General features: G+C 37.2%; 52 protein-coding genes (1 of these 52 running past the window's edge). 25 read left to right on the forward strand and 27 right to left on the reverse strand.

What is annotated here, in order from left to right; all coding sequences use genetic code 11:
- Positions 1-185 precede the first annotated feature (185 nt).
- Together ELS83_RS10315 and ELS83_RS10320 are read right to left on the reverse strand one after the other, a co-directional pair.
- The gene (locus tag ELS83_RS10315; protein WP_171595494.1) at positions 186-1,070 is read right to left on the reverse strand and encodes a DUF6268 family outer membrane beta-barrel protein; all 885 of its coding nucleotides are present in this window, start codon (positions 1,068-1,070) and stop codon (positions 186-188) included.
- Positions 1,071-1,093: 23 nt separating this feature from the next.
- A complete protein-coding gene (locus ELS83_RS10320) occupies positions 1,094-2,194 on the reverse strand; it encodes an adenylate/guanylate cyclase domain-containing protein (RefSeq protein ID WP_171595495.1) in 1,101 nt (366 codons plus the stop codon).
- Between the two features lie 167 nt (positions 2,195-2,361).
- Between ELS83_RS10320 and ELS83_RS10325 the strand changes: the two genes are divergently transcribed.
- Complete coding sequence (locus ELS83_RS10325; RefSeq protein WP_171595496.1) at positions 2,362-2,934, forward strand: nitroreductase family protein; 573 nt, start codon at positions 2,362-2,364, stop codon at positions 2,932-2,934.
- A gap of 35 nt (positions 2,935-2,969) precedes the next feature.
- Positions 2,970-3,683 (forward strand): carboxypeptidase-like regulatory domain-containing protein, encoded by a 714-nt coding sequence (locus ELS83_RS10330; protein ID WP_171595497.1) that lies wholly within the window; start codon positions 2,970-2,972, stop codon positions 3,681-3,683.
- 34 nt (positions 3,684-3,717) lie between these two features.
- Here ELS83_RS10330 and ELS83_RS10335 read toward each other — a convergent pair whose 3' ends face one another.
- Positions 3,718-4,629, reverse strand: a complete 912-nt coding sequence (locus ELS83_RS10335) for a proline dehydrogenase family protein (RefSeq protein WP_171595498.1) — start codon at positions 4,627-4,629, stop codon at positions 3,718-3,720.
- Between the two features lie 260 nt (positions 4,630-4,889).
- On the opposite strand from ELS83_RS10335, the gene ELS83_RS10340 reads away from it, so the two are divergent.
- The gene (locus ELS83_RS10340) at positions 4,890-5,477 is read left to right on the forward strand and encodes an OmpH/Skp family outer membrane protein (protein WP_171595499.1); all 588 of its coding nucleotides are present in this window, start codon (positions 4,890-4,892) and stop codon (positions 5,475-5,477) included.
- 90 nt (positions 5,478-5,567) lie between these two features.
- The gene (locus ELS83_RS10345; protein WP_171595500.1) at positions 5,568-6,836 is read left to right on the forward strand and encodes a glycosyltransferase family 2 protein; all 1,269 of its coding nucleotides are present in this window, start codon (positions 5,568-5,570) and stop codon (positions 6,834-6,836) included.
- A 109-nt stretch (positions 6,837-6,945) separates the two neighbouring features.
- On the opposite strand, the gene ELS83_RS10350 is transcribed toward ELS83_RS10345, so the two are convergent.
- The 4 genes from ELS83_RS10350 to ELS83_RS10365 form a co-directional block, all read right to left on the reverse strand.
- On the reverse strand, positions 6,946-7,251 hold the full coding sequence (locus ELS83_RS10350) for an FtsB family cell division protein (protein WP_171595501.1): 306 nt from the start codon (positions 7,249-7,251) through the stop codon (positions 6,946-6,948).
- 262 nt (positions 7,252-7,513) lie between these two features.
- The gene (gene pruA, locus ELS83_RS10355) at positions 7,514-9,145 is read right to left on the reverse strand and encodes an L-glutamate gamma-semialdehyde dehydrogenase (RefSeq protein ID WP_171595502.1); all 1,632 of its coding nucleotides are present in this window, start codon (positions 9,143-9,145) and stop codon (positions 7,514-7,516) included.
- Between the two features lie 257 nt (positions 9,146-9,402).
- Positions 9,403-10,842, reverse strand: coding sequence for a Na+/H+ antiporter NhaC (gene nhaC / locus ELS83_RS10360; protein WP_171595503.1), 1,440 nt, complete (start codon positions 10,840-10,842; stop codon positions 9,403-9,405).
- A gap of 28 nt (positions 10,843-10,870) precedes the next feature.
- Positions 10,871-11,014, reverse strand: coding sequence for a hypothetical protein (locus ELS83_RS10365; RefSeq protein WP_171595504.1), 144 nt, complete (start codon positions 11,012-11,014; stop codon positions 10,871-10,873).
- Positions 11,015-11,078: 64 nt separating this feature from the next.
- Here ELS83_RS10365 and ELS83_RS10370 point away from each other — a divergent pair, with 64 nt between their 5' ends.
- The 3 genes from ELS83_RS10370 to ELS83_RS10380 are packed head-to-tail and all read left to right on the forward strand — an operon-like array spanning position 11,079 to position 13,565.
- Positions 11,079-11,810 carry a hypothetical protein gene (locus ELS83_RS10370; RefSeq protein WP_171595505.1) on the forward strand — a complete coding sequence of 244 codons (732 nt, stop codon included), beginning with the start codon at positions 11,079-11,081 and terminating at the stop codon, positions 11,808-11,810.
- A 20-nt stretch (positions 11,811-11,830) separates the two neighbouring features.
- Positions 11,831-12,868, forward strand: a complete 1,038-nt coding sequence (locus tag ELS83_RS10375; protein WP_171595506.1) for a sensor histidine kinase — start codon at positions 11,831-11,833, stop codon at positions 12,866-12,868.
- The gene (locus ELS83_RS10380) at positions 12,861-13,565 is read left to right on the forward strand and encodes a LytR/AlgR family response regulator transcription factor (RefSeq protein ID WP_171595507.1); all 705 of its coding nucleotides are present in this window, start codon (positions 12,861-12,863) and stop codon (positions 13,563-13,565) included. Before ELS83_RS10375 ends, ELS83_RS10380 begins: the two co-directional genes overlap by 8 nt.
- An 83-nt stretch (positions 13,566-13,648) precedes the next feature.
- Here the strand turns inward: ELS83_RS10380 and bioB are convergent, their stop codons facing one another.
- The 3 genes from bioB to ELS83_RS10395 form a co-directional block, all read right to left on the reverse strand.
- Entirely contained in the window at positions 13,649-14,623 is a 975-nt protein-coding gene (gene bioB, locus ELS83_RS10385; RefSeq protein WP_171595508.1) for a biotin synthase BioB, read from the reverse strand.
- A 20-nt stretch (positions 14,624-14,643) separates the two neighbouring features.
- Positions 14,644-15,000 carry a hypothetical protein gene (locus ELS83_RS10390; protein ID WP_171595509.1) on the reverse strand — a complete coding sequence of 119 codons (357 nt, stop codon included), beginning with the start codon at positions 14,998-15,000 and terminating at the stop codon, positions 14,644-14,646.
- Between the two features lie 278 nt (positions 15,001-15,278).
- Positions 15,279-16,568, reverse strand: a complete 1,290-nt coding sequence (locus ELS83_RS10395; RefSeq protein ID WP_171595510.1) for a type IX secretion system plug protein — start codon at positions 16,566-16,568, stop codon at positions 15,279-15,281.
- 207 nt (positions 16,569-16,775) lie between these two features.
- Between ELS83_RS10395 and ELS83_RS10400 the strand changes: the two genes are divergently transcribed.
- The 7 genes from ELS83_RS10400 (at position 16,776) to ELS83_RS10430 (ending at position 23,796) form a co-directional block, all read left to right on the forward strand.
- Positions 16,776-18,131 (forward strand): Na(+)-translocating NADH-quinone reductase subunit A, encoded by a 1,356-nt coding sequence (locus ELS83_RS10400; protein WP_171595511.1) that lies wholly within the window; start codon positions 16,776-16,778, stop codon positions 18,129-18,131.
- 21 nt (positions 18,132-18,152) lie between these two features.
- A complete protein-coding gene (locus tag ELS83_RS10405) occupies positions 18,153-19,337 on the forward strand; it encodes an NADH:ubiquinone reductase (Na(+)-transporting) subunit B (protein WP_171595512.1) in 1,185 nt (394 codons plus the stop codon).
- A gap of 20 nt (positions 19,338-19,357) precedes the next feature.
- A complete protein-coding gene (gene nqrC / locus ELS83_RS10410) occupies positions 19,358-20,062 on the forward strand; it encodes an NADH:ubiquinone reductase (Na(+)-transporting) subunit C (protein WP_171595513.1) in 705 nt (234 codons plus the stop codon).
- A gap of 7 nt (positions 20,063-20,069) precedes the next feature.
- On the forward strand, positions 20,070-20,714 hold the full coding sequence (locus ELS83_RS10415) for an NADH:ubiquinone reductase (Na(+)-transporting) subunit D (protein WP_171595514.1): 645 nt from the start codon (positions 20,070-20,072) through the stop codon (positions 20,712-20,714).
- 19 nt (positions 20,715-20,733) lie between these two features.
- Entirely contained in the window at positions 20,734-21,351 is a 618-nt protein-coding gene (gene nqrE, locus ELS83_RS10420; RefSeq protein WP_171595515.1) for an NADH:ubiquinone reductase (Na(+)-transporting) subunit E, read from the forward strand.
- A gap of 54 nt (positions 21,352-21,405) precedes the next feature.
- Positions 21,406-22,665: an NADH:ubiquinone reductase (Na(+)-transporting) subunit F gene (gene nqrF / locus ELS83_RS10425; RefSeq protein WP_171595516.1), complete on the forward strand. Its 1,260-nt coding sequence runs from the start codon at positions 21,406-21,408 to the stop codon at positions 22,663-22,665.
- A 126-nt stretch (positions 22,666-22,791) separates the two neighbouring features.
- Complete coding sequence (locus ELS83_RS10430) at positions 22,792-23,796, forward strand: FAD:protein FMN transferase (RefSeq protein ID WP_171595517.1); 1,005 nt, start codon at positions 22,792-22,794, stop codon at positions 23,794-23,796.
- 123 nt (positions 23,797-23,919) lie between these two features.
- Here ELS83_RS10430 and ELS83_RS10435 read toward each other — a convergent pair whose 3' ends face one another.
- Together ELS83_RS10435 and ELS83_RS10440 are read right to left on the reverse strand one after the other, a co-directional pair.
- Complete coding sequence (locus ELS83_RS10435; RefSeq protein WP_171595518.1) at positions 23,920-24,087, reverse strand: hypothetical protein; 168 nt, start codon at positions 24,085-24,087, stop codon at positions 23,920-23,922.
- Between the two features lie 107 nt (positions 24,088-24,194).
- Complete coding sequence (locus tag ELS83_RS10440; RefSeq protein WP_171595493.1) at positions 24,195-24,440, reverse strand: hypothetical protein; 246 nt, start codon at positions 24,438-24,440, stop codon at positions 24,195-24,197.
- A gap of 232 nt (positions 24,441-24,672) precedes the next feature.
- On the opposite strand from ELS83_RS10440, the gene ELS83_RS10445 reads away from it, so the two are divergent.
- Together ELS83_RS10445 and ELS83_RS10450 are read left to right on the forward strand one after the other, a co-directional pair.
- Positions 24,673-27,117, forward strand: coding sequence for an alpha-ketoacid dehydrogenase subunit alpha/beta (locus tag ELS83_RS10445; protein WP_171595519.1), 2,445 nt, complete (start codon positions 24,673-24,675; stop codon positions 27,115-27,117).
- Between the two features lie 672 nt (positions 27,118-27,789).
- Complete coding sequence (locus ELS83_RS10450; RefSeq protein WP_171595520.1) at positions 27,790-28,272, forward strand: arsinothricin resistance N-acetyltransferase ArsN1 family B; 483 nt, start codon at positions 27,790-27,792, stop codon at positions 28,270-28,272.
- Between the two features lie 241 nt (positions 28,273-28,513).
- Here the strand turns inward: ELS83_RS10450 and ELS83_RS10455 are convergent, their stop codons facing one another.
- Positions 28,514-30,430, reverse strand: a complete 1,917-nt coding sequence (locus ELS83_RS10455; RefSeq protein ID WP_171595521.1) for a Na+/H+ antiporter NhaC family protein — start codon at positions 30,428-30,430, stop codon at positions 28,514-28,516.
- Between the two features lie 154 nt (positions 30,431-30,584).
- Between ELS83_RS10455 and ELS83_RS10460 the strand changes: the two genes are divergently transcribed.
- Positions 30,585-31,175: a YqgE/AlgH family protein gene (locus ELS83_RS10460; protein WP_346728156.1), complete on the forward strand. Its 591-nt coding sequence runs from the start codon at positions 30,585-30,587 to the stop codon at positions 31,173-31,175.
- An 11-nt stretch (positions 31,176-31,186) separates the two neighbouring features.
- On the opposite strand, the gene ELS83_RS10465 is transcribed toward ELS83_RS10460, so the two are convergent.
- The 8 genes from ELS83_RS10465 to ELS83_RS10500 are packed head-to-tail and all read right to left on the reverse strand — an operon-like array spanning position 31,187 to position 38,705.
- Positions 31,187-32,041: an aminotransferase class IV gene (locus ELS83_RS10465; RefSeq protein ID WP_171595522.1), complete on the reverse strand. Its 855-nt coding sequence runs from the start codon at positions 32,039-32,041 to the stop codon at positions 31,187-31,189.
- A 1-nt stretch (position 32,042) separates the two neighbouring features.
- Positions 32,043-32,540: a D-glycero-alpha-D-manno-heptose-1,7-bisphosphate 7-phosphatase gene (locus tag ELS83_RS10470; protein WP_171595523.1), complete on the reverse strand. Its 498-nt coding sequence runs from the start codon at positions 32,538-32,540 to the stop codon at positions 32,043-32,045.
- Positions 32,541-32,543: 3 nt separating this feature from the next.
- On the reverse strand, positions 32,544-33,149 hold the full coding sequence (locus tag ELS83_RS10475) for a rhomboid family intramembrane serine protease (protein WP_171595524.1): 606 nt from the start codon (positions 33,147-33,149) through the stop codon (positions 32,544-32,546).
- Positions 33,150-33,160: 11 nt separating this feature from the next.
- Positions 33,161-35,242 carry an OmpA family protein gene (locus ELS83_RS10480; protein WP_171595525.1) on the reverse strand — a complete coding sequence of 694 codons (2,082 nt, stop codon included), beginning with the start codon at positions 35,240-35,242 and terminating at the stop codon, positions 33,161-33,163.
- A gap of 5 nt (positions 35,243-35,247) precedes the next feature.
- Positions 35,248-36,201 (reverse strand): PorP/SprF family type IX secretion system membrane protein, encoded by a 954-nt coding sequence (locus ELS83_RS10485; RefSeq protein WP_171595526.1) that lies wholly within the window; start codon positions 36,199-36,201, stop codon positions 35,248-35,250.
- Between the two features lie 2 nt (positions 36,202-36,203).
- Complete coding sequence (locus ELS83_RS10490) at positions 36,204-36,887, reverse strand: T9SS type B sorting domain-containing protein (RefSeq protein WP_171595527.1); 684 nt, start codon at positions 36,885-36,887, stop codon at positions 36,204-36,206.
- A gap of 36 nt (positions 36,888-36,923) precedes the next feature.
- Positions 36,924-37,925: a DNA polymerase III subunit delta gene (gene holA / locus ELS83_RS10495; protein ID WP_171595528.1), complete on the reverse strand. Its 1,002-nt coding sequence runs from the start codon at positions 37,923-37,925 to the stop codon at positions 36,924-36,926.
- A 9-nt stretch (positions 37,926-37,934) separates the two neighbouring features.
- Positions 37,935-38,705, reverse strand: a complete 771-nt coding sequence (locus ELS83_RS10500) for an AMP nucleosidase (RefSeq protein ID WP_171595529.1) — start codon at positions 38,703-38,705, stop codon at positions 37,935-37,937.
- Between the two features lie 60 nt (positions 38,706-38,765).
- Here ELS83_RS10500 and ELS83_RS10505 point away from each other — a divergent pair, with 60 nt between their 5' ends.
- Positions 38,766-39,224: a type I restriction enzyme HsdR N-terminal domain-containing protein gene (locus ELS83_RS10505; protein WP_171595530.1), complete on the forward strand. Its 459-nt coding sequence runs from the start codon at positions 38,766-38,768 to the stop codon at positions 39,222-39,224.
- A 1-nt stretch (position 39,225) separates the two neighbouring features.
- Here ELS83_RS10505 and ELS83_RS10510 read toward each other — a convergent pair whose 3' ends face one another.
- The 4 genes from ELS83_RS10510 to recR all read right to left on the reverse strand — a co-directional run bounded on the left by ELS83_RS10510 (position 39,226) and on the right by recR (position 45,298).
- Positions 39,226-39,756: a GNAT family N-acetyltransferase gene (locus ELS83_RS10510; RefSeq protein ID WP_171595531.1), complete on the reverse strand. Its 531-nt coding sequence runs from the start codon at positions 39,754-39,756 to the stop codon at positions 39,226-39,228.
- A gap of 1 nt (position 39,757) precedes the next feature.
- Positions 39,758-42,817 (reverse strand): PD40 domain-containing protein, encoded by a 3,060-nt coding sequence (locus ELS83_RS10515; RefSeq protein WP_171595532.1) that lies wholly within the window; start codon positions 42,815-42,817, stop codon positions 39,758-39,760.
- A gap of 326 nt (positions 42,818-43,143) precedes the next feature.
- Positions 43,144-44,469, reverse strand: coding sequence for a dihydrolipoamide acetyltransferase family protein (locus ELS83_RS10520; RefSeq protein WP_171595533.1), 1,326 nt, complete (start codon positions 44,467-44,469; stop codon positions 43,144-43,146).
- Positions 44,470-44,677: 208 nt separating this feature from the next.
- Complete coding sequence (gene recR / locus ELS83_RS10525) at positions 44,678-45,298, reverse strand: recombination mediator RecR (RefSeq protein ID WP_171595534.1); 621 nt, start codon at positions 45,296-45,298, stop codon at positions 44,678-44,680.
- A 107-nt stretch (positions 45,299-45,405) separates the two neighbouring features.
- Here recR and ELS83_RS10530 point away from each other — a divergent pair, with 107 nt between their 5' ends.
- The 6 genes from ELS83_RS10530 (at position 45,406) to ELS83_RS22065 (ending at position 51,600) form a co-directional block, all read left to right on the forward strand.
- Positions 45,406-46,845 carry a sodium:solute symporter gene (locus ELS83_RS10530; protein ID WP_171595535.1) on the forward strand — a complete coding sequence of 480 codons (1,440 nt, stop codon included), beginning with the start codon at positions 45,406-45,408 and terminating at the stop codon, positions 46,843-46,845.
- Between the two features lie 85 nt (positions 46,846-46,930).
- Positions 46,931-47,788 (forward strand): ChaN family lipoprotein, encoded by an 858-nt coding sequence (locus ELS83_RS10535; protein WP_171595536.1) that lies wholly within the window; start codon positions 46,931-46,933, stop codon positions 47,786-47,788.
- Positions 47,789-47,852: 64 nt separating this feature from the next.
- Positions 47,853-48,452 carry an RDD family protein gene (locus ELS83_RS10540; protein WP_171595537.1) on the forward strand — a complete coding sequence of 200 codons (600 nt, stop codon included), beginning with the start codon at positions 47,853-47,855 and terminating at the stop codon, positions 48,450-48,452.
- A gap of 62 nt (positions 48,453-48,514) precedes the next feature.
- Positions 48,515-49,483, forward strand: coding sequence for an energy transducer TonB (locus ELS83_RS10545; RefSeq protein WP_171595538.1), 969 nt, complete (start codon positions 48,515-48,517; stop codon positions 49,481-49,483).
- A gap of 308 nt (positions 49,484-49,791) precedes the next feature.
- Positions 49,792-50,610, forward strand: a complete 819-nt coding sequence (locus ELS83_RS10550; RefSeq protein ID WP_171595539.1) for a hypothetical protein — start codon at positions 49,792-49,794, stop codon at positions 50,608-50,610.
- 147 nt (positions 50,611-50,757) lie between these two features.
- Positions 50,758-51,600 carry an FKBP-type peptidyl-prolyl cis-trans isomerase gene (locus ELS83_RS22065; RefSeq protein WP_216616482.1) on the forward strand — a complete coding sequence of 281 codons (843 nt, stop codon included), beginning with the start codon at positions 50,758-50,760 and terminating at the stop codon, positions 51,598-51,600.
- A gap of 73 nt (positions 51,601-51,673) precedes the next feature.
- On the opposite strand, the gene ELS83_RS10560 is transcribed toward ELS83_RS22065, so the two are convergent.
- Both ELS83_RS10560 and ELS83_RS10565 read right to left on the reverse strand, forming a co-directional pair.
- Positions 51,674-53,086, reverse strand: coding sequence for a sensor histidine kinase (locus ELS83_RS10560; RefSeq protein ID WP_171595540.1), 1,413 nt, complete (start codon positions 53,084-53,086; stop codon positions 51,674-51,676).
- 140 nt (positions 53,087-53,226) lie between these two features.
- Positions 53,227-56,292 (reverse strand): cytochrome c biogenesis protein, encoded by a 3,066-nt coding sequence (locus tag ELS83_RS10565; RefSeq protein ID WP_171595541.1) that lies wholly within the window; start codon positions 56,290-56,292, stop codon positions 53,227-53,229.
- A gap of 498 nt (positions 56,293-56,790) precedes the next feature.
- Between ELS83_RS10565 and ELS83_RS10570 the strand changes: the two genes are divergently transcribed.
- Positions 56,791-57,671 carry the 5' portion of an alginate export family protein gene (locus ELS83_RS10570; RefSeq protein WP_171595542.1) on the forward strand. Its footprint extends 379 nt past the window's final position, so only the first 881 of its 1,260 coding nucleotides appear in the window; the start codon lies at positions 56,791-56,793; the stop codon falls past the right edge of the window.

Consider the following 57,671-nt stretch of genomic DNA (forward strand, 5'->3'; position numbering starts at 1 on the left):
GGTCATTTCCCCTTCTTCAACTTGACGTACAACTGACAATTTAAAGGATAAATTATAATTTCGTTGGGTACGCCTTGCTACAGTCTTTCTCAATATTTTCATAAATAAGTCGATTTACTGTCAACTTATTTCAGGACGGGACAAAGCATAAAAAAAGAGGGTGATTTAAAATCACCCTCTTTTTTTTAAATACCTATTGATATTCCGGCACTGACAAAGAAATTGTTGTCTAGATCGAAATCCACTACTTTATCTGTACCATCGTTAAATTCAAAATTTCTTGAGAATGTGTGACCTGCATTTGCTTTTACAGTAATTTTCTTAGCTATTTTCTGATTCAGGTAAATACCACCACCGATGTTCATGATTCCAACATTATCTATTGTGGTATTGCCATCTTCAGATCTAATTTTATCACTCAAAGAAAAATTCTCACCTGCAATTAAAAGGTTCGCTCCCAGCTGGGTGTTAGGACTTAATTGGTAGTTTACGTCCATGCGCGGGAATCCAAAATTGATGGTCCATTTTTTATCGGGTTTCCACATTAAACTGGCTACCGGAATAGGAGCTGGAAATCCTAAAGTGTTTGAGTAAATGGCACCTATACTCAACATTAAATTCTTTTTCTGATTAATTGGCTTGGTAAATAATGCCATACCAAAAAGATTGAGTTCATCCCAACTTACCGAAGAATCGAAATTCGAAGAGATATTTGGTTTCACAAAAGCTGTTAAAAACCAACCTTTTTTTAGGGGTTTCGAAATGCCAAATGTATATCCAATCGAATGAAAATTTTCCAATTCAACGCCCAGGTCTGGTACAATTCCATATTCGATATTTGTTTTGGCGTAATCTACAGTGTGGAAAATTCGCAATCCTTTTTGGTTTAAACTTTTAGGGAATGTGAGGGAGATACTATACTTCTCAAAAGAGACATCAGAACCAGTGGATGCATCACCTTTTCCAATGTGAGTATAATTGGTGTTAAACCTCTCGTTACCAAATTGTGCAATGCTTGTGAAGGATGTGATCAGCAACAAGCTAACGAATAAAATTACTTTTTCTTTCATCTAAAATTTATGTGTAAAACAATTTATGAGTGGGTTTTGTTTATACTATAAATACTAACTTTCTCTTTCTTTCCTTTTAAATTAAGATTATCGATATATGAATAATTGAAGGTATTATATACCGACAGGTCGCTTATTATCAATTTTGATGCCAAAAATTCCTTTTCGAAAGAATTACACAAACCTTGAATGCGCGAAGCTGTATTAATTACATCGCCATGATATGCAATAGAACGTTTAATAACACCAACTTCAGCGGCCATTAAGGTTCCGCCGTTCAGGCCTGCTTTAAATTGTGGAACAAATCCGTAGGAGCTTAAATAATGATCGGATCTTTTTTCCAAATACTCTTTAAAGCGATAGAATACCTTTACGCATTTCGCATTTCTTACACCTTCTTCGTAGGGCCAAATCAGTACAACTTCATCACCAATATATTGGTAAATATTGGCGTTAAATTCATTCACTGCAAGGGTTAAATCGGTGAAACAATCCTGAATCAGTTGGCTGTATTTTTTGTGTCCCAGTTTTTCGGCGTAAGTTGTGGACGATTTTAAATCCATAAACAAGAAAATCATCTTTACTTCTTTTGGCTGTCGATATTTCCCCAAAAGAAGATCGATCAATACGCCTGGTCCGAATTTTTGGTTAAAAATCTGCATCAGGATGATGCCCGAGCTAATGAGGTAGGTATATATCAATATCTTGAAAAAATTGGCCGACCTAACAAACGATCTAATCTCAAGAATGTCTTCCTTGTTAATTTCACCAATCATGATATACTGAGAAAGTATACCGATAATAAAAACACAGATAACGGTAAGAATCAAGTGAACAATACTGTAGAATAAAATAATCCTGCCATAAGATTGTTTCCTTAACTGTTCCTGCTTTTTGTTAATTCTCATATTTAGCAAACTAAATATGGTACCCATTAACACACCTCCAAGTAGGAGGTTTAAACCATCCATTCGCTCTTTAAAGGGATCTTTAAGTTCCTCTGGGATCTCAATTTCGGGATCCATCTGCAAAAAATTCCATAAATAGATAAAAATGATCCAAAAGGCATTTATGGTGAGAAAACTTTTGATTTGATCCTTAGTACTTTTTTTAAGTTTAAGCATGTGATTAACAGTTGTTAAGTGTTAAGTGGGTTTGGCATTAAATAATAAAGATAGAATAGAATTGTTAATTTCTTTGACGAATCAAGAAAAATGGATTAATTTATATCATAGAGTAAGAAGAATTGCTCCACAAATATTATTAGTTAAATATAGAATTGAATTCGCAAATGTTAAAAGAATTAGTTGCTAAAAACAGAAGTTACAGAAGATTTTTTGAAGGAGAACAAATTTCTTCCACACAGGTTAAGGGTTGGATTGATTTGGCAAGATTAGGAGCATCAGGAAGAAATGCTCAAACCATAAAGTATAAAATTGTGTTGTCGGAAGAAATGCGTGATAAAGTGTTTGAGAATTTGGCATGGGCTGGTTACCTGAAAGATTGGGATGGACCTGTAAAAGGTGAAAGACCATCGGCTTATGTGATCATGATTAACGATGATGCGCTTGGGAAAAATTATTTTAGCGACGATGGAATTGCGGCCCAAAATTTGTTGTTAGGAGCAGTCGAAAGTGGTTTTGGTGGCTGTATCATTCGTGCTTTTAAAAACAATGAGCTTCGTAACTTGTTACAAATTGATGAAGGATATTCAATTATTCAGGTAATTGCATTGGGCAAGCCAAAAGAAGAAGTGGTAATTACAGAAATGAAAGATGGGGATATTAAGTATTGGCGCGATGAGAATGGAGTACATTATGTGCCAAAACGTAATATCGATGAGGTAATATTGGAAGAATTATAAGAATAGGTCTGCGGATCGAATTAAAAACTGGTAAAATGAGAAGATATGTGATTGGGTGCATTGCTCTTTTTTGTTTTGTTCTGGCAAGTGAGACGCTAAGTGCACAGAAGTTAAGAACAGATTCATTATTTTTTACAGGTGCAGTAATGGACCAGGAAGAACTAGCACCATTGCCATACGCGCATTATAAAGTAAATAATAAAAAAGCAGGTACTTCCAATGCTTTTGGTCGTTTCTCATTTTGGGTAAATGCGGGTGATACGATTCAATATTCTTACGTTGGATATCAGAATGTACAGGTTGTTGTAAGCGATAGTTTAACTCAGGATTCTTACCTTTTTGGTGTATTTATGGCCAAAGATACAGTTGCTTTGCAGGAAGTCTTGATTCTTCCTCGATTTGGAGATTTTAAACAGGCCTTTATCAGTGCCAAAGTAAATACTCCAGAATATGTTAGAGCCAAGAACAATGTAAATTCAGCCACTTACGAAGCTTTAACCAAGCGACCGGAAAAGATGGATGCCAAAGCCAATACCGATTTGTTGATTCAACAGCATGTAATCGAAAATGAGCACAAAGCCATGGTACCTCAGGAAATGGTTGCAGGAGTTAGTACTTTACGAACATTACCAGAGGTGAAACGAATTCAGCGTAAGCGTAAGATGAAAATTCCGGACAACCTGGTAACCGATAAGGAAATTACCACCCTGAAACAGATGTATCGATACGGTGTAAAAAATAAGAAATAAAAAAAGCGGTGAATTTTCACCGCTTTTTCTTTTATTATCCTCTGTTAAATAAGGCTTTTATAATCAGGGAAGCCATTTTTGGGTTTTCTTTCAATCTTCTGGTTGAGTATCCAAACCAATCTTTTCCAAATGGTACATAAACTCTCATGGTATGTCCTTTGTCAACAATCGATTTTCTCAATTCTGGCGTTACACCATATAGCATCTGGAACTCATACTTATCTTTAGGTACATTGTACTTCTCAATCAATTTGTAAGCACCATCAACCAATGGTTTATCGTGAGTTGCAATTCCTGGATATACGTCATTTTTTAGCATGAAATCCAAATCTTCAAGGAAGTGCTCGTTAATTTCTTCGTATTTTTTGTAAGCAATTTCTTCAGGCTCAACATAAATTCCTTTGCACAAACGGTAGTTTAACTTTGAAACACCATTTTGCATATCCATCATGTTAGTCAAATCGTCAAGGGTTCTTTTCAGGTATGCCTGAACAACCAGTCCAACATTTTTTGGGAACTCAGCTTTCAGCTTTCTAAAAATTCTGATTTCCTTATCAACACAAGGAGAATCTTCCATATCGATTCTTACAAAGTTGTTGTATTCTGCCGCCTTGGCAACCACTGTGCGGATGTTCTGGTAACAAACTTCCTCATCAAGTAGTAAACCGAAAAATGTTGGTTTTACAGAATAGTTTCCATCAATTTTATTCGATTCAAATGTGTCAATAATTTCAAGGTAAGCTTCTTTGTTCTCGGTAGCTTCGTCAAGGTTTTTAATGAATTCTCCTAAAAGATCAACGGTAACTTTCATTCCTTGATCGTTTAATTTTTTGGATTCTCTTACTGCATCAGCAATGGTTTCACCTGCAATGTATCGTTTAGAGAATATCCAAACTAATTTCTTAGGCATATAGGGTAGGGTTGCCGCTATAAGTTTATTGAACATTGAGTTAAATTTTTAGTGATTTACGTTTGATAATTGTTGTTCACAATGTATAGAGTATTCACATCAAAAAGAATGATGTTTATCAGCATATAAAAATGTTTGGATATTTGATGATATTTATTGTTGCTGCATTTTTAAAATTGAATGCCAGGAATTTTTTAGTCTACTTATAAAAGTTATATTTGTTAGGCAAAATCAAAAAATGGCAATACCATTTGTGGTATTGAAATAAAACCTGAAAAATTAAATACTAAATACCTATGAAAAATTTATCTGTTGCATTAAATGCCGTGTTAGTTGTTGCTGTTGCAATTCTGTACTTTGTTCAATTTTCTGGTAAAGGAGAATCGACCGAAGTAAAAACTGTAGCTGGAGAAGGAGCTGTTGTATACATTAACACTGATTCATTATTAAGCAACTATAACTTTTCACGTGATTTGAATGAGAAGTTTTTGAAGAAACAAGAAGATTCACGTACTGATTTCAACTTTAAAGCTCAGAAATTGGAGCAAGAAGCAGTTGCATTTCAGCGTAAACTTCAGAATAATGGATTCTTAACTCGTCAGAGAGCAGAAGAAGCGCAGCAAAAGTTAATTGCGAAGCAACAAAATTTGCAGCAATTGGAGCGTGAGCTTAGCGCAGAATTAATGGGTGAGCAGCAAGCAAACAGCAAGCGTTTATTCGATAGCGTTACCAACTACCTAAAAGAGTACAATGCAACACGTAATTTCAGCGTGATTTTAAGTACTACAAAAGGTGGTAATGTATTGTTCTCGCAAGATGGTTTAGACATTACACAGGATATTGTTGATGGCTTAAATGCAAGATATACTGCTGAAGCAAAATAATAAAAGATTTTACAAGCAAGAAAGGGCAGGTAGCAGATTTAGCTATCTGCCCTTTTTTATATATTTGCCCTTCGTATCTAAATAAGAAATATGGCTTTCGCTGATAAATACCTGAAAAAACAAAGAATGTACCCTGAGTACATTGCTGCTCCTGTGGATGAGAACTTAAATTTAATTGTAACGATACCTTGTTATGATGAGCCGGATTTGATTCCAAGTTTGGAAGCATTATGGAATTGTGACAGACCCAATGGTGTTGTGGAAGTAATTGTGATTGTAAATTCAGGTGAACAAACCGAGCAGAAAGCCCTTGATCAGAATGAAAAAACCATTGCCGAGGCTACAGCATGGATGGAAACTCATCAGGATGAGAAATTGAAATTCTATTTGATTCACCAACCCAAATTAAAACGAAAGTTTGCCGGAGTTGGCTTTGCCAGGAAAATTGCGATGGATGAGGCTGTTGCCCGTTTTAATAAAATCGATAAAGCAAATGGAATCATAACAGGTTTCGATGCAGATTCAACTTGCGATTCGAACTATTTGGTAGAGATTGAAAACTTATTTAAAAAATATCCAAAAGCCAATGGTGCGAATATTTTCTACGAACATCCTTTGGAGGGAGAAGATTTCGATCAGCAAATTTACGATGCCATTGCTCAATATGAACTGTATTTAAGATACTACATGCTAGCCATGCGATATGCAGGCCATCCGCATGCTTTTCATACAGTAGGTTCGAGTTTTGCTGTTTCGGCAAGTGCTTACATCAAACAGGGAGGAATGAATCGCAGACAGGCAGGTGAAGATTTCTACTTTCTACAGAAAATTATTCCATTGGGTAAGTTTTATGAAATTAAAACTACCCGTGTAATTCCATCGCCTCGCGTTTCGGATCGAGTGCCGTTTGGAACTGGAAAGGCGGTTTCTACTTTCGTTGATGAGGGAATTCTTGATTACCAGACTTACAACTATTCTGCCTTTAAAGAACTCAAAGCCTTTTTTGATAAGGTGGATGATTTCTTTGGTGTAGATTACGATACCTACCTGAATGATTTATTGGTACAATTGCCAGGCTCGGTGCGAAGCTATTTAAAGGAAGATAATTTCTTTGAAGCCCTGGAAGAAATCAATAAAAACTGTGCGTCAATCGATACCTTCAGAAAGAAGTTCTTTGCTGCATTTAATGCCTTTAAAGTATTAAAATACCTGAACAATGTGCACGAACAGTTTATCGATGAGGAGAGCATTCTAGTTTGTGCAAAACAATTGCTAACAGACCTGGAGATCGATACCAAAGGCATTTATTCTGCAAGAGAACTATTAGAGATCTATCGTGATTATGAGAGAAAACATTAAGCGATAAGTATCGAAGCTTGAAGCTGTAGGCGGAAAACTTTAGTTTAACACTGCAGCAATTGAATAAAGGCGCGCAGTATTTGTTCTACTCAGCATAAGGTAAGATCAACTATTCTTCAATAAAAATAAAGATATCCTCATTTTCTTTCTTCATGAGGTACTGCTCACGTGCAAACTTTTCAAGGTTTTTCTTGTTGGTCTTCAGTTCGTGAATACGAGCCTTATCGTTCTCAATTTTTTTCAGAAAGTAAGCTTTTTCTTTCTCTAAGGCTTCAATTTTCGATTCGTAGCCTTTTCTTTCCCAGATGGAATGCTGGTCACCAAAAAACAACCACACATAGAATATCAGGAAAGCAATTACATATTTACTTCTGATAATCTGGGGAATGTATTTTTTAGCAAGTTTGAGAATCATAGCTGTGTCTTTCCGGCTAAATTACAAATAATGTGTAAGAGTAGAAAGGTGAAAAAGTAGAAAATTTGTGCTTTTATCAGCGAAAAGCTTAAGTGGTTTTTAGGATAAAAATATCATTGAATTAATGATAACAGCTGCATGAATTTCGTTCATGCAAATCCATAAAAAAACGACCGAAGAAACTCCGGTCGTTTTTATCCAAAATAAATCATGTCATTGGAAGCCGGAGCGAATCCGGCTTAACGATCCAATATTTTTATTCCTAGTCTTCCAAGAAGTTAGGATACATATAGTCTGTTGGAGGAACAAATGATTCCTTGATTGTTCTTGGAGAAACCCAACGAAGTAGGTTAATCATAGAACCAGCCTTATCATTTGTACCAGATCCTCTACCACCACCGAATGGTTGCTGACCAACAACAGCTCCAGTTGGCTTATCGTTGATATAGAAGTTACCTGCAGTGTGAGTTAAACGCTTCACTAATTTTTCGATTGCATAACGACAGTTAGCGAAAATACCACCAGTTAATGCGTAAATAGAAGTTTGATCAAGAATATCCAAAGTTTCATCTACCTTATCATCTTCGTAAACAAAGATTGTAATGATAGGACCGAATAACTCTTCTTCCATTGTAATATAATCAGCTTTTTTAGCCTGAATTACAGTTGGCTTGATAAAGTAACCTACCGACTTGTCATACTCACCACCAGCAACGATTTCAGCATCAGGAGAAGCTTTCGCATCGTCAATAGCAGAAGCTAACTTATCGAAAGTAGTTTCATCAATAACCGCATTGTGGAAGTTTGTGAAATCTTCAGTTCCACCAGTTTTGATCTTGGCAAGATCTTCCTGAACCAACTTCAATACTTTATCCCACTTGCTTGCAGGAATATAAGCACGAGAGGCAGCAGAACATTTCTGTCCCTGGTATTCGAAAGCACCACGAGTAATTGCAGTTGCAACTTCTTGCTCATCAGCAGTTGGGTGCATGAAAATATAATCTTTACCACCAGTTTCGCCTACGATACGTGGGTACGACTTGTACTTGTGGATATTGCTACCAATTGTGTTCCACATACCCTGGAATACACCAGTTGATCCAGTAAAGTGAATACCAGCAAAATCTGGAGAGTTGAAAATTACGTCAGCAGCAGCAGGACCAGAAACGTATACCAAATTGATTACGCCATCAGGTACACCCGCTTTTTTGAATACTTCCATTAAAACTTGAGCCGAGTAAACAGCAGTTTTAGATGGTTTCCAAACTACAGTGTTACCCATCATAGCAGGAGCAGTTGGAAGGTTACCAGCAATAGCAGTAAAGTTGAATGGAGTCAAAGCAAAAATGAATCCTTCTAATGGACGTTGCTCTACGCGGTTCCAAACACCTTTCGATGACATTGGCTGTTGCTTGTAAATTTCAGTCATATACTGAACGTTGAAACGCAAGAAATCAGCAATCTCACAAGCAGAGTCGATCTCAGCCTGGAAAGCATTTTTCGATTGTCCCAACATGGTTGCAGCGTTTAATTTCATGCGGTAAGGACCAGAAATTAATTCAGCAGCTTTTAAGAAGATAGAAGCTCTATGTTCCCATCCTAAGTTTTCCCATGCTGGCTTAGCAGCTAATGCAGCATCAATAGCCATTTGTACATGCTCCTTACCACCTTGGTGATAGTGTCCTAACACGTGTTTGTGATCGTGTGGAGGAGTCATTGCGAACAAGTTGTTGGTTCTAACTTCTTCGTTACCAATGTACATAGGCACATCAATTACTTCAGAACGCATTTTTTTAAGGGTAGCTTGCAATTCAGCTCTTTCAGGAGTTCCTGGTGCATATGAGTAAATAGGCTCGTTGGTTGCAACCGGAACATTGTATATACCTTTTGGCATGATAATGTTTGTTTAAGGGTTAAATTTTTTACAGTTTTCTTTTACTCTCTGAGCAAATCTAAAAAAAAAACAATTTCTGATTTATGAGTATTATCATGCTTTATTGATTACATGAAAAACACTCAGCATAAGAAGTTCACAAGAATTTCGGTTTTGATATTAATTTTCAACTTATGATATAAAAAGCCTAACAAATTAACAGTCTAAACCTCTAATCGTCGAACAGTTTATAAGTTTTACTTTGGGCTTAAAATTCTTTAACTTTTAGATATTCTTCTGATCTTTATATTTAGGTAGGCCATTGCAATGCTTACAAAGGGACTGATAATATTAAAGAAACAGAATGGGGCAAAGGCTGCTGTTGCAACTCCCAATGCACCTGCCTGGGCGGCTCCACAGGTGTTCCAGGGTACCAAAACCGAGGTTACTGTGCCCGAGTCTTCCAATGTACGACTCAAAACCTCTGGTTTTAAATCCTGATCCTGGTACGATTTTGCAAACATTCTCCCCGTAACCACAATAGAGATATATTGGTCGGAAGCAGTCAGGTTTAAGAATCCACAACTTACTGCCGTGGTGGCCACCAAAGAGCCGGTTGAGTGTACAGCCTTTAACATGGTTTCCGTTATCTTCTTTAAGATACCTGCTGTTTCCAGGATACCGCTAAATACCATAGCCGTTAATATTAACCAGATTGTATTAAGCATGCCTTTCATTCCTCCGGTTGAAAGCAAATCTTGTATGTTTTCATTATCAACAGGTACACTGATATCGGTAAAGATAGATTTCATGATTACCTGGTAGCTGGCTTCAACAAATGAAGAGCTATCAGAAAGTTGGTTGATAATTTGGGGCTGAAAAATAATAGCAAAAATTCCTCCTATTAGAGTGCCAGCAAAAATGGCAGGCAAGGCAGGCACCTTTTTACTAATGATTACAAATAATAAGATGGGTACCAAAAACAACCAGGGTGTAATGGTAAAGTTATCCTTAATGGCCAACTGAACTTGTTGTATGCTTTCCGGATCGATTTCTCCATGTTTGGTGAATCCGATAATTGTAAATATTACCAATGTAATTAATATAGAGGGCACAGTTGTGTACATCATATAACGAATGTGTACAAACAAATCGACATTGGCCATGGCTGGTGCCAGGTTGGTTGTATCGGAAAGGGGAGATATTTTATCGCCAAAATAGGCTCCCGAAATAATGGCTCCTGCAACCAGGGCCGGATTAATCTCCATGGCATTCCCAATTCCGAGCAAGGCAACTCCAATGGTTGCAATGGTCGACCACGATGATCCTGATACAACCGAAACAATAGCACATATAATTACCGATAGCATCAAAAACAGTTTTGGGTTCAGGAATTCCAGTCCGTAATAAATCATGGCAGGAACCACCCCTGAAATCATCCAGGTTCCGGCTAAGGATCCAATCAGCAATAAAATTAACATGGAAGGCATTGCTGTACCAATGCTTTTTACAAAGCCTTTTTGCAGGTCTTCCCATTTTTTTCCGTAACGAAGGGCAATTATGCCTCCAACAGCTGCTGCAATGAGCAGGGAAAACTGGTTTGCACCTTCTATGGCCATATCGCCAAATACAAATGCATTAATACTCAGTAATAGAATAAGCAAAAGAATGGGAATTAAAGCTTCGCCAAGCGAGAGAGGTTTGTTGTTTTGGGTCATGAGTAGGTTTTTGGGTTGGTTTTAGAGCCTATGAACTTACAAAAAATCGTGCTGAAATGGAATTTAAACCATAACACTTGTTAAATTTATGCTGGAAACCCGAAATCGAAGCAGATTTGTTTTCTACCGAAACATTGCTGGCATACATCGAAAGATTTTTAGATTGAAGCATTGATTCCTTTATTTTGATTGTAGATCATGATCAATAGGACAGAAGTTTCACTAAAACAAAAATCATGAATACGAAACAGTTGAAAAGAATCAAATTAATTGGAATTTTCTTGCTACTGCTTGCAGCAACACAATCTTGCGTGGTAAGTTCTTTAAATCCATTGTATACAAATACCGACCGAATTCATTTAGATGAGTTGAATGGTGTTTGGAAAGGCGAAGAAAAAGATCGCTATATTATTAAAACCATCGTCGACTCTTCATCTCATAAAATAAATGGAAAGCCAGATGTGAGAAGTAGCTTTGGATCCGATGAAATCGATCATGATGAAATTAAGAAGCGGGTTCAGGAAATCGAAAAAGACCTCGGGGTTACAGTCGAATTTCCCAAAATGAATAAATACTACGAGATTACAATGATTACCGAAAAAGATACCAGCATTTTTGATGGGAAACTTTCGAATTTAGGCGGGCATTACTTTCTCGATCTAATTCCCAATGATAAGCATGTTGGTGATAAAATTTCGGGAAGTTTTATTGCAGGAATGATTGTAAGAACGCATGGTTTTTTCAAAATCGATTTTAAAGGTGATGAGTTGGTTGTAAATACCATAGAGAACGATGATTTTGAAGATTTGATTGAAAACAAGCGAGTTCGCATAGAGCATGTCGAGCATGATAATAAGGTAATTATCACAGCAAAAACCGAAGATATCCAGAAGTTTCTGATAAAGTTTGCCGATTCACAGATCTTTAATGATCCGGATGAAGCCTTGATATTGAAAAGAATAAAATGATTCATCAATTGAAAAATAGCTTGAAGCGAGTACTCCAAAACAGAAGATTACATCACCTCCTGTTTTGGGGGCTTTCCTTCTATGTGCTGATACATTATTTCTCTTATGAGGAAAAGCTATCCAAAATCGACTATGTGTATACTGCTTTGTTTCACATTAGTCTGGTAATGGGCGTATACATCAATCTTCTCTTTTTAATTCCAGGATTTTTAAGACGGGAAAAGTATTTTTTATATATGCTATGCTTCGTGATTGTATGGATTGCTGTAGCCTATATGAATGAGTTTACCTTTGAATATGTAAGTGATTTTCTTGCGCCAAATTATTTCTTTATCTCATCTTATGAAATTGCTGAATTGCTCAAGTTCAGTATCGTTTACCTGGGATTGACCACATTGCTTAAGTTATCGGAATCGTGGTTCAAAGTAATTGAGACCGAGAAAAGATTGGTGGAGATGAAACAAAAACAATCGGAAACCGAATTGTTGGCTTTGAAATCGAATATTCATCCCCATTTTTTATTCAACAATTTGAACTCCTTGTATGCCCTGGCACGAAAAAAATCGGATGAAACACCTGGTTACATTCTTCAGTTATCCGATTTAATGCGATACATGATTTACGAATCCAACGATCAGCATGTAGATTTGGAAAAAGAAATTGCCTACATTACCAATTACCTGGAATTGCAAAAGCTTCGTTGTAAAAATAAAACCAGAATTCGTTACCTGATAGAAGGGGAGTTGAAGCATCAGAAAATAGCACCCTTTTTAATGATTCCATTTATCGAAAACAGTTTTAAACACGGCGGTTTAAACCAATTCGACCGGGATATTATTGATCTAAGTATTCGAATCGAAAATGGGATATTGGAAATGGATTTGTGCAATTCCATTCCAAAGCAATCCTCTAAGGAAATTGACCCAATTGGTGGATTTGGAATAGAAAATGTAAAAAGCAGGTTGGAATCCTTATATCCAAACAAACATGACTTACATTTATCCAAACAGGAAGATGAATATAAAGTAGCCCTTAAACTAGAACTGAATCATGAATAAAACCACCGATCGAACATACAAATGCATTATTGTTGAGGACGAACCACTATCGCAGGAAATTTTGGAATCCTATATTAAAGATTGTCCTCAATTAGAGCTCAGAGCAATCTGTAATGATGCATTAGAGGCAAACCAATTTTTATTGAAAGAGCAGGTAGATTTGTTGTTTTTGGATATCAATATGCCAAAAATGAATGGGATAGAATGGTTGAAGAGTCTGGGTCAAGCTCCGAAAGTGATTTTTACCACTGCCTATCCCGAATATGCGGTTGAAGGTTTTGATTTGAATGCCTTGGATTACTTGTTGAAACCATTTTCCTTCGAACGATTTCTAAGGTCGGTTAATAAGTTTCTATCATTACAGGATAAGCCTGAGCTGAAACAAGATCAGCAGGAGGAGACCATTTTGGTCAAATCAAACAAGAAAACCTATTTGCTAAAACCTTCGGAGCTGAACTTTATCGAATCGGAAGGAGACTATTTAAAGCTTTATAGAAATGAGGATTGCATTGTGATTCATGAAACGCTTAAAAGTTTCATCACAAAGCTGCCCGATAATACCTTTCTGCGGGTTCATCGATCTTATATTATCAATATCAGGAAAATTGAATATTTAGAGGGAAACCAGGTTTGTATTGCCAACCGCTTGCTGCCAATAGCCAGTTCGTATCGCGATGAACTGATGAAGGTGTTGTAAAAATGCCTCGAACAGGCAATGTATAGATACAGAATTGGTATCCCCACAAGGTGTAAGGATACCAATTTATAATTTTGTTGCTATTATTCTTCCAAAGTAGTCAGTTCGTGGTATTTGGTTGGAGTCAAGCCCAACTGACCTAAAAGATGCTCATCTTCGTTGATGGTCATGTTATCCACAGTCAGCAATTTATCTCCAAAGAAGATAGAATTTGCACCGGCAAGGAAACAAAGTGCTTGTCCTTCCTGGCTATAATGCGTTCTACCCGCTGCAAAGGCAACCACAGTTTTAGGCATTAAAATTCGTGCAGTGGCAATGGCACGCACCATCTCGAAAATACCAATGGTTTCTTTCCCGTAAAAAGGAGTTCCTTCAACTGGCACCAATGAGTTTAGCGGAACATTATAAGGATGATTTTCCTGGTTGGCCAAAGTTCGAAGCATTTCAATGCGATCTTCGTCGTTTTCACCCATTCCAAGAATACCACCAGAACAATACTGAATTCCTGCTTCCTGAAGGTTTGCAAGAGTCTCCAGTCTTTCCGAATAAGTACGAGTTGTCGTAATATTTGGGTAATGTCTTTCCGAAGTATCAATATTGTGATTCACGGCAGTAACACCCAAATCGGCCAATTTATGAGCTTTTTCCTTGTTAATCATACCCATGGTACAACAAACTTCCAAGCCCATTTTCTTCACTTCCGTGATCATTTCTGCAATTTCATCGAAACGATCGTCGCGGTTTCCATCTCTACCAGCCGAACTAAGACACACACGTTTTACACCATTTTCCTTGGCAAATTTTGCTTCCTCAAGCACTTTTTCAAGGCTAAGTTTTTGTGGTTTTACATGTGTGTTGTATCTGGCCGATTGGGCACAGTATTTACAATCCTGCGAACATGCTCCGGTACGAACCGAAATTAAAGTATTCATGTTCATTTTCGATGGATCGTGATATTTTCTGTGAAGGTTCGAAGCGCGGTTTACCAAATCAAGCAATGGCAAGTTGTAAATTTCTTTCACTTCTTCGTGAGTCCAGTTGTTTCTAATGTCAGTCATAATAAGATTTTTCTAGTCGTTTAATTTTTAGGAAAGGATAAAATTTGAGCAGAAAGAATCTTATTCGACACTATGCCGGACTCTTTCCCATTGGTGATTTTTCTACTTTCGTTCTGTATCACCAGCATTTCGATGATTTCGGATGCTATAAGATCCGGTTCATCCAATTCATTTTTATCCCGTCCGCTTTCTGGTAAAAAACAGAATCCCGAAAAGCCGGATTCTTTCGATGGAACCAATAGGTTGTAACTTGCATTCATGTTGGAAATTTTAATTTCCTGGTTCATGCTTGCAAATGCAGCATACGATTTTCTGCTCCATCGTCTGAATACCTGCAAATCAGTTCTTTGTTTACCGATTTTTTGTACAGACGTCATAATTCTATTTTTTAATTGCAGTCAGCAAGATAATGAATCTTACTAATTCGGAGTCAAAAGTATTATTTTTTTTCGTTTTAGAAGTGATTCTAAAACATGTTGATGTTTAAACGCTGATCTATATGATTATAAAGATAAACGCAGATTAAGAATGCCTATTCATTTTCTATCATACTGTGTTTAAATGGAAATTATTTTGAAGACAAAATCATAATCCATCATATCAGATCTTAATAATCTGCGTCTTTAATTTAGTCCTCAATAGGGTATTTATGGGCTTAAAATCTTTCTGTCGAATTAATGGTTTTATAGCCAATCAGCATATCGTAGTTCAGTGCAATGTCGTGATAATACACAAAAATGATATAGTCGTTTTCTGTTTCCCAATGGTTGCCTTCAATGTAACCCGTGTCAGGAATTTTCGATTTGTGATCGACCAAAGCAAACTGGTAATTGTAGTATCCCTGTTTCATGAAAATTTTTGAAACATAGGCTCCTTTGTCAAAATCGTAGTGCATTTTATTTCTTTGGTTGCATTGCCAGTTGTTAAAATTTCCATGCACATAAAAATCACCATGTTTTAGCTCATTATCCATCGGCAATGTAAAGGTGATATAGGCATAATCTGCTTCGGTTGCAGGGATATCCCTTTCCTGCACTTCAACAAGGTAGTTTCCGTTAATGTCCTGATCGAAAATGTATTGCTTAAAATGGCGGTTATTACCAGGCGAAAGCAAAACCGTTGTAGTATCGTTTACCCGTGTTATTTCCCTGATAAAACGGGTTTGATATCGTAAACTTTTCAGATCGAAATTGCGAAACTCGTTACCGCCCGGAAAAATATTTTCATCTTCATAATCGAATACCAACTCGTTTTTACGGATAAAAATCGGTTTTAATTTTTTCTCAGTCCCATCCAACCTGTTGTTTTGGGTCAACACTACATTTAAATCGAGTTGTGGGTTGTCAATTTTAAAATTCGGATGAAGAATGCTAAAATCAATCTCCTGGTGCGATTCTCTTTTTTCGATATTTACAGGATGTTTCACGATTCCTTTAATATCAACTTTCGAATCCAGAATCATAAATCGTTGTCGAACAATTACCTTTTCAGGATCAAAATCTTCGTATACTTCAATTACGTAATTGCCCGATAGTTTTAGGCTGATATCATTGTTAGGAATTTTTACACTGTAGTGGATATAATTTACATTCGTATTAAAGGAATGTTCGTAATCGCTAATCTGATTTTCCGAAAAACCTTCCAGAAAATCGAACTCACTTAAGCCAGAATTGTACCAATTTTTATCACAATGTATAATTCTATAGGAGTAATCTTGAATATTTTCTTTAATTTCGTCAAAAGAAAAAAGGAGCTGATTATCTCCTTTTAATTCGATAACCGGAGCAGCCAGTTCCCATCCAATGGGAAACATTTGAACAGTATGAATGCTTTTTTTCTTGATTTCATTGCGATATACGAAATCATAATCGGAAGCATAGGTGTTGCAAGTTGCTGAAATTAAGGTTAAACACAAGAGAAGTGATATAAGGAAATTTTTACGCATATTGATATGTATATATATTGGTTAAAAATAAACCAAAAACTTAAAAAATAAGGAAATTGCTTTATATATTTGTGTGCGAATTTTTTACATGTATTACAAAACATGTTCTCAATCGTTTTAGAACACAAGCCAAGACTTGGTTCTATTATGAATTAGAGTTTTATTTATTTATTTTTGACGCAAATTAATAAAATCAAATAGTTTAACATGTCTGAAGTTAAAAAGATCAAAAAAGGCTTAGATATTAAGCTGATAGGAAAGGCTGAAAAAGTACTTGAAAAAGCTGATCGTTCTGAGACATACGCAATTAAACCTACCGATTTTCCTGGATTAACACCAAAATTAAAAGTTAAGGTTGATACTGAAGTAAAGGCTGGAAGTCCTTTATTTTTTGATAAGTACAGCCCTGAAATTAATTTTGCTTCTCCGGTAAGTGGTAAAGTAATTGCCGTAAACAGAGGAGAACGAAGAAAGATTTTAGAAGTAGTTGTTCAAGCCGACGCAGAAATCCAATACGAAGAGTTTAAAAAAGCTGATCCGAATGGTCTTTCGCGCGAAGAGGTTAAAGAAGAGTTACTTAAAAGTGGTCTTTGGGCCTTTATTCGTCAACGTCCTTACGACGTAATCGCGAAACCACAGGATACACCAAAAGCAATCTTTGTTTCTGCATTCGATTCAGCACCTTTGGCTGCCGATGTTGATTTCCTTGTAGAAGGGGAGGCAGAAGCATTCCAGGCGGGTATTGACGCTCTTGCAAAATTAACCGACGGAAAAGTTCATTTGAACGTGAATCCAAACATGAACCAGGCAAAAGTGTTTTCAGAAGTGAAAAATGCGACTGTAAACAAATTTACTGGTATTCACCCTGCGGGTAATGTTGGTGTACAAATTCACCACATCGATCCTATTAATAAGGGAGAAACGGCTTGGGTTGTTCGTCCACAAGAAGTTATTTTCATTGGTCGATTGTTCCAAAAAGGTGTTTACGATGTAAGTCGTAAAGTAGCACTTTGTGGTTCTGAAGTAAAAACACCTTGTTATTTCGAAACCATTACAGGAACTTCAGTTCGAAACATATTAAAAGGTAAACTGAAAGATGACGAAACCATTCGTGTGATTTCAGGAAACGTACTTACTGGTTCAAAAATTCCAGAAGATGGTTTTTTAGGCATGTACGATTCACAAATTACAGTAATTCCAGAAGGAGATAAGCATGAATTCTTAGGCTGGGCATTGCCAGGTTTAAGTAAATTCTCAATGTCTAAATCCTTTTTCTCTTGGTTAACACCAAACAAAGAGTACCGTTTGGATGCGAACCTACATGGAGAGCACCGTGCTTACGTTGTTTCCGGAGAGTATGAGAAAGTTCTTCCTATGGATGTATTGCCTGTTCACCTGATTAAATCAATTTTGGTTGAAGATATCGATCAAATGGAACAATTAGGGATTTACGAAGTTGCACCAGAAGATTTCGCACTATGCGAGTTTGTGTGTACTTCTAAAATTGATGTTCAGGATATCGTACGTCAGGGAATTGATCTGATGATTAAAGAAATGAGCTAAAAAAACGGATAATAATATACAATGAAAGCACTTAGAAAATTTCTTGATAAAAAGAAACCTTTATTTGAAAAAGGGGGCAAGTTTGCAAAGTTGCAGTCTACTTTCGACGCTTTTGAAACTTTCTTGTTTGTTCCTGATCATACCTCCAAAACGGGTACACACATCAAGGATGCTATCGATTTGAAGCGTACGATGTCTGTGGTTGTTATGGCCCTTATTCCATCCTTGTTGTTTGGTATGTACAATATAGGATATCAGCATTTTCTATCGGTAGGCGAAACAGCGGACTTGATGGATATGTTTGTTTATGGTTTAATTAAAGTATTACCAATTGTTGTTGTTTCATACGTAGTTGGTTTGGGAATCGAATTTGCCTTTGCGCAAATGAGAGGACATGCTGTAAACGAGGGTTTCCTTGTTTCAGGTATGTTAATTCCTTTGGTGATGCCAGTTGAAGCTCCACTTTGGATGGTAGCAGTTTCTACCGCATTTGCAGTAGTTATTGGTAAAGAAGTATTCGGTGGTACCGGAATGAACATTTGGAACCCTGCTTTGGTTGCTCGTGCATTCTTCTTCTTTGCTTACCCATCTAAAATGTCGGGTGATGCCGTTTGGATTGCAGAAAAAGCAGATAGCTTTTCAGGAGCAACTCCACTAGCTCACGCTGCATCTTTAGCAGAGTATAAAGGAGGTTCGGAAGCAGCAACTTCGATTATCGAACAGCATTTGAGTAATTCATGGGATATGTTTGTTGGATTGATCCCGGGATCAATTGGGGAAACATCAACTCTTGCAATTTTAATCGGAGCCGTTGTCCTTATTGCAACAGGAATTGGTAGCTGGAGAATTATGCTGTCTGTGTTTGCCGGAGGACTTGTAATGGGAACCATCTTCAATTTAATTGGAGTGAATGCTTATATGACTGATATTCCTGCATATCAACACTTACTATTAGGTGGATTTGCATTTGGTGCTGTATTTATGGCAACCGATCCGGTATCAGCTACTCAAACAACACGTGGTAAATACATTTACGGTTTCTTAATCGGATTACTTGCAGTATTAATTCGCGTTGTGAATGCAGGTTTCCCTGAAGCGATGATGTTGGCAATTCTTTTCATGAATACATTCGCACCGTTGATCGACCACTATGTTGTTCAAGGAAATGTGAAGAGAAGATTGAAACGAGTTAAGGTGAAAGCTTAATTAAATAATCAAACTAAGACATGAATACGAATAGTAATACATATACTTTCCTTTATGCTTCTGTAATGGTGCTAATTGTAGCTGCAGTTCTTTCATTTACTGCTTTACAATTAAAACCTCGTCAGAACAAGAACAGGGAAATTGAGAAAAAGCAAGACATCCTAAATGCTGTGGGTGTTTCTTCTACTCCTGCCGATGCTGAAAAGTTGTATGATCAGTATATCGTGAAAGCTTTTACTGTTAGCTCGGAAGGAACTGTTAAATCGGAAGATAAAGATGCAACCTTTAAGGTTGATTTGAAAAGAGAGGCTAAAAAAGATCTTGAAGAAAGAGATTTGCCTGTTTTTGTTTTCAACAAAGAAGGTGTTGGCGAGAAAATGATTTTGCCGGTAAGAGGTAAAGGAATGTGGGGACCACTTTGGGGATACATCGCAATGGAAAAAGATGGGAATACCATTTTTGGGGCAACTTTTGCTCATCAAGGCGAAACACCTGGTTTGGGGGCCGAAATTTCTACTCCTGCTTTTCAGGATCAATTCATCGGAAAGCAAATTTTCAATGAAGCTGGAAAATTTACCTCTATTATCATGGTAAAAGGTACAGCTAGTGGAAATCTTCACCAGTTCGATGCAGTATCGGGTGGTACTGTTACGTCTAAAGGTTTTGAAGCAATGCTTCTTGATAACCTTAGCAGTTATGAAAAGTTTTTAAAATCTTCAAAATAAGCACGAGATGAGCGATAAAGAACCATTATTCTCAGCTAAGAATCGAAAATTGCTTACCAATCCTTTGGGAAGCGATAACCCGATTACCGTTCAGGTATTGGGGATCTGTTCGGCCTTGGCAGTAACTGCTAAGTTGGAACCTGCAGTGGTTTTAACAATTTCGGTTACAGCAGTATTGGCCCTTGCTAATGTAATTATATCATTATTAAGACATACAATTCCTTCAAGAATTCGAATCATTGTACAGTTGGTTGTAATTGCCGCATTGGTAATTCTTGTAGACCAGGTATTGAAAGCATTTGCTTACGATGTAAGTAAACAGCTATCGGTATTTGTAGGTTTGATTATTACAAACTGTATTATCATGGGACGTTTAGAGGCTTTTGCACTTGGTAACAGACCTTGGCCAGCATTCCTTGATGGTATTGGTAATGCAGCCGGATACGGTATCATCCTTGTAATTGTAGCTTTCTTCCGTGAATTGTTAGGATCGGGAACACTTTATGGTTTCCAGGTAATTCCTCAGGCAGTTTACGATATGGGTTACGAGAACAACGGATTAATGATTCTACCTCCAATGGCTTTGGTTGTAGTAGGAATCATTATTTGGGTACAAAGATCTAAGGATAAATCCTTAATTGAGTCGAACTAATCAAAAGAAAAATCGAAACATGGAAAATCTGATTAATATATTTGTCAAGTCGATCTTTATCGACAACATGGTATTCGCATATTTCTTTGGAATGTGTTCGTACCTTGCGGTTTCGAAAACCGTTAAAACTTCTATGGGTCTTGGTTTGGCAGTAATCTTCGTATTGGGAATTACAGTTCCTGCGAACTACATGCTAAACAAATACATATTGGCAGAAGGAGCACTAGTTTGGCTAGATCCTTCGATGGCAGATGTTGATTTAAGCTTCTTAAGCTTTATCATGTTTATTGCCGTAATTGCTTCTATGGTACAATTGGTGGAAATGATTGTTGAAAAATTTGCACCAACACTATATTCATCACTAGGTATTTTCTTACCATTGATTGCTGTAAACTGTGCAATTTTAGGTGGATCGTTATTTATGCAGGAAAGAGGTTACACTTCTTTAGCAGAAGCTACCTCGTTCGGTTTAGGATCCGGTATTGGATGGTTACTTGCCATTGTAGGTATTGCAGCAATTCGTGAGAAAATCCGCTACTCAAATGTACCTGCTCCATTAAGAGGATTAGGGATTACATTTATTGTAACAGGATTAATGGGAATTGCTTTTATGAGCTTCATGGGTATCAAACTCTAAGCTGATAACAGAATAAAGTAAATTGAATTTTCTAAAAAATTAATCGGAATAGAGATGATATTATTAACAACACAGGGAACAGTGATTGCCACAAGTATTGTGATTTTCTTACTTGTGATACTGGTACTGGTTTCTATCCTATTGTACGCAAAGAAGAAACTTACTCCTTCAGGAGAGGTTACAATTGATATTAATGAGGGAGACCTAAAATTGGTTGTTGAACCAGGGAATACTCTTTTGGGTACCTTAGGAGATGAAAAAATCTTCTTGCCATCGGCTTGTGGTGGAGGTGGTACTTGTGCAATGTGTAAGTGTCAGGTACACGATGGAGCTGGATCAATTTTACCAACCGAAACAGGATATTTTACTCGTAAAGAAGCTCAAAACGATTGGCGTTTGGCTTGCCAGGTAAAAGTAAAAGAGGATATGACAATGTCAATTCCTCAGGAAATTATGGGAATTAAGAAATGGGAGTGTGAAGTGGTTTCGAACCACAACGTTGCAACTTTCATTAAAGAATTCGTTGTAAAACTTCCTGATGGAGAAATTCTTGACTTTAAATCAGGTGGATACATTCAGATTGATGTACCTAAGATTAATGTTGATTTCAAGGATATGGACATTGAAGAAGAGTACAGAGGTGATTGGGATCAATTTAAGATGTTCGATCTTACCATGAAAAACCCAGAGCCAACTTATCGTGCTTACTCAATGGCTAACCACCCTGCAGAGGGTAACATCGTGATGTTGAACATCCGTATTGCTACGCCACCATGGGATAGAGTAAACAACAGCTGGATGAATGTAAATCCAGGTATCTGTTCTTCTTTCATCTTCTCGCGTAAGCCAGGTGATAAGGTTACTGTATCGGGGCCTTATGGTGAGTTCTTCATCAAAGAAACAAACAACGAAATGATGTTTATTGGTGGTGGTGCCGGTATGGCTCCAATGCGTTCACACATCTTCCACTTGTTCCACACAGTGAAAACAGGTCGTAAGGCTACTTTCTGGTATGGAGCTCGTTCGTTAAAAGAGGTGTTCTACGCAGATCAGTTCGACGCTATCGCTGCTGATTTCCCGAACTTCGAATGGCACTTGGCACTTTCTGAGCCACTTCCAGAAGATAAGTGGGAAGGACCAACAGGATTTATTCACCAGGTAATTTACGATAACTACCTAAGCAAACACGAAGAGCCGGAAGATATCGAATACTACTTGTGTGGACCTCCAATGATGAACTCAGCTGTTACAAACATGCTGTATGAATTAGGAGTACCAGACGAAATGGTTGAATTTGACGATTTCGGATCGTAACAATATAAAACAAGCCTCGATTTTTCGGGGCTTGTTTGTTTTATAGAGTCTGTGTAATTTCGTGAATCAGTAATATTAACAATGAGGATGAAATACTTGCCTCCTCTTAATTCGTAATTGTATATCATGTATAAGTATAAATATATCTTTTTGCTCCTAATTGGCTTCGCCCTTGTATCCTGTAAAAAGGAAGCAACATATCATTTCAAGGAAGGGAAGGTTTTTGGAACTTTCTATCATTTTGTATATGAATATCCTGAAGGTGAAGACTTGCAGGTTGAAATTATGCAAAAGCTGAAAGAATTTGATTTCTCTTTATCAACCTACAATCCTGAATCGGTGATTTCGAAGGTGAATGATAATGATTCATCGGTTGTATTGGATGATTATTTTATCACCTGTTTTAAGACCAGTGAACAAATAGCACAAATTACCGATGGAGCGTTCGATTGGACAGTAGCACCACTTGCAAATGCATGGGGATTTGGATTTAAAAACAAGCTCGAACCAGAGGATATCCCGGTAGATAGTCTACTAATGGTAGTTGGATATCAGAAAGTGAAATTACAGGGCGGAAAAGTGATAAAAGAGGATCCGAGAATCATGTTTGATGCCAGTGCCATTGCAAAAGGTTATGGAGTGGATATTGTAGCTGATTACCTGGAGTCGAAGGGAATTGTCAATTATATGGTTGAAATTGGCGGAGAAATCAGGGCAAAAGGCAATAGCAATAAGAATCGTCCGTGGAGAGTTGGAATCGATCAGCCAATAGATGATCCTTCAAGTTTGTCGCGACAAATTCAGGACGTAATGGAATTGGAAAATGGCGCATTGGCTACCTCTGGCAATTACCGTCAGTTCTATATTAAGGATGGTAAAAAATATGCACATACCATCGATCCCCGATTGGGATATCCCGTGCAACACAGCCTACTTTCGGCTTCGGTAGTAGCTCCAACTTGTATGAAAGCCGATGCATATGCAACCGCCTTTATGGTTTTAGGACTTGAAAAAAGTATCGAAATTGTGAAAAATGATCCGGAATTGGAAGCCTATTTCATCTACACCGATGAGGAAGGTGCTCTGGCAACATATATCAGTGAAAAATTGAATGCCAAAATCCTGAAGTAGGAAGAAATAGATACTTTGATGTAAAGTGCTTAAATAAGTTATCGGTTTTTCGATTTAAAAAAGTTTGAATGGTAGTTGTTATGAAATAATACAAACCGAGTAAAACGGAAAACCGATAACCAATTATTTAGTGTCGCACGACTCTACTTCATCTTCATTACATGCACAGATATTGCATCCTCCACCTGTAAAGCTGGCATTTTTATCAACGAAAAGTTTGATGGCAAAGCCAAGAAATGCCAGAATAAGTAAAAAAACTGCAAGTAGTAATATTTTAAAAAATACTGCCATAACGATCTCCTTTTTACTCTAAATACGCATAAGTTAAAGGTGATGTTCTACCCGGCAGCTGTTTTTAGACTTTTTTAACTTTTGTAAAATCAACGATTCAAATGATTTTACAAACTTTCCAATTCTTTATCGAGAAGAGTCAATTTTTTATGAAGCTTGGCATTTTTGGCTTTTTCCTGCTCCATTTTGTGTTGAGAAGTAGCGCAACTAATCCCTCTTTTCTTCAACTCTTCATTTCTACCTATATGCAACTCAGGGAATCTACCATTCTTCTTTATCAGGATAGAAATGGCAAATCCAACAAAACCAATTGCCAGAATAACAGCAGTTATAAGGATAACTTTTACAATCATTTGGATAATTCTTAATAAATTAATGGCAAATATATCATTTCAGGATTGTACAGCCAAATTAAACAAGAATAAAAGGTCTGAAATACTTGGAGTAATCTTTCTTATTTAGAATAATTCTTTCTAAATTTGATCTTAGAAAAATCAAAAAAATTCTGTTAAATAAACACACTAACACACTCGTGGATTCTGGAATAAGGGGGAAATTATTTCGAATTCAGAAAATTGAAATAATATGTCAGAAACATTAAAAGAAAACATGGAAGCTAAGGATGATCACCTATCATACGAAGATTTTACTTCCGAAGTTCTTGAAGATTACCGCATAGCAAATATAAGCCGTCAGTTAAGTATTTTGGGTCGTAAGGAAGTGTTAACCGGGAAGGCCAAATTTGGAATCTTTGGAGATGGAAAAGAGATTGCCCAAATTGCAATGGCAAAATCATTCCGCAATGGAGATTGGCGATCGGGATATTACCGAGATCAGACCTTTATGCTAGCAGCCGGAATGCTAACACCTGAAGAGTTTTTTGCCCAATTATTTGGGGAGACTCAACTGGATAAAAATCCGGCAAACGGTGGACGATTGATGAACAACCATTACGCATCAAGAAGTTTGAACGAAGATGGTACGTGGAAGAACCTTACAGAGCAAAAAAATTCATCGGCCGATATCTCGCCAACTGCTGGTCAGATGCCTCGTTTACTTGGCCTGGCATATGCCTCCAAATTATTCCGTGAAAATAAAGACTTACATCAGTTTACCGATTTTTCCATTAAGGGAAATGAAGTGGCTTTTGGAACAATTGGAGACTCCAGTACCTCAGAAGGTCATTTTTGGGAAACCATTAATGCCGCAGGTGTACTAAAAGTTCCGATGGCAATGAGTGTTTGGGACGATGGATGGGGAATTTCAGTTCCAAATAAATATCAAACCACAAAACAAAACATATCAGAAGTATTAAAAGGTTTTGAGCAGGACGAAAACGGTGATGGTTACCTTATATACAAAGCAAAAGGTTGGGATTACCCTGCCTTGTGTAAAATGTTTGCAGAAGGTGTTGAACTTTGCCGACGTGATCATGTTCCGGTACTGTTTCATGTCACAGAAATGACCCAACCTTTGGGACATTCAACTTCCGGATCGCACGAAAGATATAAGACGAAAGAGCGATTGCAATGGGAGGCCGACTTCGATCCGATTAAAAAAATGAGAGAATGGATTCTTTCAATGGAATTAATTGAAAGCGATAAGCTGGACGATATAGAAAAGGAAGCCATTGATGTGGTGAAGAAAGCCCGCCAGACTGCCTGGAAGAGTTTTACCAGTCCAATCAAAAAGGAACGTGATGAATTGATAACTCTTGTAGAAAATGCAGGATGTAAGTGCAAGAAGACAGATCGAATCAACAACATCACTTCTGGTTTGAAGAAAGTGATTCACCCGGTTCGTAAAGACAATGTGAGTGCTGCCAAGAAAATCTTAAGGCATATCTGTTCTAATTGCGAAAGCTTTAAACCTTTGAAGTCGCAGCTACAGGTGTGGTTGAAAAATACCATTGCCGAAAATGAGGAAAGATACAGTAGTCACCTGTACAGCGAAACAGGACTAAAAATTAGCAATATTGAACCGGTAGAACCTGTTTATGGTGAGAATTCAAAAACTGTAAATGGGCGAGAGGTTCTGCGTGATAATTTTGAAAAATTATTTACCAAATATCCACTTTTACTGACTTTTGGTGAGGACACGGGTTTTATTGGAGGTGTGAACCAAAGTTTGGAAGGGATGCAGGAGAAATTTGGAGAACTTCGCGTAACAGATACCGGTATTCGTGAAGCAACGATTCTGGGGCAAGGTATTGGCCTCGCTTTACGCGGATTAAGACCCATTGCGGAAATTCAATACTTCGATTACCTTCTATATGCACTGCAAACCATGAGCGACGATTTGGCCACCATGCAGTATAGAACCAAGGGAGGTCAGAAATCACCAGTGATTATTCGTACTCGTGGTCACCGTTTGGAAGGAATCTGGCATTCAGGATCACCTCTAAGTATGGTAATTAATTCGATACGTGGAGTACATGTTTGTGTGCCAAGAAATATGACTGTGGCAGCAGGATTGTACAACTCCCTTCTGGAATCGGATGAACCTGCATTGGTTATAGAACCTTTAAATGGCTATCGTTTAAAGGAAAAAATGCCTGAAAATTTAGGAGAATTTAAAACGGCCTTAGGTGTTCCTGAGGTTTTAAATGAAGGTTCCGATATCACTTTAGTGACTTATGGCTCATGTGTTAGAATTGCCGAAGATGCAGTGAAACAGCTGAAAGATTTTAACATTTCAGTGGAATTGATCGATGTGCAAACTTTACTGCCATTCGATGTAAATCAAAGAATTTTGGAGTCGGTGAAGAAAACCAATCGCATTGTATTTTTCGATGAGGATGTTCCGGGTGGAGCTACAGCATTTATGATGCAAAAAGTATTGGAAGATCAGAAAGCTTATTTCTATTTAGATTCGGAACCAAGAACAATTACTGCAAAAGATCATCGACCTGCTTATGGAACTGATGGAGACTACTTCTCTAACCCTAATGCTGAGGACGTTTTTGAAGTAATTTACGATATCATGAGAGAATCAAATCCAGGTAAATTTCCTTCGATTTATACAGAATAGAAAGAACATCATATTGATAATGAATCCACAAATTGAAAAGTTTGTGGATTTTTTTTTGATGAGGCTTTCACCCTTTTTTGGAACTAAACTGTCTTATATATGATTGAGAGAATTACTTAGTGGGTATTTTCTCAATAGGCTTTTAGTTAGTAGTAGTTGGATGCAATGTGGTAATTCTTCCCAACAATACAAACGATTAAGCTAAATATACTTGCAGAAGCAATCACTTCCCTTAAAAGTGATTGCTTTTTTTTATCTGCTTCGAAAATCAAATTCAACAAAAAGAAAATCCTACTTGCCCCTACCAGAATGTAATGCGAATGTGTGATTAAGCCCTCATGACAGCAAAGGTGAATTTGATTGTTTAAGTTTTCTTAACCTCCTAAACAGTAAGAAAAAGAGAGTGTTATGATTTAGTTGGTGAAAAAAACAATTTTTTTAAATTCTTTTGTCACCCTTTTTATATACTTCCCTGTTTTAGTATTGTTCAAGACAAGAAATAGGGGTCTTGTTAAGAATAACTTTTTAGTTCGTTCGTTCGTGCCGACGATAATGGTAAAGATATAATTGGGCACAATTCTAAAGGGCTATATATATAGCATTGAAACGGTCATTCTTAGGGGGGATGATCGTTTTTTTTTACTTTTGATTACATGATTAATCAAAACTAAAATGATTCGTATAGCCACTATTGCTGATGCTGAGGCCATTAGCAGAATATACAATTACTACATTAAAAATACAGTTGTAACTTTCGAAGAGGAGGAGGTATCTGCAAAGGAAATTGAGAAAAGAATTTCAAAAGTTCTTGAAAAATACCCATGGTATGTTTACATATTGAATGATACTCTTGTGGGTTATGCCTATGCCAGTGAATGGAAACCCCGACGTTCGTATCAATTTTCGGTTGAAACAACCGTTTACCTTCATCCTGATTTTGGAGCTCGAGGAATAGGCACATTACTATATGGAAAGTTGATATCTGACCTTCGAGCAATGGACTTGCATGTCGCAATTGGGGGAATCACCCTACCAAACGATTCGAGCGTTGCATTGCATGAGAAATTTGGATTCAAAAAAACTGGACAGTTTAAAGAGGTTGGTTACAAGTTTAATCAATGGTTGGATGTAGGCTATTGGCAATTAATATTTTAAAACAGATTAAGCTAAAAATGACCCAAAATCGGCACTAAAAGTTAAAGTTTGTTAAAAAATGAAAGAAAATGGCCCAAAAAGTAACCTATTTTCCCTTTTTAATCGTCTTTATAGTAGAAAACTTTTAGTTAGTGTTGGTTTGATTCATTGTGGTTAGTGGTTAATTGTCTGAGAAGATAATTTACAAATCAACATAAAATTTTTCACCCGGCATTACCCCTTAATATGCCGGGTTTTTTCTTTACTTCTTTCCAAAGAATTTTACAATTAGAAACAGTGTTAAAAATCCTGTAGGAATTAAAATCCAGGAACTAACGCCATAGGCTGCTGGAATTAAACCCAAAAGTATAGCTACTGAACCAACTGTAAGAGCATATGGCAATTGGGTGCGTACATGCTCTATATGATTACAAGAACTCGCCAGGGAACTTAAAATGGTTGTATCTGATATTGGAGAACAATGATCACCAAGAACAGATCCTGCCAAAATTGCCGAAACGGTAATGTAAAAAATATCCATGCTTTGTGCATCGGCCAAGCCTGCCGAGTGACATAAGGCCCAGGATGCCGGAAGAATTAATGGATAAAGAATGGCCATTGTTCCCCAGGATGAACCTGTAGAGAAAGCGATTAGTGCCGATAATATAAAAGTAAAGCTTGGCAAAAATTGTGGAGGAACTTCCGTTGCTATTAATATTTTCGAAATAAAGTCGGCAGTATGCAAATCTTTTGTGATATCGGCAAGAGCCCAGGCCAGTATCAGGATTAGAATAGCAGTGAGCATGGTTTTGAAGCCTTTTACCAAGGCATCGATGGTTTTCTTAAGACTCAGAATTCTTTGTCCAATGCTTAATGCTGCAGCAACCAATACAGCCGAAATGGACGACCACAAAAGTGCCAGGTACGAATCGGATGCCCCAATAATATGAGACAGCTTTGTTCCAAAAGATACTGCTGAATCATTCCAGACTTCACTACTCCAGCCTGTGTATATTAAACCGGCAAAAGTTCCAAAAATAACTACCATTACAGGGATTCCTGCATTGTACCACCTGGTGGGAATTTCATCAGAAATCTCTATGCTCTCAACTTCATCATTGTTTTTCTGTTTTACTTCCGAAATTTTTTCTTCAGACTTCGCCCTTTGCTCAGCTTTGTACATCGGGCCAAAATCTCTTTTCATGATCACAATCATGAGAATAAAAAACAAGGTAAAGAAAGGGTAGAAGCGGGTGGGCAATGAGTTTAAAAAGATACTGTAAGCACTTTCGTCGATATTGATCTGAACCGTTGCCGATTGAATATAGCTCAGCTCAATGCCAATCCAGGTTGTTATCATGGCAATGGAAGCAACTGGAGCAGCCGTAGAATCGACAATGTATGCCAGCTTTTCACGCGAGATTTTTAATCGGTCTGTTACAGGTCGCATGGTGTTCCCCACGACCAGTGTATTGGCGTAATCGTCGAAGAAAATCAGCACACCCAAAATCCAGGTAACAATCTGTCCTGATCTGGAACTATTGGCGAATCGCGATAATTTGTTTACCACGCCTTGCATACCGCCATTTTGAGTAATCAGGTTCACCATGGCTCCAATTAGCATGGAAAATACAATGATGGAAATATGACCTGTATCGGCAAGTGATTGTATGATATAGGTGTCGGAAATTGCGAATATCGCCTTAAAAAATGCCGTAAAAAAAGAAATATCCTGGTAAGTAAAAATGATGAGCGTGCCCGTGAATAAACCTACAAAAAGAGCCGAAAACACCTCTTTAAATACCAATGCCATTAAAATTGCAATAAGTGGTGGTAATATCGACATCCAAAGTGGAATGGCCGAATAATTAACAGCTCTACTCTGTTCTGAAATGCTTACTTGTATCCGATCGTTGCCCTTAAACACAAAAGGGACTACAATTTTATCTGTATCCGCTTTGTGCCACATTTCCGTTTGGTTAAGCTTCACCAACACAGAATCACCATCAGATTGGTAATGAATGGTAATTTCAGAAGGGATATCGGAAATAATAATTTTGGGAAGCTCAATGCGAAAATCGTCTGATCTTGTTTCATCTTTATTAGTTTCGGCAAATGCGACTTGATTTAAAATCAAGAATAAAACAAACAGTAGTGAGAGGGCAGATTTTTTATTCATTCCGGGCAATTTGGTTAGAGAATGTTAAATATAATTATTTTGTCTGCCTTGTACTAATGAATTGGAAAGAACTAATCAGATTTTAGCAGGGGAGAAATCTTTTTTTCTTTCGCAAAATTGGTTAATTTGTATCTGAAAACTTAAAATAATTAGTGTGGAAGGAAGTTCGGATTTATTCAGAATGGAGAATAATAATATTAATCCTGAAAAAGGGAAGGTACTAATTGCCGAACCCTTTTTGGAAGGAAGATATTTTAAACGCTCTATTGTGTTGTTGGCAGAATTTAATGAAGAAGGTGCAGTTGGATTTGTTTTGAATAAGCCAATTAACCTGAGTGTTGATGAAGTTTTGGTGAGTATCGCCCATTTTGATGGAGATGTTTTTGTTGGAGGACCGGTTGATACCAACAGAATTTACTATATCCATACCTTACCCGATTTAATTCCCAACAGCATTCATATTTTCGATAACCTTTACTGGGGAGGCGATTTCAGTGTTTTAAAGGATTTGATTGAACAGAAAAAAGTACTTCCTCACCAGGTGAGATTTTTTGCCGGTTATTCTGGTTGGAGTTCGGGTCAGCTAAACGAGGAAATTAAAGAAAACTCATGGTTGGTAAGCCAAATCGATGTGCGAAGTATCATGAGCCTTAATAACGACGATTTGTGGGAACAATCGCTTAGAAAACTGGGTGGACGATACCGCATGTGGTCTAATTTCCCCGAAAATCCAAGTATGAACTAAGCAATCTCAGCTTAATATCTAAAGGTGTTCCGATTTAACTCTTCCAATAAAAGCTTGGCAGTTTTGTTGAAATATCTTCTATCCTTGTATGCCACAACCCATCTTATTCCGCTAATTGAATTGCTTAAAAATATTTCATCGGCCTCCAACAGGTCATTGGCGGTAATGTTACAATCATCGTAAACAGTCATGTTTAACTTCAGGGCAGTTTCGATTAATTGTTCGCGCATAATTCCACTAACTGCACCACTTTCAATTGATGGAGTCATTAGAATATTGTTTTTCACAATAAACAGGTTTGAGCTGATACTCTCAATCGGATTTCCTCTTTCATTTAGGATCAGGCAGTCATCCAATCGCATTTTATTTTTGTAATTACCTGCCATGATAAACAGTAAAGAGTTACCTGTTTTAAACTGTGAAATAATTCCAGAAGATTTCCTGCATTCGCTATAAAGGTCAATTTTCAGTCCTTTTTTGTTCAAAGCATAGTGGTCGTTTTCCAGGCGCGAAGTTTCAATCAAGTATGAAATGTTATTGTCGCTTGGTGTATACAAACCGCCATCGTTTCTAAAAACACTTAACCTGATTCTTGTTCCTGCAAAGGCTTTGTTCTTGTTGATCAGGTAGGTGATGTTGATTTTCAATTTGTCCCGGAAATTTTCAGGTACAATCATCCCAATTGTGTTCATGCCTTTTATGAGGCGGTCTAAATGCTGATCGAGAAATTGTATTTCGGTTCCGTTGGAATGGATGGTTTCAAAAAGAGAATCTCCATATCTGAAAGCTCGATTCCCAGCACCAAAAACAGCACTATCCTTAGGAAATAATTCACCGTTTAGATTAATATACTCCGATATGCTCATGCTATAATTCTCCTTTTAATATTTGATCGCAATATGCTTCGATATTTTCGTTTGCATCCACTTTTATTCCTGTAATTCCAGCTGCTTCGGCCGATTGTTTATCTCGAGGGCTATCGCCAATCATGAACGACTTTTCAGGATCGATATTGTACTCTTTTATGGCCTTTTTGATAAAGTATGGACTTGGTTTCCGACATTGGCAAGCTGCTACACTGTCGTGATGAGGACAGAAGTAGATTTTCTCAATCGTTATATTTTCCTTTCGCAGAATTGATAAGAGGTGCTCATGCACTTTGTTCACATCATCCTCGGTATAAATTCCTTTTGCTACGCCTCCCTGGTTGGTTACGATAAATAACATGTAACCCGCTTCAGAAAACTTTTTTAAAGAGGGAATAATTCCTTCATTGATAACAAAATCTTCAACCCGGTAAATATAATAATGACCTACATCGGAATTGATGACTCCATCGCGGTCGAGAAAAATGGCTTTTTGCATGCTTTAAAAATTGAGAATCTGCTGCAAAAATAAGGAGAATAATTTGGGTTTAATGATTAATGGAAACAGAAATCCGAATAATGCACCCGAGAAATGTGCACTATGACCAATATTATCAAGATTTTTCTTTCCCATATAATAGGAATAGTAGAGGTATCCGGCAGCGAAAAGAATGCCCGGAATTGGAATTACAAAAAACAGGTAAATGGGCTGTAGAGGTGCAAAAAATATGGTAGCAAAAACCACAGCCGATGTTGCGCCCGAGGCACCCACAGCATTATAATGGTAGTGCTCTTTGTGTTTCTTTAAATCGTAAAGGGTTGAAAATACAATCGCACTAAGATATAAGGCTATAAAATAGATTACGCCTGCCGATCCAAAATTATAACTGAAATAATATTCAAGTGCATCGCCAAAAAAATACAGTACAATCATATTTACCAGCAAATGATCCCAATTGGCATGTAAAAAACCGTAGGTAAGAATTCTGTACCACTGATTTCTTTTGGTAATCTGATATGCGTTGAACTGATATTTGTACAGCAAATCGTTGTTCTGAAATGCTGTCAAAGAAACGAGTACTGTGATTGCAATTATAATAATGGTCATGTTGTTCGATGCTAAAATGCTTCCAACAGTTTTACTGTTAAAGCCGGTTTACCCGGATCGTAACCTCCGGGTTTGTATTCTACTCTGTTGCTGGTAATGCCTTTCGATATTACATATTCAGCTGCTTGCGAGGCCCTTTCCAAACTCAGAATCTTATTTTCTTTTTTGCCATTATCGAAGTTGGTAAAACCAATTATCTGAATGGCGATATTCGGATTCACAAGCAATAAATTTGCCAGGTTATCGAGCTCTGTAATTGTATTTTTTTCAAGCTCTGCTGAGCTCTTTTCATATTCAACCCCAAATAGTTGCATGTTTTCATTTTTATTGAATTTTTGCAACTCGATTTGTTCAAACTGCTCGTTTTGATATCTGTAATTCTGAATCACCTTGGTAAAGTATCCGCCCTGACGGATTATGATATCGTAAGATTTTGATGGATCGATGTCTTGCACAAATTCACCATAATCATCGGTTTCGCAAAAACGATTGGTTTTATAACTGCGGTTAATAATTTCGATGGTAGCTTGCTCCAGAGCTCTGCCCGAGTACTGATCAACTACAATGCCTTTAAACTTTACCCAGGGAGTGGTTTCCATGGAGATATTCAATTGCTTTGGAGCAGATCCTTCCTGATCGAAATACAAAATTCGCTTGGTTTTATATCCTGGTTTGCTTACAATTAAGCTGTAATTTCCTCCTTCGAAAATATCAAGTTTAAACATTCCTTTATCGCTGCTTTTAGCGCTCTTTTCTTTCGATAGGTTATCCATTAAAACTATATCTACATCAGGAATGCTTTTTTTCGAATACATATCTACCATTCGCCCGTGCAGAGATTTAAGTTTGTCAGGGTTTTGAGCAAAGGAAAAAATATCATCGTTTCCTCTCCGGTTAGAAGAGAAATAGCCTTCTGCTTTGGAATTTTTAAAGATCAGGCCAAAATCATCCTTCTCAGAATTAAAAGGAGGGCCAAGGTTGATTGGGAAAGTCCAATGATTTTGTTCAAATGTAGTTTTAAAAATGTCTAAACCTCCAAAGCCAATATGTCCGTCAGAAGCAAAATACAGGTAATTGTCATTGCCAATAAAAGGAAACATTTCGTTACCCGATGTATTCACTGTTGGACCCAGGTTTATGGGTTTGCTCCATGAAAAACCTAGCTTTCGGCACACGTAAATATCCGTTCCTCCATATCCACCTTTCATGTTTGATATGAAATACAGAGATCTGCCATCAGGAGAAATACTAGGATGCCCAATTGAATAGGCACGACCTGAAAATAGAAACAGTTCAGGTTTATCCCAAGATTTGCCGTTGAATCGAGAAGTGTAGATGTTCAATTCCGATTTTCCTTCCAGGTTTAAGTTCCCTTTATTTCTGGTAAAAAAAACGAATCGCTCATTGGGTGTAAAACAAGCTGGTCCTTCGTGATATTTAGAATTGAAAATTTCGCTAAATGGGATTGCCTCTACAAATCGATCACCTACACGTTCTGTGTAATACAAATCCAGGTAGTGTTCTCCTGTGCGGCCATCGATCTGTTTCGATGTTTTGTTATGTCGGCCCGAGACAAAAACAAGGCCATCTTTATAAAGTGCCGAAGCAAAATCGGATTGCGGAGAATTAATACTCACTGCTTTGGCAATAAACTGTTGTTTATCCTCCAGTTCATTGATTAAATTGCATGAAAGAATCAGGTTTTGAATGTCTTGATCTCCTGGCTTAATTTTGGCATATTTTTCGAACCAAACTTTTGCTTCATTGTAATTCCTCATGCTTTTTAAAAGGTGCGCATAGTTCAGGAAATCTTCTGATTTTGCCCGAGGATCGTTCACCAGTTTTTCCATGATATAAAGAGCCTCTGTATCTTTCTGGGTTTGCACGTAGCATTTGGAAAGCTTTCTTTGGATATCAATATCATTGTTATTTTCCAGATACTTTTCAAAGTAATTTATGGCATGTGCAAATTCTTTATTGTTGAAATATCGTTCTCCTTTCTGAACCAATTGCGATTGTGCATACAGGTTGATATTTCCTAATGTTATTAGAAATAATACAAGAAAAATATTTATTCCAGCTTTACTCTTCATGGTGTTTAGAAATATCGAGGTGACGTAATTCGGCTCTTTCGTAATGATAAATTGTAATTTAATATTATTTCGTGATTTGTATAGCCTTTTGATCCATAAATTCCGAAATATTTTTCATAAGAATATGAAAACCTAAGTTTCGGGTTCAATTGGTATCCAAGAATTCCTGCCCATGAATCATCTGTTCTGTATCCAACGCCTGCCGAAACGCCACTTTCATGTTCCAATTCAAAATTAGTCATGGCTGTAGTTACGCCCGAATAAGAGCTAATAACCAAGAGTGAAGGCTTAAACTTTAGTTCTTGACCAATCGGGAAATTAACACCACCACCCAAATAAAAAACAGTATTCTTCAACTTGAATTTCATGTTATCAGAAAACCCTTCTGTTGCAGGCTGATCGTTCGAAAGTAACCTGGGAGTCGATAATCCAATGTAATACTTTGGGGTGTAGTAATAAAAACCGATCCCAAAATTGGGAACCCATGTTGAAATATCCTGATCGGGAAATGCAGGATCATCCGGCGATGGAAAGTTTGGATCGTAAGTGGTTAAATCTGTCCAATTGATCTGCTTATTGACAACACCAGCTTGTATTCCCATAGATAATACGCCTTCAAAACTCACTTGTAAATGGTAGGCATAGTTCAAAAAAACTGCATTGTCTTTTTGTATTCCAAAACGATTGTTATACACCACTGCACCCAAACCAAATTTACTAAAGTTAACAGGAGCCTGAACCGACAGAACAGCTGTTTCCGGCGAGCCTTCTATATCTACCCATTGGTTTCGATAGGCCAAAACGGCTTCCATAAAACCTGTACTTCCGGCATAAGCTGGGTTATAAAATAAGCGATTGTAAGAATAGTTGGAAAATCGGATGTCTTCCTGAGCCCTTACCTGTAGTATGGGTAATAACAGAAATGCAATTGATATGGCAATTTTGTAAAGTTGATTCATTCTCAATATTTAACTACAATATAACCACTTTTTACATACTCCTTATCTTTAATAATTAGCTTAAAGAAATAAGTTCCTTTGGGCAGTTTATCTCCCGGACCGAGTTTTACTCCTGCATTGTTGTAGCTGCCATCCCAGGCATCCTGGTTGTTGTAGTTTTTCTTTTCGAAAACTTTGGTGCCCCAACGCGAGAAAACAATAAACTCGTTTTCCGGATAATTCTCAATACCCTTAATGTAAAATTTGTCGTTAATATTGTCGTTATTCGGCGAGAATGACGAAGGTATAAATAGTTCAACCTGATTTGGATCAAGAACGTTCACAAGGATTAGTGCCTTGCTACAACGATTTGCCTGATCGCATATTTCATAATAGATTGTATCTGTTCCGTAGCTCATTTCATACGGATAGTAAACCATGAGCGTATTATCCTCAATCAAATAAGCTTTACCAAATTGATCAGTCTGGCGAAGTATGGCTTTTTCAATTTCATCGGATGATGAAAAGCTATCGTTTTTCAGAAAATCAATTTCGATGTAAACCACCTCGCTTGCCGAACTCTGGTTCGTAACCGAAACAGTGTCGTTTTTTGCAACAGGTGGCTGACCTGTTTGTCCCATGCACAATAATCCTGTACAGAGAATTAGTCCAGTTAGTAGTAGTCGAATGGGTAAAATTCCTCTCATATTAGGGTCTTGCGTAAATTTAAGTAAACGCTGATGCTAATGGAGAATTTTAAAAATTAACTCTTTTAAAAGGTCTCCTTGTTTCGTTCCTGCATCACCAAATCCTTTCGATCTTAAATCATATTCCCGCAACAATTCAATTATCGACACCAATTTCTTGGGGTTATAATTTCTCGATGCAAGTTTATAATCTTTGACGAAATAAGGATTGATTCGCAAACTCGAAGCAACAGCTTTTTCGTTCGTTTTATTTTTTAAGAAATAATACTTTAAAACTTTGGAGAAATACGAGTGTAACAGGGCAATGGTTACAACGATAGGATGATTTTTTTCGTTGGTAGCGAAATAGCTTATGATTTGATTGGCCTTTAATACGTCTTTTTTACCTAATGCATTCTGGAGCTCGAAATTGTTGTAATCTTTTGATATTCCGATGTTTTTCTCAATGTCTTCGGGCGTTATAATATCACTGTTGGTAATATTTATGGTTAACTTTTCCAGGGCATTGGTAATTTTCCCCAAATCGTTGCCTAAAAACTCTGCCAGAAGGAATGCAGCTTTGTTATCAATCTTATATTTTAAGTTTGCAGCATACTTTTTAATCCAATCCGGAATTTGGTTATCGTATATTTTTTTCGATTCGAACAAAATACCATTCTGTGCTACTTCTTTGGTAAATGCCTTTCTTTTATCCAGTGATTTGTATTTGTAATTGATCACCAAAATGGTAGACTGTAATGGACTTTTTACATAGGAAGACAGCTGATCGATGTTCTTAATATTTTGTGCTTCACGAACCACAACAACTTGTTTTTCGGCCATCATTGGAAATCGTCTGGCAGTGGTAACTATTGTACCAATATCGGTATCCTTACCATACAGAATGGTCTGATTAAAATCTCTTTCGTGTTCGGGCAATGCATTTTCGATAATATAATCGGTGATTTTATCGATAAAGAAACTCTCTTCGCCCATTAAAAAATAGACAGGAGCATATTCTTTCTTTTTTAGCCCTTTAAATATTTCTTCGTAAGTCATTCTGTAATCTTAAAATCTAAGGTGTTTCACCGATTGGCGATTGTGCATAATTTCTTTTAAGGCTTCAATTCCAACTTGCAGATGCTGATTCACATAGCTATCGGTAACCAGGGCATCACTTTTATCAGTTTTAACACCTTCCGAAATCATTGGTTGATCTGATACCAAAAGCAAAGCACCAACAGGAATTTCATTGTAGAATCCAACTGTGAAAATTGTAGCAGTTTCCATATCAATAGCCATTGCCCTTGTTTTGGTCAGGTATTTTTTAAAGCGTTCGTCGTATTCCCAAACTCGTTTATTGGTGGTGAATACTGTTCCGGTATAATAATCTTTATTTCGATCTGATATGACCTGCGATACTGCCATTTGAAGCGAATATGCAGGCAATGCAGGCACTTCTGGAGGAAGGTAATCATTCGATGTACCTTCGCTTCGAATGGCTGCAATAGGAAGGATTAAATCTCCTAATTTATTTTTTCTTTTTAATCCACCACATTTACCCAGGAAGAGTACACCTTTGGGTTTAATGGCGCTTAATAAATCAAGAATTGTTGCAGCATTCGGACTTCCCATTCCAAAGTTGATAATTGTTATTCCATCTGCCGATGCATTAGGCATTGCTTTGTCCTCACCTAAAATTTCGCAATTGTGCCATTCTGCAAATAGTTCTACATAATGGTTGAAATTGGTTAGCAAAATGTATGGTGTAAAATCAGAAAGTTCCCGGCCAGTATATCTTGTTAGCCAGTTTTTTACAATTTCTTCTTTGGTCTTCATAAATGTGTAGCGGTTTTATAAGGAATAATCTTGTAACTTTAGCCGATCAACAGCTTTTTTATGGAAAATTTAAATTTACCAACTTATTCTTTCAAAATAAAATCTGATCTGCAAAGAAAACTAATTTTCGACAGTATCCGAAAGAAGTATGTTGTATTAACTCCCGAAGAGTGGGTAAGGCAGAATTTTATTCGTTTTTTGGTAGAAGAAAAGGGATATCCGGCTTCATTAATTGCGGTTGAAAAGAAGGTTGATGTAAATCTCTTGCCTCAACGCAGCGATATCGTTTTATACAATGGCAAGGCAAATCCTGTGATGATTGTGGAATGCAAGGCAAGTAAAATTAAAATTACCCAGGATGTATTCAATCAGATTGCACGCTATAACATGAAATTAAGAGTGCCTTTTTTGGTGGTAACCAACGGGCTAAGGCACTTTTGCTGTTTTATGGACTACGAAAAGAAAAGTTTTACATTTTTAGAAGATATTCCCCAATACCAAAGCATTAAAGATTTGTAGTTTACCGATTATTTATTTTTTGCAATAAATATTCATCAAGCCAACCTGTTGGTGTTTTGATCCATTCTTTTTTTAACCCTGCAATTTCGAAACCCTGGTTTTGAAAAAGCTTCATGCTCGCTTCATTTTTCGAAGTAATATTGCAGTACAATTGATGAACTTGTAAAACCGAAAATGCGTAATCGCATAGAGTTTCGAGCGCCTCGTTTGCATATCCTTTTTTCTGATGCTCTCTATTGTTAATGGAAATTCCGATTCCTGCATGCTGATGAAAAGGATCAAAATCAAAAAGATCGATCAATCCAACAGCTTCATCATCTTCCTTTCTTTCGATCACCAGGCGCAACTGTTTGCTTTCAAAAATATCGAGGTGACTGGTTTCCAGGTATTGTTTTAAAACAAACAAGGAAAATGGTTTTAAAGTATGGCTAACCTCCCAAATAGAAGAGTCGTTTTCCCATCTGTAAAGAAGATTTAAATCGGAAGGTTCCAGAGCTCTCAGACGAATATTGTTATTTTCGAGAATTTGCATTTTAGTGTTCGTTATACCATTTAATTTCTCTTGTAAAGGCATCAAGATATCCCTTTTTAATTACCGTAGAAAGGCGACTTTTTGCCTGTGCCTGGTTTGAGAATTTTTGGTAGGTATACCTCGATAAACCATCTTTCCCATTGTGCAGACTCAGGTTATCTTTTCCCAAATTGTCGAAATAGTTTAATGGGCGCGCATTTTTTAAAGCCATTACCTGGATGGTGTAGTAGTTCTCTTTTTCCATGCTTTCATTCGAAGGCAAACGCTCTCCTCGTAAGGATTTTCGCACAAATGAATCCCAATAACCATTTTTAAGAACTGTTCCTAAATTTCTAATGGCTTCGTTTTTGGTTTTGTACGAGCCGTAAGTGTATCGATATAAGCCAGTTTGGTCAACAAACACACTCACATCTCCTAAATCTTTAAAGTAGCTTAGTGGTTTAGGGTAACGAAGTGCCATTACCTGAATGGTATAGCTTGAACTTCCCGAGTACTTTAAACCAGAATACAAGAGTTCATCATGAATCACTGTTCTGATGAAAGCATCCCAATAACCCATTCTGATGAGTTGGTTCATTACTTTAACCGCTTCATCGAACGATTTGAATTTTCGGTATGTGAATCGTGTTAAACCATCTTCTCCTACAAATACTTTCACATTGTCCAGATTATCGAAGAATTCTTCTTCTATCGGGATCTTAAGCGCCATGATCTGGATGGTGTAATAAATTTCTCCACCAGTTTTCTCTTTTATCAGTTTATCATTCGATAAAATCTTTATAGTTGGCGACTTAAAGCCTTTCTTGGCAATAACCTTTTGTGCCTTGCTAGCTTCAGTATAGTCCTTAAATTTACCGTAAGTGTATCGATATTTGTTATCAGGGCCTTTGGTTTCAATCACTCCATCCAATTCTTCAAACAATTCAGGGCGTGGAGAATTGAAGTTTCCTAAATCCAGGGTAAAAGCAAGATCGCCAGATTCAATGGCCCGAACATCCGAAGATTTCCCTTTCAGAGTAGATTCTTTCTGAGCAGTTTGATCTTCTTTGACAACAGGCTTTTTCTCCATCTCTTTTTGAATGGCTTTATCTACCTTCGCCAGTTCTGTTACCTTATCGGGAACACTAACTTTAGGCAATACCTTAGGTGTAACTACATTCTTCGGTGGAAGTGTAATCTGCGAATCGCCTGTTGTTTTGGCAGGTGGAATGTCTTTTCTAACTGCATTGCTGTCCTTTAAATTACCCGCATTATTACTTTGATTAAGTTCGCCTGTAGCTTTAGAATCAACTGCACTGATTGTGCTGTCTTTCTGAACTTCTTTTACAGGAGTTTCAGGAAGAACCGGTTCTTCAAATTTTTTGTCACCAGGAATTGAATCTTTCGTTCCTTCCAAACTGCCAACTTGATTCAGTTTACTTTCTTCAAAATCGATTAAATCAATGCTTTGAGGATAATCAGGCTCATCTTTTGTACGAAGAGTAAGTGGCAACAAGGTAATGATACTGTGATTTTCCTTGTTGGCAAACTCAGGTGGAATGTTCAGAATTGTTCTCAAAGTTCTAAAGCCTTCAGCCACAATTTCGATATCGTATTTTTTTCCTGCATCGATAATGAACAGGAATTTACCACTTGCCGTGTTAGGGGTATAAATACCAATGGTTTTACCATTTCTGCTCACCGTTATTTTGGCTCCTCCAACCGGTTCACCGCTGGTGGTTACAATTTTTCCTTTTAGTACAAACAATCCAACCTGATCGGCATCAGGGGTTTTAATCAGGAAAATATCAGTTCTACCCACACTACCCGTTCTGTACGAAGCAAAATAAGCTCTTTTCCCATCAGGAGTAGGAGTGTAGTAAATATCATCATCTGTCGAGTTAATCGGATATCCAATGTTTACAGGAGTTGTCCAGCGACCTTTAATATTGATACTTTTAAAAATATCAAGCCCACCCATTGTTTTATGTCCTGCCGAACTAAAATACAAAGTCTTTCCATCGGGGTGGATAAAAGGAGCATCGTCGTTGTATTCGGTATTAATTGCCGGACCCAGATTTTTGGCTTTTCCCCATTTTCCGTTAGGGAGTTTGCTTACCGTATATACATCCATTCCACCATATCCTCCCGGGCGATCGCTTGAGAAATAAATGGTTCTTCCATCGGCCGAAATGGAAATATGACTCTCTTTGCTTTTGGAATTGATGCTAGGCCCTAATTTTTTAGGTTCCGACCATTCGTTTCCTTGTAATTTACTTACGTAGATATCTCCACCTTCCGATTCTTTTCTGCTCAAGAATCCTGCCTTGTAAATGTACAATTCCTGCCCATCAGCCGATATGGATATCGAGGCATCGTGATCAATGGTATTTAGCTTGGAAATTCCTTTAGGTTCGGTCCATATTCCGTTTACCTTATTCGAAATGTAAATGTCTTCAAAGTACTGTCCATCAATATCCAGCTTACTGCCAGTTCCATTTCTACGCGATGTAAATACCATGGTACTTTCATCGGCGGTTACTCCCGGACTGTGTTCGGCGTATTCGGTATTGATTTTATTTCCCAGGTTGATGATAGAGATGTTTACCGGATTTTTCACCAGATCTAATCCATTTTTGCACATCTTAATTTCGCGCTGAATTTCGTTGCGAAAAGCCGTGTTCTGAGGCGAGATAATTTGCAGTAAATCTTTGTAAACCTTTAAAGCTTCCCTAAACTGATAATTGGTGTGGTATGCCTTTGCCAAATTGTAGTACACATCCATTGGCACATTGTTCTTTGAACTTGTGTATTGAATCGATTTTTCCAATAAACCAACCGATTTATCTTTTTCCGAGACAATATTCAGGTAGCATAAGCCCAATTTAAAATTCAAATCGGCATTGCGAGAAGCCTGTTCTAATAATTCTTTGTAAATGCCTGCAGCCTTGGAGTAATTACCGTTGGCAAGAAATTTCTCGGCAATTTGATACTTGCGTCGATCTTTAATTTTTTGCTTTTTTGGGCTGGCGTTAAGAGAGTACGGACTACAGATCCCTATGTAAATAGAGAGTATGACCATTAAAACTGTCTTGGTGGCAGAAGACAATTTTAATTTAAATTTTGGGCCTGTAGAGGGTTTTATATGTTTTAAACTAATTAACAATAACTAAATATAACTTTTCTAAGTCAAATATTACCAGAGAATCTGATAAAAAACAGTGAATTGTTGATAAAATCTGCTTTCCTATCAGTTTAATTTTCCGTATGATTAAATGTAATTATATAAATCTTAATAAATAGACAAAATAAATAAAAATGTAACATTTTTTGTGCATAACTTTTTATAAAACACAAAAAAAGCCGAAGAATAATTTCCTTCGGCTTCTATATTTGAATCAAACTTAATTATATTTTTCTTTCTGTATCGAAGTTTTCCAGGTATTCGGCCACTCTTTTCAGGAACATACCACCTAAAGCACCATCTACAACTCTATGGTCGTAAGATAGGGAAAGAACCATGATATTTCTGATTCCAATGGTATCGCCCTGAGGGGTTTCAATTACTGCCGGTTTCTTTTTAATGGCGCCAACAGCTAGTATCGCAACCTCTGGTTGATTTATAATTGGAGTACCCGTTGTGCTACCAAATGCACCCAGGTTTGTAATGGTAAAGGTGCTGCCCTGAATTTCATCGGGCTGTAGTTTGTTTGCACGGGCACGATCGGCCAGGTCATTTACCTGCTTGGTAATTCCAACAAGATTCTTCTCGTCGGCTCCTTTAATAACCGGAACAATTAAATTTCCACTAGGTAGGGCAGTTGCCATTCCAATATTGATAAATTTCTTGCGAATAATTTTGTCACCATCCACCGATACATTTACCATTGGGTAGTCTTTCAAAGCCATGCTTACCGCTTCAACAAAGATTGGCGTAAAAGTTAATTTTTGCCCTTCTTTTTGTAGAAATTCATTCTTCACTTTGTTTCTCCACTGTACCAAGCCTGTAACATCAACATCGATAAATGAGGTAACATGTGGCGATACCTGCTTCGATTGAACCATGTATTGCGCAATGAGTTTTCTCATTCTGTCCATCTCGATAATTTCCACATTTTCACCATTGTAGGATTGATGTGAAACAGGAGTTGATGTTGGAGCTGGCGCAGGAGATGCACTTACAGGAGCCACAATTGGTTCAGCAACTTTTGCTTGTGAGGTTTTATTTTCGATGAATTGAAGAATATCTTTTTTGGTAATTCTGTTGTTTTCGCCAGAACCTTGAACCTGGTTTAACTCTTCAAGGCTAATATTTTCTTCCTGGGCTATTTTGCGTACCAAAGGAGAAATAAACGAGCCATTTTCGGTTTTACTGGTCATTTTCGCCTCTGTTTCTATAGCTACTACCTCATTGGGCAATTCAATCACTTTTTCTTCCGTTTTTGCTTGAACAGGACTTGCCGTGCTAAGTTCTTCATCATTTAGCTCTTCGCCTTCCGGAATAAGAATGGCCACAACGTCGCCTACCTGGGCAACATCGCCTTCGGCAAATAAAAGTTTGGCAATTTTTCCGTTTTGTGGTGCAGGAATTTCAGAATCCACTTTATCGGTGGCAATTTCGACGATCGATTCTTCTTCTTCGACAAAATCTCCCTCTTTTTTTAGAAACTGCGTAATGGTTGCTTCGGTGATTCCTTCCCCCATTGCCGGAATCATTATTTCAATTTTAGCCATGTGTGATTGTTTTTTTGATACCCATTAAGTTAGGCAATCCCGATGAATATTTACATAGAAATCGGGCATAGTGTTTAATTGATTTGTGTTTATTTAGTCTAAATACTATGCGAATTTAATAAAAATGGAGAAAAAGACAAACGTATCCGAACATACAATTTATCGATATGCTGATAGAGAGAACTTAAGGCTAAAAACTGTTGCAAATCTATAAATTCTGATCGAATGGGGTACGATGTAAAATTGATCTTCCAAGCGTAATTTCATCGGTGTATTCCAACTCATCGCCAATGGATACACCACGGGCAATGGTTGTGATATTGATATTGAATTTATTCAACTTTTTGTAGAGATAAAAATTTGTGGTGTCGCCTTCCATTGTTGTGCTTAAGGCAAGTATCACCTCTTTCATTTTTCCTTCATTTGCTTTTACTATCAGCGGATCAATTTGCAAATCGCTAGGTCCGATACCATCCATCGGAGAGATAATTCCTCCCAAAACGTGGTAGATGCCATTGTATTGTTGTGTGCGCTCAATGGACATGACATCGCGTATGCTTTCCACCACACAAATGGTTTCGTGGTCACGTTTTGGATTTGCACAGATATCGCAAATTTCAGTATCTGAAATATTGTAGCAGGAAGAGCAATGTTTGATTTCGTCGCGCAATTGGGTAATGGAAGAGCCAAATTTATGAACATCCTCTTTGGGCTGATTTAGCAGGTGCAAAACCAAACGCAAGGCCGTTTTTCTTCCAATGCCCGGAAGTTTCGAAAATTCGGCAACTGCATTTTCCAATAGTTTAGAGGGGAAGTTGGTGTAGCTCATCTTATCATCAATTCAAAAGTTCTCTTCAAAAATAATCAAAGCTAGCAGGATTCTGAAACCTGACAGGTTTTTTATTACTTTTGACTATCATTCTAAAATTATCTACTGTGACTCCAATTACCATACTCACTGTTGTTATTGGCTATTTTGCCCTTCTTTTAATCATCTCTTATTTCACAGGTCGCAAGGCCGATAACAAAGGCTTTTTTGTTGGCAACAAGCAGTCGCCATGGTATGTAGTTGCATTCGGAATGGTGGGAGCTTCTCTATCGGGAGTTACCTTTATTTCTGTTCCGGGATGGGTAAAATCTATCGACTTTACCTACATGCAAATGGTTTTTGGTTACATGCTGGGATATATTGTAGTAGCGAATATTCTTTTGCCTTTGTACTACAAATTAAATCTAACCTCAATTTACACCTATCTCGATGGACGATTTGGCAGGGCATCCTATAAAACCGGTGCATCTTTTTTCTTATTGTCGCGAACAATTGGAGCGTCGTTCAGACTCTTTTTGATGGCAAATGTTTTGCAAATTACGGTTTTCGATTCATGGGGAGTACCATTTGCGGTAACTGTAGTTCTTACCATATTACTGATATGGCTCTATACCTTTAAGGGCGGAATTAAAACCATTGTGTGGACCGATACCTTACAGACCCTGTTTATGCTTTTGGCCGTTGGTGTCAGCATCTTCCTTATTATGGACAAACTAAACATGGATATTTCCGGATTAACCAACATGATCAGCGAAAGCGAGTATTCTAAAGTATTTGTTTTTGATGATTGGCAGAGCAAACAAAATTTCTTTAAGCAATTTTTTACCGGAGCTTTTATCACCATTGTAATGACCGGATTAGACCAGGATATGATGCAGAAAAACCTGAGTTGTAAAAACCTGGCTGAGGCCAAAAAGAACATGTATTGGTATGGCTTTGCATTTATTCCTGCTAACCTTCTCTTTTTGGTTTTAGGAGCATTATTACTAATTTTTGCCCAGCACGAAGGCATTGCAATTCCAGAACGTGGTGATGATTTATTTCCGCTATTGGCCACTCAATACCTGGGGCCGGTGGTAAGTTTGTTTTTCCTTGTGGGATTAATGGCTGCGGCATACTCTAGTGCAGATTCGGCCCTAACATCACTTACTACATCATTTACTGTTGATATTTTAGGAGCCGATGAAAGCGACGAGTCAAAAACAAAAAGTTTACGACGCCAGTCGCATCTGCTGTTTTCTGCGCTATTACTGGTTGTAATCATGATTTTTAGGGCCATAAATGATGATTCTGTGATTGCAGCCATTTTTACGGTGGCAGGTTATACTTATGGTCCGCTTTTAGGACTTTATGCCTTCGGATTATTCACAAAATTCAAGGTGAAGGACAAACTGGTTCCAATTATTGCCATTCTTTCTCCGCTTATCAGTTACATTTTAAAAGATAATGCAATGGATTGGTTTGGCATTAGCATTGGATTTGAACTGCTGATGATTAATGGTGCACTTACTTTTCTGGGCTTACTATTCATTCGAAAAAAGCAATAGAATTAATATTTTGTAAAAGTTTTGGCATTTCATGACAATTGAAGATTTTTCGATATCTTAGATTGCATTTCAAAAAATCTGACTCATGAAAAGACTTGTTTTTCTGGCCTTTATTTTAATGGCTTTTAGTAATGGTAATCCAGCCTATCGATTGTTTAAAGAGAATGGGAAGCCTATTAAATATCAGAAAATGGTAAAGCAAATTGCCGATGCTGATATTGTTTTGTTTGGAGAATTGCATAATAACCCCATTTCGCATTGGTTGGAATTGCAGCTTACTAAAGATTTGCATGCACTGAAAGGAGAGAAGCTGATATTGGGTGCAGAAATGTTCGAGGCCGATAACCAGGAATTTGTAAGTAAATATCTGCGTGGTGAAATGGATGAGGAGAGCTTTATGGATACCACTCGTTTATGGCCCAATTATAAAACCGATTACAAGCCATTGGTCGATTTTGCCAAAGAGAATCAACTGAACTTTGTAGCAAGTAATATTCCTCGAAGATATGCATCGAAAGTATTTAAGGGAGGTTTTGAAGCCCTTGAAGAATTAAGCACCGAGGAAAAAACCTGGCTTGCGCCACTTCCGGTAAAATACGATGCCGAATTGCCAGGATACAAGGCAATGAAAAAAATGGGCATGCATATGAGTTCAAAGAAATTGGATAATTTCCCAAAAGCACAAGCCATAAAAGATGCTACAATGGCTCATTTTATATTGGAAAATTGGGAAAGAGGCCAACAGTTTCTGCATTATAATGGTGCCTACCATTCCGACAATTATGAAGGAATTGTGTGGTATTTGAAACAAGCTAAACCCGATTTGAAGATTGTGACCATTTATACCGCTACTGCAGAGAAAATCCGTAAAATAAATCCAGAATTAAAAGGCAAGAATAGCTACTACATTGTGGTTAGAGATGATATGACCAAGACCTATTAATCCAATTTATACTGCCAAAGCGATTAGAAAAAAAACATTTTAAAATCAGATATAAAACCAGAAAATGACAAACGAATTTAGCGATGTAATGTCGGAGCGAAGTAATGAGGAACTCATTAAAATTACTACCGAACTTCGATTGGATTATCAGCCCGAAGCTGTGGTGGCAGCCGAAAAAGAATTGGCAAAACGAGAGGTAAGTGCTGATGAAGTGGAGGCAACTAAAGAAGTGATTCGTGAAAAAAAGATTGAAAACGAAGAATTGGATGGTCTTAAAGTAAAATCGTGGGTCCGATTTGTGCACATGATTGTTGATTGGATCGTGATTTTCTTTACATATATCGTATTGTTTGCTCTTTTTGGTGGAATTATGCTTGAAAATTCAGACCCAAAGCTTTTTGAGGCTGTAATGCCATTTACTCTTCTGCTTTATGCTTTTTTATATTATATCATTTTAGAGTCAAAAACCCAGAAAACTTTGGGCAAAATGTTAATGAAAACCAAAGTGGTAAAAATGGATGGTACCGTACCCGAAGTAGCCGATATCATCGCTCGTACGTTTTGTCGCCTAATTCCATTCGATAGAATATCTTACCTGTTTACCAAAAATGGTTTTCACGATCGATTGTCCAGCACCATGGTTGTGAAGGATCTCGAAGAATAAGATTAGCCATCTATAAACAACCCGAATTTGTATTGATAAACATTAATCACTTTACTTATTTTATGAGAACATTGCTAGTCAGTCTGTTTTTTTCTTTTTTGTTTATATCAGCTAATGGACAGAGTAATATAAGATATTTTAAGAAGGGTGTTAAAATGCAAATTAAAGGGAAGTATAATTTAGCTGATTCTTTATATACCTTATCTATTGAGAAGGGTGAAGGGGTAGATTATGATGCTTATTTTAACAGAGGAGCTGTTCGACTTTATTTAAAAGATACAATAGGTCATTGCGATGATATCAAAGTTCTCATGGATCGTTCGGATAAGGAGGCAATTAATCAATACAAAAAGAATTGCATAATACACAATGAGGAAGCCTATAAATCGTATAAACTAGGATTAATAGAATATAGAAAGGAAAATTATGAACATGCTGATTCATTATTGATGTTATCTGTAAATCAGTACCCTTTTGTAGACAACGTATTACTTAAAGGGATTAATAGGTTGAAATTAAAAGATACAATTGGTTTCTTCGAAGATATGAAAGCCATCTTCTACCTACATGAAGGGGCTAAAAAGAATTTTCTTAATTACTATAAATATATTGCGAGAAAGAAACAAAGAACTCTTCCCAAAAATATCGTTAGGAGTTATTCTTCAAGAGTTATTGAAGAAAATGATTATACCTGTGAAATAATTAATGAAACCGGCGATACGATATATAATGCTGTAAAGTATTATAAGCATTTTGAAGCTGCAAAAGCAGATTGGTTAATGCATGTTACAATGAATATGAGATATCCTCAAGAATCAAATATGATAGGAGCAGGAGGACGTGTATATGTTGAATTTATAATATCCCCAAATGGTAAAATTAAGTATGTCAAGACGTCTGAGGCTGATCCATATTTGCAATATGAGGTACATAGGTTGGTATCAGAATTACCTCCGCTAAAACCAGCGGAATTCAATAATAAGGAGCGGTATTTTAAGTTTAATTTCCCCATTACATTTCATTCTCGATAATTATTTTTTGTTATCGACCTTAATGCTAGTGATCATTTAATATAGCCAGTGAGAGTTTGTAGCGATTAGCTTGTGAAGGGATGGAATGATAAACAATATTCAAACCTTCCTGATTCTCAAACGAGGCAGCACTTATTTTTACTTTGCAGTATAACAAAAGCTAAGTCCCCATATCTTGACTTGCTGCAGCATATTGCCTAATTTTGTGATTACCCAAAACATTACCTCTCTTTAACTTTATCGAACAATAGAATTTCGGATAAGGTGTATACAGCAATAGTATTTTTTAATGCTTGAAAACGAATAAAATGAAACGCAAAAGTTTATTTGGGGCTCTGTTGTTTGCAGTATTTTTAGTGTTTGTATGTTATCAACCTTTATCGGCAGGTTGGATTATCAAATCCAAAACAACCAGTCAGTACGATGTTAGTTGGAGCAAAATGTATTTGCAAAACAATGTATTTAAAATGGTTGATGAGGATCATATTTTTATTATGAATGGAAATACTCGCGATCTCACTTTTATCAATACGAAAGAAAATACATTCTGGAAAGGGAATATGGATGATTTCAAAAATAGAATGAAAGAATTCTTTGGTAAGACCATGAACGATTATTCTGCTCAAATGGAGGAGGCCATGAAAAATCTTACGCCCGAGCAACGAGAAATGATGAAACAGTTCGGAGCTAATAATCCCATGTTGAATAAAATGCAAGGAACAAAAGCAAAGAAACCTGAGGTAGAAGTCATTCGAACCAGTGAAGTGCTGTCTATCCTAAAAAGATCAGCCAGAAAATACATTGTAAAATCTGACGGAAGAAAGATGGAAGAAGTTTTTTTGGCCGAAAATATGATTTCGAAGAAAGATTGGAACCCGGAAATTTTCAGAGAATTGGCCGAAAGTATGCGCATGGGAATTGTTTCTACCGATTATGAAGATGACGATCAGTATTGGGATTTACAGAAGAAAGGAATTCCTTTAAAGACAATTCATTTTAATGGAAACAGTCAAGTGGTTGATGAGGTGGTAGAGTTAATCGAGAAAAATCTTCCGCCATCTACTTTTTTACCTCCATCGGATTGTAAAGAGGTAAAGCTTGAGAATGTTTTACAGAATATGGAATAAACCAATCCTGTTTGCCAATGAAGCAACTGATGAGTTTGGATGAGATTTGGAAAGCCTGTTCGCTTATAGATAGCCGACAGGCTTTTTTCATTTTTCATCTCATGTATTTCATTATATTTGTGGCTTATAACTACAAAATCGATTAAAATGAAGTACAGTTTACTAGCCGTGTTGTTGGCATTTATGCTTGCATCGTGTTCAACTTCGAGCGATGGCAATAAGGATTACAGGGAAGAAAATGAAGCGGAGATTGCCTCCTATGTGGCAAATAACAACCTAAACGCAACCCAATCGGCATCGGGCTTGTATTACGTGATAGAAGAAGAGGGAACAGGCAAAGAAATAAATGTAACATCGGATGTTACGGTGAGCTACAAAGGATATTTAACCAATGGAAATGAATTTGATACAACAGGTGATGATTTTGTTTCCTTTAACTTGCAAGGAGTGATACCTGGATTTGCCGAAGGATTAACTTATATCAAGGAAGGTGGGAAAATTACCTTGCTTATTCCTGCACATTTGGGTTATGGCAGCAATGATTTGAATGGAATACCGGGAGGTTCAGTTTTGATTTTTGAAGTAAGTGCCTTGTCGCCAGAACAAATTGCAGAGAAAAACGATGCAGACATAACAGAGTACCTTGAAAAGGAAGGTTTAAATGCCACCAAAACAGATTCTGGATTGTACTATATTATCGAGACTGAAGGAACAGGGGCTCAACCAAGCTCCGATTCAAATGTAACAGTTGCATACACGGGGTACTTTTTAAACGGAACAAAATTCGACGAAAGTGGAGCCAGCGGTGTAGCTTTTAACCTTGATGAGGTAATTGAAGGCTGGAAAGAAGGCATTACCTATTTTAAAGTAGGCGGTAATGGTAAACTGATTATTCCTGCACACCTTGCCTATGGAAGTTATAATTACAGCACTATCCCAGGAGGTTCGGTATTAATTTTCGATATTGATTTGAAGTCGATAAACGAATAAAAGTAAAAAATGATATTCAGCAAAAAGACACATGAGAATGTGTCTTTTTTGTTTTCTGTAACTCTTCTATTATTTACTCGCCGATTGGCAGGATCAGGCTGAAACAACTTCCCTGCTCTGGTTTACTGATAACATCAATTTGCGCATTAATTCTCTCGGCCAAAATCTTCACAATGTAAAGACCTAATCCCGACGACGATTCTTCGTTAGTAGGCCTGGCGCTGAGTTTGCTAAACTTCTTAAAAAGTTTAGGCATTTCTTTCTCTTGTATGCCTTTGCCTTTATCTTTAAAATGAATTGTAATTTCAGTATTACTCTTTTCCAATTGAATGATTACAGTTTCACCCATTGGCGAATATTTAATGGCATTCGATAGCAGGTTATCCACAATTCTATTCAGTTCGTTTAATCCAGTTATGAGCATCAACTCTTTTTCATTGCTATCGATATTTAGCTTTATATTTTTCTTGCTGGCAAGGGTGTTAAAATTGTTCTTTTTCTTTTCAATAAAGCTGATTAAATCAAGTCTGTCTTTACTCAATTCACTGGTGTCATTTTCAAGTCTATTCATTTCCAGAACATCACTAATAAGATTTCTGGCCGATTTAACTTGTTGTTCCAATAAAGAGAAATACTCTTCCTGCTCTTCATTTAATTCTCCGGCACTTTCTACCAAATCTACAACACTTTCCATTCCGCCAAGCGGATTTTTCAGGTCGTGCGCCATAATCCCCAACAAACTGTCTTTTTCTTCGGCCAAATCTTCAAGTTGTTCGTTCTTTTTCCTTAAAACTTTGTTTTTGTCTTTAATCTCCCGATTAATTTGTGTGAGCGCTATATTCTGATCGTATATTTTTAACTGGTAACGCTTTACTTGTTGATGGATAATGTAATAAGCCATAATGGATAAAACCAGGGCAAAGCCGAGTCCTACCCAAAACAAAGGCATCGATTTACTTTTGGCCTGTTCTTTTATTAATTTTGCATTTTGATGCACCAGCAGTTTGTATCCGGTAAATTGATGTTTCATCCCCACAATGATATCTGAGTAATCAATCTCCTCGTACTCGTAATATCCATTAAAAGGACTCTGTTTGTAAAACTCGTGGAAGTCTAATTTTCTACTTCTGTCAGAGGTGCTAAAACTTGCCGCAGTCAGACTAATTTTTCGGTCGCCTTTAAAGCCGGGAGCGGCCAAAAGGTTCCCAGTTGAATCTACCATGCACAGGTAACCATCATTGGGTAATTTCATTACATCACAGGTTTCCTGAACCGTTCGGATGAAGAGCGCAGGATTACTCGCATTGACTCCTGCTTTTTCCAACATCCCAAATATCGATTCGCCGATTGTAAGATTATCTTCAAGGGCTTGCTTTTTTAAATTGTTGTAAACAATTTTTTCTACCCAAACCGAATAGAAGAAGAAACCTACCAATAGAAGTGAAAAGACACTAAATGAAACAAGAATCTGAAAGCGATTTTTCATTGGGTGATATTTTAAATAGTCATTCTAAGAGTACGAGTCTTAGCTGAAAAAGTTAAGTTGATGTACTCTGCGATTTATCCATACTAGAAAAAATAAAAAGAGACGTATTTTTGTACGCCTCTTTATATCTGATGATGTTGTTAAGCCTCTTCTGTTTCGGGCTCATAATTGTATTTCTTATAATTAAAGTATGCCAAAATACTAAGTGCAAATAGTATTGCTACCGTGTAATATACCCATGTTGGTATTGGAACAGGATCCCCTTTGGCATAAGAATGTAATCCGGCAAGGTAATAGTTCACTCCAAAATAGGTCATCAAAATGGCACTGTACGACCATATCGAAGCAATATTAAAGGCGTAAATCGATTTTAAACCAGGAATAAAACGCATGTGTAAAACAAAGCTGTACACCAAAATGCTAACTAAAGCCCAGGTTTCTTTTGGATCCCAACCCCAATAACGTCCCCACGATTCGTTTGCCCAAATACCACCCAGGAAAGTTCCGATGGTTAAAAAATACAAACCAATGGTCATGGTCATTTCACTAATTCTGCTCAAATCCAGAATGTTTTCGGCAATAACGGCTTTGTTTTTCTGATCCTGCAGAATATACAAACTTAGGTTAATTAATCCCAAAATGGCGCCCAGTGCTAAGAATGCATAGCTCGATGTAATAATGGCAACATGAATGGTTAGCCAATAAGATTTCAATACCGGAACCAGGTTGGTTACTTCAGGATTCATCCAGCTTAGGTGAGCTACAAATAAAAACATACCTGCCAGTACAGCCGTTGCAGCCAGTGCAAGTTTCGATTTTTTCGCAAACATAAATCCTGCCAACAAGCATCCCCATGCAATAAATGTCATGGTTTCGAATCCATTACTCCATGGTGCGCGACCGGCTATGTACCAACGTGCTGCTAATCCACCTGTATGCAGAAGAAATCCAATTCCTAAAATGATCATTGCACCGCCAACAACCCATTTAATTGGAAATTTAGGGCGTAAAATGTGCGTAACAAGAAAAATCAGCAAGAAGAATCCAATAAGTAGGTAATAAGGGAACAATCGCTTAAAAATATTGATGTTGTTGTACAAAATCTCCACTTTTTGCTTGGCCTCCGAAGGCATTACTTCACTTCCGAATTTCTTCTGATATGTTTTTATTCCTTCAATATAGGTCTCTGCCATTTTACTATCGCCAGCATTCAAAGCCTGGCTCAGCATCACTACCGATTTTTTAATGAATAAAGAATCATCTTTAGCCGCATTTACTTCTGATGTTGGATTATACCAGGCTCCCATTTTATCATTTGGGTTTGGAAAAATCTTTAAAAACTCCCCGGTAAACACCATATAGGTAATGTTGATTCTTTCATCAACAGCCATAATTTCCTTATCGTATTTTGAGCGATGAGCTGGTTTTTTTGAGTAGGCATCCTGAACCTTTTTGCTCAGTTTGTACTGGCCCATTTCATTCACAAAATCCCTAAATGAAGCATACTTTCCGCTAATTCCGATTTCTTTTGCCAGATCAGAATTGCCAACCTTAATCATATCAACAGTTTGCCATTGCTGGGGATTACTCACCATACTCAGGAAAATCTGCTCGGCAGGATAACCTTTAAATTTACCCTTCTTGGTTACCTTTCTCACCACTTCACTTGCCAAAGTATTAATAGGCTCAAATCGTCCTCCATTATCCTGAATCATGATTTCGCCAAAACTTCTGGCTTGTTCCAATGGTACAACTTTTAATTCCTGTGCATTTGCACCTAAAGAACTACCAGCCATCACAAAGGCCAGGATAGCCAAAGTTTTTACTTTTCGTGATTGACGTCCTAATATTTTGAATCTGCTGTATGGATTAATCAACGACCAAGCCATTCCTAAAATCAGTAAGAAATATCCAAAATAGGTAATGGTCATGCCCACTCGATCATGATTCACAGAAAGAACAGTTCCCAACTCATCGGTATCATACGATGCCTGGAAGAACCTGTATCCTTCATGGTTTAATATGTTGTTCATGTAAATTCGGTAATCTTTTTCAATTCCTTTTGATTCATCGATAAGAGTAACTTCGCTTGCAAAAGAGGACGGACTGTTAGAGCCAGGATATCTTTCCAATTGGAAATCGTTCAGTTTTAAAGAAAATGGAAGTTCAATAATTTTAGATCCATAGGCAATAGAAACATTTACGTCTCCAACACTGCTAATCTCAGGTTGACCCAGGTAATCTTTTTTCCCTTTTACAATTAGCTCTTTCTTCTGATTTCCATTTTTTACATCAAAAACCAAAAGGGTAGGAGCATTTTTATCCTGTCCTTGTACATACTTGAATTTTGCCGCGGGATAGAAATTTTTAATCACCAGCTTGGTACCACCTACATCATATAATTTGCGCGGAGAAACCAGGTGCCACTGTTTTGCCTCCATCGGAATCGCATCGCCACCCATCATGCTCAGCTCTTGCATTGGCATCGGGCTCATCATGCGCAAGCTATCGGTATATTCTAATACAATTGCATTGGGATGCGGATTACTTCCAAAGGCCAAGAGGTTGTTTTCAACCATCTGATGTGAGTTGTATTCCAGCGTGAAATTTTTCATGCCAGCCATTCCTCCGCTGCCTACCGCTACCATTTCAATTACAGGAGCACCATTCATATCCTGAACAAGGCTAGTTTGAGCATTAGGGATAAAAGTCTTTAATTTAATATCCACTTCACTTCCTTCAATCGAAACACGCTCTTCAAAATCATCGGCCTTTACAGTCGAAAGGCTAATCTTTTCACTTACTCCGGATATTTTACCATTCTTTTCAAGCTTCACATCAATAAATGATTCCATTGTGGTAATCTTATTGGTTGCTTGTCCTTCACGAATGTGCATATTTCCTTCGTAGCCAACGTAACGGGTAAAACCAGCCCCAACAATAATTACAATAAAAGAAGCATGGAACAGGAAGATGGACCACTTTTCTCTTTTGTACAGTTTGTATCTGAAAATATTGGCAATCAAATTCATAGTGAGCAGCAGTAGTAAAATTTCGAACCAGCGGGCATCATAAACCAGAGCACGAGCTGCCGGGGTGCCAAAGTCATTTTCGATAAATGTTGCTGTACCAATTGAAAATGCAAACAGAATAATGAGTACTCCCATCATTTGCATAGAGAATAGAAAATTCAAAAGTTTCTTCATCTGATTCATTATATTTTAACAAGTACGCGAGTACTTGAAGTTAGGTGTAGAATGTTAGTTGGTATAAATTGGAGTTCAAGATACGCTTTTCTTTATAAATTCAAAATCGATGCATCTCGGTTCAGATACGGAAAATTCATTGTTTTATGTCAAAAGAAAAATGTAACTTATTGCATGTTAGATGAAATCGAGGGGAGTGCTAAGTATTTGTGAAATTCAGAAGTTGGATTTGCGCTTAAAAAATTAAAAATGAAGAGTTCAAACCGTATTCTTATTAAGATTAAAAACAAATTGCATTTTCGACATATTTTATTTCATCGATATGAATTGATTGAAAACCAAGTATAGAAACAGATAAAAAGGTATTAAAATTTAAATATAATAAATTTAAATAATCCCTTAATCTTGAAATAATTCAATAATTCGGTTAGTATTGTAACGTTATCACTTAATTATAGAATTGAAAAACAGATTTTTAATTTAAAATCTAACCAAACTATGAAAAAACTATTTCGCCTTTTTTTAGTCCTGTTTTTAGGACTAGTGCCATCTGTACTTATGGCTCAGCTAACATTTACCGGAGAAATTAGACCTAGAACAGAGTATCGTCATGGTTTAAAAACACTGTTTAATTCTTCAGATGATGCTGCATTCGCAACATCTCAACGTACTCGTTTAAACCTAGGATATGCCGATGAAAAGTTCCGCGTAGGATTATCAGTTCAGGATGTTCGTACATGGGGTGATGTAAAGCAATTGAATCTTTCTGATAAGAATCAGTTAATGCTTCATGAAGCATGGGGAGAGATTATCTTCAACGAAAACTTCACATTAAAAGTAGGTCGCCAGGAATTGGTATACGATGATTCAAGAATTTTAGGTAATGTGGGTTGGGCGCAACAAGCAAGAAGCCACGACCTGGCATTGTTAAAATTCAAGACAGATGAAAAAGGTAAATTCCATGTAGGTTTTGCAGTAAATAACGACGCTGAATTCTTATCAAGACAATTGTATACAACTAACTATAAGAGTATGCAATTTGCATGGTATAACAGAAAATCAGAAAAATTTGATTTCAGTTTGTTATTCATGAATGTTGGACAGGAAAGAGATGCTGACCCTACCGATGCTGTTGATCGTGATACAAGATACAGCCAGACTTTTGGTACGCACATGAACTATCGTCCTGGTAAAATATCTTTCACTGGTTCATTATATGCACAGTCGGGTAAAGATGCTTCAAACACTGATTTGAGCGCTTACATGTTTAACTTAGGTATGAAATTCCCTGTTGCTGCAAACTGGAAAGGTAATATTGGTATTGAAATGCTTTCGGGAACCGACGATACAGAATTGGAAGATAACAACTCATTTACTCC

This window comes from Marinifilum caeruleilacunae, assembly GCF_013141825.1.
Taxonomy (GTDB): Bacteria; Bacteroidota; Bacteroidia; order Bacteroidales; family Marinifilaceae; genus Marinifilum; species Marinifilum caeruleilacunae.

Excerpts from the sequence above, each read along its gene's own strand:
- ELS83_RS10440 (WP_171595493.1), bottom strand. The coding sequence starts at position 24,440 with ATGATTGTAAAAGTTATCCTTATAACTGCTGTTATTCTGGCAATTGGT.
- ELS83_RS10455 (WP_171595521.1), bottom strand. The coding sequence starts at position 30,430 with ATGAATAAAAAATCTGCCCTCTCACTACTGTTTGTTTTATTCTTGATT.
- nhaC (WP_171595503.1), bottom strand. The coding sequence starts at position 10,842 with ATGACCCAAAACAACAAACCTCTCTCGCTTGGCGAAGCTTTAATTCCC.
- ELS83_RS10520 (WP_171595533.1), bottom strand. The coding sequence starts at position 44,469 with ATGGCTAAAATTGAAATAATGATTCCGGCAATGGGGGAAGGAATCACC.
- ELS83_RS10335 (WP_171595498.1), bottom strand. The coding sequence starts at position 4,629 with ATGTTCAATAAACTTATAGCGGCAACCCTACCCTATATGCCTAAGAAA.
- ELS83_RS10475 (WP_171595524.1), bottom strand. The coding sequence starts at position 33,149 with ATGACCATTATTATAATTGCAATCACAGTACTCGTTTCTTTGACAGCA.
- ELS83_RS10325 (WP_171595496.1), top strand. The coding sequence starts at position 2,362 with ATGTTAAAAGAATTAGTTGCTAAAAACAGAAGTTACAGAAGATTTTTT.
- recR (WP_171595534.1), bottom strand. The coding sequence starts at position 45,298 with ATGAGCTACACCAACTTCCCCTCTAAACTATTGGAAAATGCAGTTGCC.
- ELS83_RS10450 (WP_171595520.1), top strand. The coding sequence starts at position 27,790 with ATGATTCGTATAGCCACTATTGCTGATGCTGAGGCCATTAGCAGAATA.
- ELS83_RS10470 (WP_171595523.1), bottom strand. The coding sequence starts at position 32,540 with ATGCAAAAAGCCATTTTTCTCGACCGCGATGGAGTCATCAATTCCGAT.
- ELS83_RS10345 (WP_171595500.1), top strand. The coding sequence starts at position 5,568 with ATGGCTTTCGCTGATAAATACCTGAAAAAACAAAGAATGTACCCTGAG.
- ELS83_RS10415 (WP_171595514.1), top strand. The coding sequence starts at position 20,070 with ATGAGCGATAAAGAACCATTATTCTCAGCTAAGAATCGAAAATTGCTT.
- ELS83_RS10340 (WP_171595499.1), top strand. The coding sequence starts at position 4,890 with ATGAAAAATTTATCTGTTGCATTAAATGCCGTGTTAGTTGTTGCTGTT.
- ELS83_RS10445 (WP_171595519.1), top strand. The coding sequence starts at position 24,673 with ATGTCAGAAACATTAAAAGAAAACATGGAAGCTAAGGATGATCACCTA.
- ELS83_RS10560 (WP_171595540.1), bottom strand. The coding sequence starts at position 53,086 with ATGAAAAATCGCTTTCAGATTCTTGTTTCATTTAGTGTCTTTTCACTT.
- ELS83_RS10535 (WP_171595536.1), top strand. The coding sequence starts at position 46,931 with ATGAAAAGACTTGTTTTTCTGGCCTTTATTTTAATGGCTTTTAGTAAT.
- ELS83_RS10500 (WP_171595529.1), bottom strand. The coding sequence starts at position 38,705 with ATGAAGACCAAAGAAGAAATTGTAAAAAACTGGCTAACAAGATATACT.
- nqrC (WP_171595513.1), top strand. The coding sequence starts at position 19,358 with ATGAATACGAATAGTAATACATATACTTTCCTTTATGCTTCTGTAATG.
- ELS83_RS10510 (WP_171595531.1), bottom strand. The coding sequence starts at position 39,756 with ATGCAAATTCTCGAAAATAACAATATTCGTCTGAGAGCTCTGGAACCT.
- ELS83_RS10350 (WP_171595501.1), bottom strand. The coding sequence starts at position 7,251 with ATGATTCTCAAACTTGCTAAAAAATACATTCCCCAGATTATCAGAAGT.
- ELS83_RS10515 (WP_171595532.1), bottom strand. The coding sequence starts at position 42,817 with ATGGTCATACTCTCTATTTACATAGGGATCTGTAGTCCGTACTCTCTT.
- ELS83_RS10330 (WP_171595497.1), top strand. The coding sequence starts at position 2,970 with ATGAGAAGATATGTGATTGGGTGCATTGCTCTTTTTTGTTTTGTTCTG.
- ELS83_RS10370 (WP_171595505.1), top strand. The coding sequence starts at position 11,079 with ATGAATACGAAACAGTTGAAAAGAATCAAATTAATTGGAATTTTCTTG.
- ELS83_RS10400 (WP_171595511.1), top strand. The coding sequence starts at position 16,776 with ATGTCTGAAGTTAAAAAGATCAAAAAAGGCTTAGATATTAAGCTGATA.
- ELS83_RS10395 (WP_171595510.1), bottom strand. The coding sequence starts at position 16,568 with ATGCGTAAAAATTTCCTTATATCACTTCTCTTGTGTTTAACCTTAATT.
- ELS83_RS10490 (WP_171595527.1), bottom strand. The coding sequence starts at position 36,887 with ATGAGAGGAATTTTACCCATTCGACTACTACTAACTGGACTAATTCTC.
- ELS83_RS10505 (WP_171595530.1), top strand. The coding sequence starts at position 38,766 with ATGGAAAATTTAAATTTACCAACTTATTCTTTCAAAATAAAATCTGAT.
- ELS83_RS10485 (WP_171595526.1), bottom strand. The coding sequence starts at position 36,201 with ATGAATCAACTTTACAAAATTGCCATATCAATTGCATTTCTGTTATTA.
- ELS83_RS22065 (WP_216616482.1), top strand. The coding sequence starts at position 50,758 with ATGAAGTACAGTTTACTAGCCGTGTTGTTGGCATTTATGCTTGCATCG.
- ELS83_RS10405 (WP_171595512.1), top strand. The coding sequence starts at position 18,153 with ATGAAAGCACTTAGAAAATTTCTTGATAAAAAGAAACCTTTATTTGAA.
- ELS83_RS10550 (WP_171595539.1), top strand. The coding sequence starts at position 49,792 with ATGAAACGCAAAAGTTTATTTGGGGCTCTGTTGTTTGCAGTATTTTTA.
- ELS83_RS10365 (WP_171595504.1), bottom strand. The coding sequence starts at position 11,014 with ATGCTTCAATCTAAAAATCTTTCGATGTATGCCAGCAATGTTTCGGTA.
- ELS83_RS10435 (WP_171595518.1), bottom strand. The coding sequence starts at position 24,087 with ATGGCAGTATTTTTTAAAATATTACTACTTGCAGTTTTTTTACTTATT.
- ELS83_RS10540 (WP_171595537.1), top strand. The coding sequence starts at position 47,853 with ATGACAAACGAATTTAGCGATGTAATGTCGGAGCGAAGTAATGAGGAA.
- ELS83_RS10380 (WP_171595507.1), top strand. The coding sequence starts at position 12,861 with ATGAATAAAACCACCGATCGAACATACAAATGCATTATTGTTGAGGAC.
- ELS83_RS10320 (WP_171595495.1), bottom strand. The coding sequence starts at position 2,194 with ATGCTTAAACTTAAAAAAAGTACTAAGGATCAAATCAAAAGTTTTCTC.
- ELS83_RS10480 (WP_171595525.1), bottom strand. The coding sequence starts at position 35,242 with ATGAAGAGTAAAGCTGGAATAAATATTTTTCTTGTATTATTTCTAATA.
- ELS83_RS10315 (WP_171595494.1), bottom strand. The coding sequence starts at position 1,070 with ATGAAAGAAAAAGTAATTTTATTCGTTAGCTTGTTGCTGATCACATCC.
- ELS83_RS10390 (WP_171595509.1), bottom strand. The coding sequence starts at position 15,000 with ATGACGTCTGTACAAAAAATCGGTAAACAAAGAACTGATTTGCAGGTA.
- ELS83_RS10545 (WP_171595538.1), top strand. The coding sequence starts at position 48,515 with ATGAGAACATTGCTAGTCAGTCTGTTTTTTTCTTTTTTGTTTATATCA.
- pruA (WP_171595502.1), bottom strand. The coding sequence starts at position 9,145 with ATGCCAAAAGGTATATACAATGTTCCGGTTGCAACCAACGAGCCTATT.
- nqrE (WP_171595515.1), top strand. The coding sequence starts at position 20,734 with ATGGAAAATCTGATTAATATATTTGTCAAGTCGATCTTTATCGACAAC.
- ELS83_RS10565 (WP_171595541.1), bottom strand. The coding sequence starts at position 56,292 with ATGAAGAAACTTTTGAATTTTCTATTCTCTATGCAAATGATGGGAGTA.
- bioB (WP_171595508.1), bottom strand. The coding sequence starts at position 14,623 with ATGACTGACATTAGAAACAACTGGACTCACGAAGAAGTGAAAGAAATT.
- holA (WP_171595528.1), bottom strand. The coding sequence starts at position 37,925 with ATGACTTACGAAGAAATATTTAAAGGGCTAAAAAAGAAAGAATATGCT.
- ELS83_RS10465 (WP_171595522.1), bottom strand. The coding sequence starts at position 32,041 with ATGAGCATATCGGAGTATATTAATCTAAACGGTGAATTATTTCCTAAG.
- ELS83_RS10430 (WP_171595517.1), top strand. The coding sequence starts at position 22,792 with ATGTATAAGTATAAATATATCTTTTTGCTCCTAATTGGCTTCGCCCTT.
- nqrF (WP_171595516.1), top strand. The coding sequence starts at position 21,406 with ATGATATTATTAACAACACAGGGAACAGTGATTGCCACAAGTATTGTG.